Annotated in this window: 50 protein-coding genes, 2 tRNA genes and 2 CRISPR repeat arrays (2 of these 54 cut by a window edge); of the genes, 19 read left to right on the top strand and 33 right to left on the bottom strand. The window is 69.3% G+C overall.

The annotated features are described in order from the left end of the window. The 4 genes from ACIO6U_RS12650 to ACIO6U_RS12635 form a co-directional block, all read right to left on the bottom strand. On the bottom strand, positions 1 to 657 hold the 5' portion of the coding sequence (locus tag ACIO6U_RS12650; RefSeq protein WP_401718176.1) for a class F sortase. 84 nt of this gene lie to the left of the window's left edge; the window shows 657 of its 741 coding nt (coding positions 1-657); its start codon is at positions 655 to 657; its stop codon lies off the left edge, out of view. Between the two features lie 233 nt (positions 658 to 890). After that, positions 891 to 1,304 (bottom strand): hypothetical protein, encoded by a 414-nt coding sequence (locus ACIO6U_RS12645; RefSeq protein WP_355336547.1) that lies wholly within the window; start codon positions 1,302 to 1,304, stop codon positions 891 to 893. Positions 1,305 to 1,493: 189 nt separating this feature from the next. Further along, positions 1,494 to 1,721 carry a hypothetical protein gene (locus tag ACIO6U_RS12640; RefSeq protein ID WP_401718173.1) on the bottom strand — a complete coding sequence of 76 codons (228 nt, stop codon included), beginning with the start codon at positions 1,719 to 1,721 and terminating at the stop codon, positions 1,494 to 1,496. A gap of 189 nt (positions 1,722 to 1,910) precedes the next feature. Beyond that, complete coding sequence (locus ACIO6U_RS12635) at positions 1,911 to 2,192, bottom strand: hypothetical protein (RefSeq protein ID WP_401718170.1); 282 nt, start codon at positions 2,190 to 2,192, stop codon at positions 1,911 to 1,913. Positions 2,193 to 2,579: 387 nt separating this feature from the next. Here ACIO6U_RS12635 and ACIO6U_RS12630 point away from each other — a divergent pair, with 387 nt between their 5' ends. After that, positions 2,580 to 2,783: a hypothetical protein gene (locus ACIO6U_RS12630; protein WP_401718167.1), complete on the top strand. Its 204-nt coding sequence runs from the start codon at positions 2,580 to 2,582 to the stop codon at positions 2,781 to 2,783. A gap of 77 nt (positions 2,784 to 2,860) precedes the next feature. Here the strand turns inward: ACIO6U_RS12630 and ACIO6U_RS12625 are convergent. Both ACIO6U_RS12625 and ACIO6U_RS12620 read right to left on the bottom strand, forming a co-directional pair. Next, positions 2,861 to 2,936, bottom strand: a tRNA-Arg gene (locus ACIO6U_RS12625). 180 nt (positions 2,937 to 3,116) lie between these two features. Further along, positions 3,117 to 3,210 (bottom strand) — tRNA-Ser (locus tag ACIO6U_RS12620). 180 nt (positions 3,211 to 3,390) lie between these two features. Here ACIO6U_RS12620 and ACIO6U_RS12615 point away from each other — a divergent pair. Next, the gene (locus tag ACIO6U_RS12615) at positions 3,391 to 3,990 is read left to right on the top strand and encodes an SSI family serine proteinase inhibitor (protein WP_401305327.1); all 600 of its coding nucleotides are present in this window, start codon (positions 3,391 to 3,393) and stop codon (positions 3,988 to 3,990) included. Between the two features lie 286 nt (positions 3,991 to 4,276). Continuing rightward, positions 4,277 to 8,332, top strand: a complete 4,056-nt coding sequence (locus ACIO6U_RS12610) for a PAS domain-containing protein (RefSeq protein ID WP_401718164.1) — start codon at positions 4,277 to 4,279, stop codon at positions 8,330 to 8,332. A gap of 615 nt (positions 8,333 to 8,947) precedes the next feature. Here the strand turns inward: ACIO6U_RS12610 and ACIO6U_RS12605 are convergent. The 4 genes from ACIO6U_RS12605 to ACIO6U_RS12590 all read right to left on the bottom strand — a co-directional run bounded on the left by ACIO6U_RS12605 (position 8,948) and on the right by ACIO6U_RS12590 (position 15,320). Next, positions 8,948 to 11,017 (bottom strand): hypothetical protein, encoded by a 2,070-nt coding sequence (locus ACIO6U_RS12605; protein WP_401718161.1) that lies wholly within the window; start codon positions 11,015 to 11,017, stop codon positions 8,948 to 8,950. A 250-nt stretch (positions 11,018 to 11,267) separates the two neighbouring features. Beyond that, positions 11,268 to 12,917 carry a long-chain fatty acid--CoA ligase gene (locus ACIO6U_RS12600; protein WP_355336553.1) on the bottom strand — a complete coding sequence of 550 codons (1,650 nt, stop codon included), beginning with the start codon at positions 12,915 to 12,917 and terminating at the stop codon, positions 11,268 to 11,270. A 203-nt stretch (positions 12,918 to 13,120) separates the two neighbouring features. Further along, complete coding sequence (locus tag ACIO6U_RS12595) at positions 13,121 to 13,645, bottom strand: SigE family RNA polymerase sigma factor (RefSeq protein ID WP_355336554.1); 525 nt, start codon at positions 13,643 to 13,645, stop codon at positions 13,121 to 13,123. Between the two features lie 511 nt (positions 13,646 to 14,156). Beyond that, complete coding sequence (locus tag ACIO6U_RS12590) at positions 14,157 to 15,320, bottom strand: DUF1906 domain-containing protein (RefSeq protein ID WP_401718157.1); 1,164 nt, start codon at positions 15,318 to 15,320, stop codon at positions 14,157 to 14,159. A gap of 375 nt (positions 15,321 to 15,695) precedes the next feature. Between ACIO6U_RS12590 and ACIO6U_RS12585 the strand changes: the two genes are divergently transcribed. Next, positions 15,696 to 15,995, top strand: coding sequence for a hypothetical protein (locus ACIO6U_RS12585; protein WP_355336556.1), 300 nt, complete (start codon positions 15,696 to 15,698; stop codon positions 15,993 to 15,995). A gap of 145 nt (positions 15,996 to 16,140) precedes the next feature. Here ACIO6U_RS12585 and ACIO6U_RS12580 read toward each other — a convergent pair whose 3' ends face one another. The 13 genes from ACIO6U_RS12580 to ACIO6U_RS12520 all read right to left on the bottom strand — a co-directional run bounded on the left by ACIO6U_RS12580 (position 16,141) and on the right by ACIO6U_RS12520 (position 36,129). After that, positions 16,141 to 17,334, bottom strand: a complete 1,194-nt coding sequence (locus ACIO6U_RS12580; RefSeq protein WP_401718154.1) for a lipid-transfer protein — start codon at positions 17,332 to 17,334, stop codon at positions 16,141 to 16,143. Then, positions 17,331 to 17,732, bottom strand: coding sequence for a MaoC/PaaZ C-terminal domain-containing protein (locus ACIO6U_RS12575; RefSeq protein WP_401718151.1), 402 nt, complete (start codon positions 17,730 to 17,732; stop codon positions 17,331 to 17,333). The genes ACIO6U_RS12580 and ACIO6U_RS12575 overlap by 4 nt, the downstream gene beginning before the upstream one ends. After that, on the bottom strand, positions 17,729 to 18,751 hold the full coding sequence (locus ACIO6U_RS12570; protein WP_401718148.1) for a bifunctional MaoC family dehydratase N-terminal/OB-fold nucleic acid binding domain-containing protein: 1,023 nt from the start codon (positions 18,749 to 18,751) through the stop codon (positions 17,729 to 17,731). Before ACIO6U_RS12570 ends, ACIO6U_RS12575 begins: the two co-directional genes overlap by 4 nt. A 90-nt stretch (positions 18,752 to 18,841) precedes the next feature. After that, complete coding sequence (locus ACIO6U_RS12565; protein ID WP_401718145.1) at positions 18,842 to 20,041, bottom strand: ribokinase; 1,200 nt, start codon at positions 20,039 to 20,041, stop codon at positions 18,842 to 18,844. Between the two features lie 148 nt (positions 20,042 to 20,189). Continuing rightward, complete coding sequence (locus ACIO6U_RS12560) at positions 20,190 to 20,495, bottom strand: hypothetical protein (RefSeq protein WP_188281503.1); 306 nt, start codon at positions 20,493 to 20,495, stop codon at positions 20,190 to 20,192. Positions 20,496 to 21,042: 547 nt separating this feature from the next. After that, positions 21,043 to 23,652: direct repeats of the CRISPR family, unit length 28 nt; unit sequence GGGAACAGCCCCGCGGGCGCGGGGAGCA. 143 nt (positions 23,653 to 23,795) lie between these two features. Then, positions 23,796 to 24,164, bottom strand: coding sequence for a type I-E CRISPR-associated endoribonuclease Cas2e (cas2e, locus tag ACIO6U_RS12555; RefSeq protein WP_401718142.1), 369 nt, complete (start codon positions 24,162 to 24,164; stop codon positions 23,796 to 23,798). Between the two features lie 10 nt (positions 24,165 to 24,174). Continuing rightward, positions 24,175 to 25,128: a type I-E CRISPR-associated endonuclease Cas1e gene (gene cas1e / locus ACIO6U_RS12550; protein ID WP_401718139.1), complete on the bottom strand. Its 954-nt coding sequence runs from the start codon at positions 25,126 to 25,128 to the stop codon at positions 24,175 to 24,177. A gap of 3 nt (positions 25,129 to 25,131) precedes the next feature. After that, positions 25,132 to 25,833, bottom strand: coding sequence for a type I-E CRISPR-associated protein Cas6/Cse3/CasE (cas6e, locus tag ACIO6U_RS12545; RefSeq protein ID WP_401718132.1), 702 nt, complete (start codon positions 25,831 to 25,833; stop codon positions 25,132 to 25,134). Continuing rightward, positions 25,833 to 26,528 (bottom strand): type I-E CRISPR-associated protein Cas5/CasD, encoded by a 696-nt coding sequence (cas5e, locus tag ACIO6U_RS12540; protein ID WP_401718129.1) that lies wholly within the window; start codon positions 26,526 to 26,528, stop codon positions 25,833 to 25,835. Before cas5e ends, cas6e begins: the two co-directional genes overlap by 1 nt. Then, complete coding sequence (gene cas7e, locus ACIO6U_RS12535) at positions 26,525 to 27,757, bottom strand: type I-E CRISPR-associated protein Cas7/Cse4/CasC (RefSeq protein ID WP_391042170.1); 1,233 nt, start codon at positions 27,755 to 27,757, stop codon at positions 26,525 to 26,527. Before cas7e ends, cas5e begins: the two co-directional genes overlap by 4 nt. A 93-nt stretch (positions 27,758 to 27,850) precedes the next feature. Next, positions 27,851 to 28,552, bottom strand: a complete 702-nt coding sequence (gene casB, locus ACIO6U_RS12530) for a type I-E CRISPR-associated protein Cse2/CasB (protein ID WP_401718126.1) — start codon at positions 28,550 to 28,552, stop codon at positions 27,851 to 27,853. Beyond that, the gene (gene casA / locus ACIO6U_RS12525) at positions 28,552 to 33,240 is read right to left on the bottom strand and encodes a type I-E CRISPR-associated protein Cse1/CasA (protein WP_401718542.1); all 4,689 of its coding nucleotides are present in this window, start codon (positions 33,238 to 33,240) and stop codon (positions 28,552 to 28,554) included. Before casA ends, casB begins: the two co-directional genes overlap by 1 nt. 667 nt (positions 33,241 to 33,907) lie before the next feature. After that, positions 33,908 to 35,528: direct repeats of the CRISPR family, unit length 29 nt; unit sequence GGGAACAGCCCCGCGCGGGCGGGGAGCAG. Positions 35,529 to 35,778: 250 nt separating this feature from the next. Further along, on the bottom strand, positions 35,779 to 36,129 hold the full coding sequence (locus ACIO6U_RS12520) for a hypothetical protein (protein ID WP_401718123.1): 351 nt from the start codon (positions 36,127 to 36,129) through the stop codon (positions 35,779 to 35,781). A gap of 223 nt (positions 36,130 to 36,352) precedes the next feature. On the opposite strand from ACIO6U_RS12520, the gene ACIO6U_RS12515 reads away from it, so the two are divergent. From ACIO6U_RS12515 to ACIO6U_RS12500, 4 genes are all read left to right on the top strand, one after another. Further along, the gene (locus tag ACIO6U_RS12515; protein WP_401718120.1) at positions 36,353 to 36,712 is read left to right on the top strand and encodes a hypothetical protein; all 360 of its coding nucleotides are present in this window, start codon (positions 36,353 to 36,355) and stop codon (positions 36,710 to 36,712) included. Positions 36,713 to 37,263: 551 nt separating this feature from the next. After that, positions 37,264 to 38,337: a DUF262 domain-containing protein gene (locus tag ACIO6U_RS12510; protein WP_401718117.1), complete on the top strand. Its 1,074-nt coding sequence runs from the start codon at positions 37,264 to 37,266 to the stop codon at positions 38,335 to 38,337. Further along, complete coding sequence (locus ACIO6U_RS12505) at positions 38,334 to 39,086, top strand: MAE_28990/MAE_18760 family HEPN-like nuclease (RefSeq protein ID WP_401718114.1); 753 nt, start codon at positions 38,334 to 38,336, stop codon at positions 39,084 to 39,086. Before ACIO6U_RS12510 ends, ACIO6U_RS12505 begins: the two co-directional genes overlap by 4 nt. Further along, on the top strand, positions 39,083 to 40,135 hold the full coding sequence (locus ACIO6U_RS12500; RefSeq protein ID WP_401718111.1) for a DNA cytosine methyltransferase: 1,053 nt from the start codon (positions 39,083 to 39,085) through the stop codon (positions 40,133 to 40,135). The genes ACIO6U_RS12505 and ACIO6U_RS12500 overlap by 4 nt, the downstream gene beginning before the upstream one ends. Before the next feature lie 123 nt (positions 40,136 to 40,258). On the opposite strand, the gene ACIO6U_RS12495 is transcribed toward ACIO6U_RS12500, so the two are convergent. Beyond that, on the bottom strand, positions 40,259 to 40,909 hold the full coding sequence (locus tag ACIO6U_RS12495; protein ID WP_401718108.1) for a hypothetical protein: 651 nt from the start codon (positions 40,907 to 40,909) through the stop codon (positions 40,259 to 40,261). A gap of 233 nt (positions 40,910 to 41,142) precedes the next feature. Beyond that, positions 41,143 to 41,709: a hypothetical protein gene (locus tag ACIO6U_RS12490; RefSeq protein ID WP_401718106.1), complete on the bottom strand. Its 567-nt coding sequence runs from the start codon at positions 41,707 to 41,709 to the stop codon at positions 41,143 to 41,145. Between the two features lie 153 nt (positions 41,710 to 41,862). Here ACIO6U_RS12490 and ACIO6U_RS12485 point away from each other — a divergent pair, with 153 nt between their 5' ends. Further along, on the top strand, positions 41,863 to 42,786 hold the full coding sequence (locus ACIO6U_RS12485; RefSeq protein ID WP_401718103.1) for an FkbM family methyltransferase: 924 nt from the start codon (positions 41,863 to 41,865) through the stop codon (positions 42,784 to 42,786). Between the two features lie 59 nt (positions 42,787 to 42,845). On the opposite strand, the gene ACIO6U_RS12480 is transcribed toward ACIO6U_RS12485, so the two are convergent. From ACIO6U_RS12480 to ACIO6U_RS12465, 4 genes are all read right to left on the bottom strand, one after another. Continuing rightward, positions 42,846 to 43,331, bottom strand: coding sequence for a DUF6907 domain-containing protein (locus ACIO6U_RS12480; protein ID WP_401718101.1), 486 nt, complete (start codon positions 43,329 to 43,331; stop codon positions 42,846 to 42,848). A 13-nt stretch (positions 43,332 to 43,344) separates the two neighbouring features. Then, positions 43,345 to 43,794, bottom strand: coding sequence for an ATP-binding protein (locus tag ACIO6U_RS12475; protein WP_401718098.1), 450 nt, complete (start codon positions 43,792 to 43,794; stop codon positions 43,345 to 43,347). Further along, the gene (locus ACIO6U_RS12470) at positions 43,791 to 44,510 is read right to left on the bottom strand and encodes a GntR family transcriptional regulator (RefSeq protein WP_401718095.1); all 720 of its coding nucleotides are present in this window, start codon (positions 44,508 to 44,510) and stop codon (positions 43,791 to 43,793) included. The genes ACIO6U_RS12475 and ACIO6U_RS12470 overlap by 4 nt, the downstream gene beginning before the upstream one ends. A 295-nt stretch (positions 44,511 to 44,805) precedes the next feature. Further along, positions 44,806 to 45,081: a hypothetical protein gene (locus tag ACIO6U_RS12465; protein WP_401718092.1), complete on the bottom strand. Its 276-nt coding sequence runs from the start codon at positions 45,079 to 45,081 to the stop codon at positions 44,806 to 44,808. Between the two features lie 78 nt (positions 45,082 to 45,159). Here ACIO6U_RS12465 and ACIO6U_RS12460 point away from each other — a divergent pair, with 78 nt between their 5' ends. Beyond that, positions 45,160 to 45,915, top strand: a complete 756-nt coding sequence (locus ACIO6U_RS12460; protein ID WP_401718090.1) for a GntR family transcriptional regulator — start codon at positions 45,160 to 45,162, stop codon at positions 45,913 to 45,915. A gap of 67 nt (positions 45,916 to 45,982) precedes the next feature. Here ACIO6U_RS12460 and ACIO6U_RS12455 read toward each other — a convergent pair whose 3' ends face one another. From ACIO6U_RS12455 to ACIO6U_RS12440, 4 genes are all read right to left on the bottom strand, one after another. Beyond that, positions 45,983 to 46,876, bottom strand: coding sequence for a hypothetical protein (locus ACIO6U_RS12455; protein WP_401718087.1), 894 nt, complete (start codon positions 46,874 to 46,876; stop codon positions 45,983 to 45,985). 767 nt (positions 46,877 to 47,643) lie between these two features. Continuing rightward, complete coding sequence (locus tag ACIO6U_RS12450) at positions 47,644 to 48,456, bottom strand: TIGR04255 family protein (protein WP_401718084.1); 813 nt, start codon at positions 48,454 to 48,456, stop codon at positions 47,644 to 47,646. A gap of 260 nt (positions 48,457 to 48,716) precedes the next feature. Beyond that, on the bottom strand, positions 48,717 to 49,472 hold the full coding sequence (locus ACIO6U_RS12445; protein WP_401718081.1) for a glycosyltransferase family 2 protein: 756 nt from the start codon (positions 49,470 to 49,472) through the stop codon (positions 48,717 to 48,719). Between the two features lie 5 nt (positions 49,473 to 49,477). Then, on the bottom strand, positions 49,478 to 50,266 hold the full coding sequence (locus ACIO6U_RS12440; RefSeq protein ID WP_401718539.1) for a GntR family transcriptional regulator: 789 nt from the start codon (positions 50,264 to 50,266) through the stop codon (positions 49,478 to 49,480). A 645-nt stretch (positions 50,267 to 50,911) separates the two neighbouring features. Between ACIO6U_RS12440 and ACIO6U_RS12435 the strand changes: the two genes are divergently transcribed. From ACIO6U_RS12435 to ACIO6U_RS12395, 9 genes are all read left to right on the top strand, one after another. Beyond that, positions 50,912 to 52,075, top strand: a complete 1,164-nt coding sequence (locus ACIO6U_RS12435) for a hypothetical protein (protein ID WP_401718078.1) — start codon at positions 50,912 to 50,914, stop codon at positions 52,073 to 52,075. A 96-nt stretch (positions 52,076 to 52,171) separates the two neighbouring features. Further along, positions 52,172 to 54,244, top strand: a complete 2,073-nt coding sequence (locus ACIO6U_RS12430; RefSeq protein WP_401718075.1) for a cell division protein FtsK — start codon at positions 52,172 to 52,174, stop codon at positions 54,242 to 54,244. A gap of 131 nt (positions 54,245 to 54,375) precedes the next feature. After that, on the top strand, positions 54,376 to 54,627 hold the full coding sequence (locus ACIO6U_RS12425; protein ID WP_401718072.1) for a hypothetical protein: 252 nt from the start codon (positions 54,376 to 54,378) through the stop codon (positions 54,625 to 54,627). Then, a complete protein-coding gene (locus ACIO6U_RS12420; RefSeq protein ID WP_401718069.1) occupies positions 54,627 to 54,821 on the top strand; it encodes a hypothetical protein in 195 nt (64 codons plus the stop codon). Before ACIO6U_RS12425 ends, ACIO6U_RS12420 begins: the two co-directional genes overlap by 1 nt. A 29-nt stretch (positions 54,822 to 54,850) precedes the next feature. Further along, positions 54,851 to 55,093 carry a hypothetical protein gene (locus ACIO6U_RS12415; RefSeq protein ID WP_401718066.1) on the top strand — a complete coding sequence of 81 codons (243 nt, stop codon included), beginning with the start codon at positions 54,851 to 54,853 and terminating at the stop codon, positions 55,091 to 55,093. Between the two features lie 97 nt (positions 55,094 to 55,190). Then, positions 55,191 to 55,790, top strand: a complete 600-nt coding sequence (locus tag ACIO6U_RS12410) for a hypothetical protein (RefSeq protein ID WP_401718063.1) — start codon at positions 55,191 to 55,193, stop codon at positions 55,788 to 55,790. 2 nt (positions 55,791 to 55,792) lie between these two features. Further along, entirely contained in the window at positions 55,793 to 56,083 is a 291-nt protein-coding gene (locus ACIO6U_RS12405; protein WP_401718060.1) for a DUF6303 family protein, read from the top strand. 165 nt (positions 56,084 to 56,248) lie between these two features. Beyond that, positions 56,249 to 56,419 carry a helix-turn-helix transcriptional regulator gene (locus ACIO6U_RS12400; RefSeq protein WP_401718536.1) on the top strand — a complete coding sequence of 57 codons (171 nt, stop codon included), beginning with the start codon at positions 56,249 to 56,251 and terminating at the stop codon, positions 56,417 to 56,419. A gap of 61 nt (positions 56,420 to 56,480) precedes the next feature. Further along, positions 56,481 to 57,173 carry the 5' portion of a site-specific integrase gene (locus tag ACIO6U_RS12395; RefSeq protein WP_401718057.1) on the top strand. It continues 759 nt past the right edge of the window, so the window shows 693 of its 1,452 coding nt (coding positions 1-693); its start codon is at positions 56,481 to 56,483; the stop codon falls past the right edge of the window.

Below are 57,173 nucleotides of genomic sequence, written 5' to 3'. Positions count from 1 at the left end.
AGCGGGCGGGCCGACCTTCGTGAGGTGGGCGTAGACGACGATGTTGGCGCTGTAGCTGGTGGCCCGGGAGTAGGTGCCGGCGCAGGTGATCAGGCGGAGTTCGGGGCGGGTGGCCTGCCGGTAGACCTTCTCGCTGGGGAAGTCGCTCTTCTCGTACTGCTCGACGGCGTCGACGGTGAAGACGGCGGTGCGGCCGTCCTGGCGCCGCACGGTGAGGGTGTTCTGCTTGTGGAGCTGGCCGATGCGGTAGAAGACGGCGGGGCCGCTGTGGGTGTCGAGGTGTCCGACGACGACCGCGGTGCCGGTGCTGCCGGGCGTGGGGCCGTTCCGGTACCAGCCGGCGAGGTTCTTGTCGTCCGGCGGCGGGGGTTGCAGGGTGTGGTCCTTGTCCGTGGTGAGACCGGTCATCGGCGCGTCGACGCCGATCTCGGGGATCGTGATGCGGGTGGGCGGCGACGGCGGCAGCGGGTCCACCGCGGGGGCCGGGACGGCCGGTGCGGCGGGGCCGGAGAAGGCGTCGGCGGCCGAGGGCCTGGGCGGGGTGAGTCCGGTGCCGGAGGCGCTGTCGACCACGAGGAAGCCGCCCACGGCCATGCCTGCCAGGAGCAGTGCGAGGCCCGCCTGGCGGCGGCGGTCGACGGCGCGGGGGTGCTGCATGCGGGGCGGGCCTTTCTCGAAGTCTGCGTCCGTCCGCCTCGGGCCGGGGCCCAGCGATCAGCGCCTGGCGCCTGGCGCCTGGCGATTGGCGATTGGCGATTGGCGCTTAGCGCTTAGCGCCTGATGCCTGATGCCTGGTGCCGAACGAGCCGCGGACGTATGACGCCCCCTGCGGTCGCGCGCTCCGCTTCGAGCGGGGCGCGCGGCCACAAGGGGCGGAGGTGGAACCGAGGTCAGCCCTCGACGGAACGGCGGCGCATCATCACGACGCCACCGGCGGCCGCGACGGCGAGCACAGCCGCGCCCGCCGTCATCTCGGTGCCGCTGATCCCGCCCGCCAGGCCGCCGGAACCGGCGTGCACCGGACCGGTGACGCTCGCGCACGCGTCCCGCTCGCCGACCTGCGCCTGCTCCAGGATCTCCTCGGCCGTGGCGATCTGCTTACGGATCTCCGGCGTCTTGTTCGGCAGCTTCTCCAGCCGGTCGAGCTCCTTCTGCGCTTCATGGGTCTTGACCTGGGCCTGCTCACAGATCTCCGAGTGGGGACCCGTCTCGGCGGACGCCATCGGGGCGGAGAGCGCCAGAGCGCCGCCGCTGAGGGCAATGCTGGAGATGGCGAGAGCGGCGAGAGCACGAGCGGAACGCATGGGACTCCTTCGCGAGGGCACGCCCTCGGACCCTGATGGCCCGAGAAGGGGGACGTACGTGCCCAACGAAGTCATAGATACGAATAATGTGACTTATTAACACACCTTCACACCATTTTTGCCCCGTTCAGACCACATCCCCCGGCGCGTCGCTCACCCCCCGCCGCCCCCGACTGTGCTTACCCCTCTTCACATCTGCCGGACCGTCACCTCACACCGCCACGCGAACGCCACGGCCGACACGAGTGGCGCCGCGTGAACGGCTATCTGCCCGACGAGGCCGCCGTGCTCGACAAGGCGTTCGCCACGTACCCGCGGATCGCCGACTACGTCGCAACCGTTGCTCGGCCGGACATGGTTGCCGTCGACCAGACCGTCGACCAGCACCGCATCCCCGGCCGCGACGGCGTGTGGCACCAGGAAGGGGTGTGCGAGGCGACCTTCGCCGACATCACCACGCCGGGCGCGACGCTCGTCGTCAACGTCAGTTCCGAGGAGGACCGGACCACGCACCTGGTGATCTGGGAGGGCAACGACGGCCGCGGCCTGCTGCGGACCACCAACCGCGCCGACGCCGTCGCGTTCGCCAGCTGGCCCGGCCGCGAATCACTGGTCATTCGATCCGGAGGACGAAGTGAACGCAGCCCGATCCGCCGCCCGATCCGCCGCCCGCCGCGCCGCCCGCCGCTCGCGCCAGGGCAGCACCAGCCTGACGACAAGCACCGCCACCACCGGCACCGGCACGGTGACCCAGAGCGCGTGCCGCGACTGCGGCCAGCTGGCGTTGCCCCACAGCATCGGCACCAGCGCCCCCGCGGCCAGCACCACCCCGGTGACCAACGCCCACTTGATCGCGCTCAGCGGCGACCCGTCCCCCCGCTTTTCCATGGCTGTCACCGTAGCGGGCCTTTCCGACCCCTCTCGGAGCACCCCATGAGCGTCCGGTACGGAGCGGGTGGTGATGTTCGCCGCCGCCGAGGTGGCGCTGTTCTCCATCGCGCTGATGGCCCGGCAAAACCTGGGCGCCCTCGGGGTGCCGGGTACGCCAGGGGTGCTGGTGTGGGTGGTGACCCGGGGGGGAGCTGCGGGAGCGGCTGCTGTCCCGGTTCGGCCTGGCCCAGCGGGGGCGGGACGCGGCGCAGATCACCCGTGACCGGTGGACGCGGATTGCCACCCGCAGGGCCGCGCGGCGTCGATCCGCGTACTCAAGGACCGCTACGGCGTCGGCCAGCTCCGAGCCACCCGAATCCAGAGCGACCTGAAAGCGAGGATGTCGTGAGCCTCGATCCGAAGCACCATCAGTACGCCAACCCGGTGCCCAGCTTCGAGGCCCGCCCGCTGCCCGCCCGGCGCCCGGAAACCTCCGTGTCGGCGTGGGCGGGCCACTCGGATCTGTCGTTCACGAAGCGGACTTACGTGCACCCTGACCCTCAGTCACTGCGGGCCGGTTCGGAGAAGCCTGCCGAGCTGTTGCGCTGACGCAAGATCATTCGGCGATTGTGAGAAATTATGACAGAAGCCCCGCACCCCCGAAGGGGCACAGGGCCTCTGACCTGTGGTGCACTCGGCAGGATTCGAACCTGCAACCTTCTGATCCGTAGTCAGATGCTCTATCCGTTGAGCTACGAGTGCGAGCGCTTCGCGGGGTTTTGGGCCGGTCGGCGTTGCGGGAACAACATTACATGAGGTGTGGCGGGAGGTGAAATCCATAACCGGGAGGCGGGGTGACCTGCGGGAATGGGGTGGGGGCCGGGGGGGGTGGAACGGAAGGAGCCCCGCCGTCGGTGGAGGACGGGCGGGGCTCCGGGGTGGTGGCGGAGGCGGAGGGATTTGAACCCTCGATGGACGGTAAAGCCCAAACCGCATTAGCAGTGCGGCGCCATAGACCGGACTAGGCGACGCCTCCTGGTACGTGCCCGGGTGAGCGGGCGCGTGTGCAGATGATGACACAGCCGTGCGGGCCGCGACCAATCGCAGACTACGGTACAAGGCCGCCGGTGGGCAGGGCAAAGGGGTAGTGCCGGGACGCGCCCACGAAGGAGTGGGTTGCGGGGGCGGGCGGGCCCGCACGGGTAGGGAGGGGCGCATGCGAAACCCCCGAGCCACCGCACCCCGTACGACGCGGAACCGCGCCCCGAAGGGCGCCCGCGCGCCCCAGGGCACCCGTACCGTCCTCGCGTTCCTCACCCTGGCCGCGCCCCTCGCCGCGCCCCTCGTGGCCGCCGGCGGCGCCGCGGCGGTCGGCGTCCCGCGCCCCACCCCCGTCGAGCGGCTGATGGAGAGCCGCCTGACCGTGACGTACGCGGCGGCGCCCGACGCCCAGCCGCGGACGTACACCCTCGACTGCGGCCCCGCCGGGGCGAAGGAGGAGACCGACCCGGCGTGTGAGCATCTCGTGGAGATCGGGGGACCGGAGCGTGCGGTGCCCGCGGGGCAGATGTGCTCGATGATCTACGGGGGACCGCAGACGGCCCACGTGACGGGCGTGTGGCGGGGCCGGACGGTCGACGAGGAGTACAGCAGGACGAACGGCTGCGAGGTGTCGCGCTGGCAGCGGATGGTGCCCGCGCTCCCGGCCGCGAACGGCGCGAACGGCCTGAACGGCGCGAATACCGCGAGCGACGCGGTGAACAGCGCCGACGCGAGCGCCGGAGGTACGCGGACGGACACGACCGTACGTTCGTGACGTACGCCACACCCGCGCGCCCCCGGCCGAACGCGGCGCCCGAACACCCCGCTCCCAAGGGGCACATGGACATCCGGGGCCGCGCGAGGGGGCCCGACCCGTACACTCGGTCTAGTGACATGTCCCGGGGGTGGCGGCAAGATGGGCCGCCCGTGACAAGCCGCCCGCCCGTGAGAGCTGGCAGCACAAGAGCGGAAACGAAAGCGCAAGCAAGAGCGGACATCAGCGCGGGAAAACGGCGGCGCAGGACAGTGCGGCACGTGCGGTAACAGGGAGGACGCGTCTCGTGAGCAGCAGGCCATCCAGAGGCGCTGCTCGCCTCGCCTCGATACTCGATGCCCTGCCCGACGCGCTGCTGCTGGTCGACGTCAACGGCACGGTGGTCAACGCCAACGCGATAGCGATCGAGACGTTCGAGTCGCCGGGTACGGCGCTGGTGGGGCGGGGCCTGCTCGACCTGCTGCCCTCCTTCGACTCCAAGCGCATCCCCGGCTCGATGCGCAGCCCGCGCGAGGCCGCGGAGGACACCCGCACGAAGCCCACCCGGATGGTGGCGCGGCGGACCGACGGCACGGAGTTCCCGGTCGAGGTCACCAGCGCCAATCTGGAGGACCCGCGCACCCCGTACGCCGACTTCGGTGAGCCCCAGCCGCCCCACTACACCGGCGACGAGCTGCTGATGCTGGTGGTCCGCGACCTCACCGGCACGCTCGACACCGAGGCCGAACTGGCCCGCCAGCAGCGCCAGACGGAGATGATCCTGCGCGCGGCGGCCGAGGGCGTGGTCGGTGTGGACACCGCGGGCAAGGTCGTCCTCGTCAACCCGTCGGCCGCGCAGATCCTCGGCCACCGGGCGACCGACCTGGGCGGCAAGGAGCTGCACCCGCTGGTGCACCACTCGCGCAGGGACGGTTCTCCGCTGCCGTACGAGGAGACCCCGCTCGCCGACACGCTGCGCTCCGGGCGCAAGCACCGCGTCCGCGGCCAGGTGCTGTGGCGCAAGGACGGCCGCGCGGTGCCGGTGGACCTGACGACGGCGCCGGTACGGGACGGCGACCAGCTCGTCGGCGCGGTGATGACGTTCACCGACCGTACGGCGTACGACGCGCTCGCCGCCCGCGCGCTGCAACTCGGCGCGCTGCTCGACACCTCGCTGCGCGGGCCGCTGGCCGAACTGCGCGGCGAGCTGACGGGGCTGGCCGCCGACCCGGCCGGGCAGCTCTGGCCCGAGGCCAACCAGATCCTGCACCACCTGTCCGCCGGCTACTCCCGCATCACCACCCTCATCGACAACGTGCTGGCCTTCCAGCGGCTCGACCGCGGCGAGGACAAGCTGCGGCGCGAGACGGTCGGGCTCGACAAGGTGGTGGCCGCGGCCGTGGAGGGCGCGGTCGAGCTGATCGGGCCGGGACGCGCGCAGTACGCGGTGCACGCGCCGCCGATCGAGGCGTCCCTGGACGCCGAGCGGATGGCGCAGGCCCTCGCCCACCTCGTCGCCGACGTCGCGGGCGTCGACTCGGCGGGCAACGCCATCGCGTACGCCGGCGACTCGACGATCGTGGTCGCGGCGGCCCAGCGCGGCGACGTCATAAGGATCGACGTCCGCGGCCCGCACGCGGGCGGCGACCCCGTCCATCTCCCGCTCGCCCGCGGCATCGTGGAACGCCACGGCGGCGTGCTCCAGACCCACGAGGTGCCCGGCGGCAGCGCGTACGTCCTGGAGGTCCCGGTCGGCCGCGCCCGTCAGAAGAACGGCTCGGCCGCCGCTTCCGACGCCTCGGGTACGGGTACGGAATCGGCCACGGGTGGCCGTACGGACGGCGGTACGGAATCAGGTACGGGTACGGATACGGGCTCGGGTACGGGCTCGGGTACGTCGGGGTCGGGCGACGCGTCGGAGCAGCCGCGTGAGTCCGAGACCACCGTGATGCCCTTGCCGACCGAGCCGATGCGCGGGACCACCGGGCAGGGGTCGAACGCGGCGCCGGGCGCGGGCAATGGCACCGGGCCGGACTCCGGGAGCGGCGTACGGCGGGCACCGCACCAGCGGCAGGCGCCGCAGGACAGCGGGGCGGCGGTCGCGCCCTGGTCGATCCCGGCCGCGCCCGACCAGGACTCCGCCCCGACCGGGCGGCGCCGCGCGCTGCGTCGGCCCGGCGACGAGCCGGACGGCGGGAGCGCGGGCGGCAACGGCGGCGCGGGGCGCGAGATCGCGCCCGCCGACGGGGCGCAGCCCACCGGCCGCAGGGCGCGGCGGGCCAGGACCGACGACCAGGAGCAGGAACGAGGCGGGGGCGCGGCGGGTCAACCCGCCCTCCCGCAGGGGCAGTCCGCGCTTCCGCAGGGGCAGTTCGCGCTTCCGCAGGGGCAGGCGGGGCTTCCGCAGAGCCCGCTTCCGCAGGCGCAGGCGGGGCTACCGCAGAGCCCGCTCCCCCAGACCCACCTTCCGCAGCCGCAGATTCCGCAGGCCCAGGTCCCGCACGCCCTGCCGCCCGTCCAGCCGGCCGTCCAACCGCCTGTTCAGCCGCCTGTTCAGCCGAGCCCCGGCCAGGACCCGCGCGGGCTTTCCGCTCCCGAGGCGGGCACCGGCCGTCGCGCGCGCCGCGCCATCGAGACCGCCGCGCCGGACAGCGGCGCCGCCGTCGTACCGCAGCAGCAGGGCCACGCGCCCGAGCCGCCGCGGCAGCCGCAGCCGCAGACCTGGCCGAGCCCCGGCCAGAGCGCGGGTCAGGCGGCGGACGAGGAGCCGGAAGGACCCGTACCGCCGCGGTCGTGGCCCGCGCCGTCGCAGCAGCCCCCGCAGCCGCAGCCGACCGCGTGGCCCGCGGCGCCGCAGAATCCGCAGCCGTCGACCTCGCTGCCGTCGCAGCAGCAGGCGCCGTCCTCGCAGCCGCCGTCGCCCGGCCAGGGTCAGCCGCCGCAGGCTCCGGCCGCGTCGGCGGCCGGACCGGGTACGGCGGGACCGTCCCCGCAGCGCGGCGGCCCGGCGCCGCAGCAGGACCCGTCGCAGAGCAGCCACGGCCGTGCCATAAGCGTGCGTACGCTCGGGCAGGGCATGCCGTTCGGGCAGCAGGCGGGCGATCCGCAGACCCAGACGCAGGCGGTGCAGGCCCAGTCGGGGCTGCCCGCGCAGGTGACGGCGAGCGGTTCCGGCCGCCGCCGCAGGCTGAACCCGCCGCAGCAGCCGCAGCCCGTACAACCGGGTCAGCCCGAGCAGAACGGCCAGCCCGAGCAGAACGGCCGGCCCGAGCAACAGCAGCAACAGCAGCAACAGCAGCAACAGCACGGTCCCGGCGGCGAGACGCAGGCCCGTCAGCACCCGCAGGCCGACCCGGACAGCGGTCAACTCCCCATCCGCCGCCCCGAACCCCAGCCGCAGCGCGGCGCGGGCCGGTCCGCGATCCCCGGCCAGGCCCCGGCGCCGGACGACGACCGCGAGACGGCGCTGCTGCGGCCGGTCCCGGCTGCCGATCCCGTTCCGAAGTCCCAGCCGCCGGTGCCGCGTGAGGCGGGCGGCCGGGCGTACGCCATAGGCGCGCCCGCGGAGGGCGCCGCCGAGGGCCCCGAACCGCTGGACGGCCCCAATGGCGCGGTCGACGTCACCGACATCGCCGACGACCGCATGGAGGAGTCCTTCGACGAGCCGCGCCGCCTGCTGGTGTGGCCCGAGCCGGACACCTCCACCCGCCAGGCCCTGACCGACCGCGGCTACCGGCCGGTGATCGTGCGCTCCCGCGAGGAGGTCGACGCGCAGATCGCCGAGCCGCCCGCCGCGCTCTTCGTGGACCCGCTCACCGGGCCCATCACGCGTACGGCCCTCCAGTCGCTACGGCAGGCCGCCGCGGCGGCCGACGTGCCCGTCCTGGTCACGGCCGGTCTCGGGCAGGCCACCCGCGAGGCCGCGTACGGCGCCGACCCGGCCGTACTCCTCAAGGCGCTCGCCCCGCGCGACAGCGAGCAGCACCCCCCGCGGGTTCTGCTCGTCGAGAGCCACGAGCCGATCGCCCAGGCGTTCGCGGCCACGCTCGAACGGCGCGGCATGCAGGTCTCGCACGCCGATTCCGAGACCGACGCCATGTCCAAGGCCGCCCAGATGCATCCCAACCTGGTCGTCATGGACCTCATGCTCATCCGGCGCCGCCGCCAGGGCATCGTCGACTGGCTGCGCGGCAACGCCCGCCTCAACAACACCCCCCTGGTCGTCTACACCTCCGCCGACATCGACCCCGCCGAGCTCCCCCGCCTCGCCTCCGGCGAGACCGTCCTCTTCCTCGCCGAGCGCTCCACCAGCCCGGACGTCCAGGCCCGAATCGTCGACTTGCTCGCCAAAATCGGAGCCTGACCCCTCCGGGGAGGTCCCCCATCCTTGGGGGCGCGGCCCCAGCGCGGTTCCCTCCCCCGGGCGGCGAGCCGATCCTTCGAGGGGCGCGGGACCGTGTCTAATCTGCGGCCGCCGCCGCGCGGGCGCGCTCAACCACGACGCTCCCGCCCCTCACCACCCGCCCCAGCGGGGCAGATCGGCTGTTCCCGGACCACCGGCCGGTGGTGGGTTGCCCGCGCAGTTCCCCGCGCCCCTGACGGGGCGCAGCGTCTTTCGTCCGGGCGGTGGGCCGGTCTTTTCAGGGGCGCGGGACTGTGTTCAATCTGCGGCCGCCGCCGCGCGGGCACGCTCAACCACGACGCTCCCGCCTCTAACGGCCCGCACCGCCTCTTGTCCGGGGGCCAGGCACGGGCTTTCAGGGGCGCGAGGAACTGCGCGCTCAGCCACTACGTGGGCGCACGTCACCACCGGCCCCAGCGGGGCAATCCGGCGGCGGCTGGCCGCGCCCCTGACGGGCCCGCACCGCCTCTCGGCCGAGGGCCAGGCACGGGCATTTAGGGGCGCGGGGAACTGCGCGCTCAGCCACGACGTGCGCGCACGTCACCACCCGCCCCGGCAGGGCAGACGCGGCGTGGGTCAGGGAAGGTCTTCGGGAGGGCCGGGCCGAAGGCCAGGCTGACGGATCATGGCGGTGATCTCGGCGGCGGCGACGGCGGCACGGCCGGGCCGCTTGAGGAGGCGTTCGGCGAAGGGCCAGCCGACCACGCCGAGGGAGATCTCCTCGGAACCGCCGAGGCCACGGTGACGGCCGGGGCCACCCGGGGCACCGGAACCCTCGTCCGAGCCACCCGGGGCACCGGAACCCTCGTCCGAGCCGCCCGGGGCACCGGAACCCTCGTCCCAGCCGCCCGGGGCACCGGAACCCTCGTCCCAGCCACCCGGGGCACCGGAACCCTCGTCGGAGCCACCCGGGGCACCGGAACCCTCGGGGTCGGCCTCCACGCACGTGATGGTCAGGGCGCCGCCGCGACCGTAGCGGGCATGGCCGACCGCGTCCCAGGGGATGTGGCGGGCGCGGGAGGACAGCAGGCCGCAGACGCGCAGGCCGGCGCTGTCCGCGGTGATCTGCCAGGTCATGAGGCACCAGCCGCCGTAGAACCAGGTGAGGGCCACGAAGGAGAACCAGAGCACGCGCGACCAGGGCCAGTCGCCGACGGCGGCGGACGTCACCGCTCCGGCTCCGGTCACGAGCATGACCGTACCGACGCAGCGCGCGACAGGCCCCGCGTGCCAGCGCACCGGCCCGGCGGCGGCCACCACGGTGCCGAGGGCCCGCTGGACGTCGGCCTCGACGGCCTGACGGTGTCCGGCCTCGCGTCGCCCGGCCGTCGAGCCCGCGTCGCCGTGGTCGACGGCCGGCCCGCCGCGTATCGGGGACAGGGACACCTCGACGGACGGCTTCGCGGCGGGGCCGCTCTCGGCGGACGTCAGGACGAGGGCGCCGTCCTCGCTGAGCGCGCCGTAGAGGATGACGTCGTGTACGCCGGAACGGGCGTGCGGAAACGGCTCGTAGTGCAGCACGGCCTCGGAACCGAGGCCATCGGCGCCGTATATCTCGGTGAAACCGTCCGCCCTCGTCCGGGCGCGCGCCCGGAGGACCGGTACCGGGCCGCGCCGGAGGGCGAGCACACGGCGGCGGGCGAGCTGCCCCGAGAGCGCCGAGGCGAGGCCGAGCCCTACGAGGGCCATGCCGCCGGCCTGGCGGAGGAAGTGGGACAGGTCGTCGGGGTACGGCTCGCCCGCCAGCCGTACCCAGTCGCCGTGGACCAGCACGGTCACGGTGCCGACGTCCCGGTAGTCGCCGTCCACGTCGAAGCGGTGACGGGAGCCGTCGGGCATGCGCACCGTGAGCAGGTAGTCGTCCGGGTTGTAGGCGACGACGGGAACGTCCCGGACCACGGCCACTCGCGCGGTACGGTCATCGGACCGGTCCTGTACGACGACGGTCACGATCAGGGCGGCGCCCACCGCGCACATGATCAGCCCGGCGACCCGCCGGAACAGGCCCCGCTGCCCCGGCTCGATGCCGTCCGGCATGGGAGCGGACGCGGTGACGCCCCCGGCGGCCTCCGCGATGAGGGCGCGCTGGCGGCGGCGGCCCCGCAGCCGTTGCGCCACGACCAGCCAGCCCCAGCACAGCGCGGCGACGACCACCGCGGCCGCGACCTTCTCGCCGGCCCCGCCCTCCCACTGGCCGGGCCGGGCCAGGTAGAGCAGGAGCAGCGGGGCGGTCAGGACGGCCAGTTCCGGCAGGAAGAACAGGCACACGAGGTGGGGCAGGAAGAGCATCGTGCCGGTCTTGTCCACCCATTCCTCGCCGCAGGGCGCCTGCGGAGTGCAGGTGGGGTCGGGACTCATCAGGACCGCGGCGAACACGGCGACCACCAGGACCACGGCGGGCAGCGTCGGCCGCACCCACGCCGCCCTGGGCCCGGCCGCCCGCCACCCGCGGGCGTCGGCGGCGAGCCACGGGCGCGCGGCGCCCCCGGCGTACGACGTGCCGTCGGACCCGCCGCCGGACCCGCCATCGGACCCGCCGCCGTATACGTCGTCGGATACGTCTTCGGGCACGCCGCCGGACCCGCCGCCGCGCACACCGCCGGACCCGCCGTCAGGCACACCGCCGGACCCGCCGTCGCTGATCATCGGTGCGTCATGGGAGTACCCGTGTCCGTCCTGGCCGAGGGCGCGTCGAAAGCGGCGTCAGCCGAGCCGACCAGGCTCTTCCCGCCGCACCAGCAGATCGTTTTACCTGATCATTGCGCAACCGGGAAAGTTTGCGAAGCGGCACGGCCCGCCGTGGCGACAGGCGTACGAAGGACGGTCACTTCGTAGGAGCCGCCCGTCGCCAAGCGGTCGCACTCCGGGGGCTCACCACCCCCCGGCCGGAACACCGTCAGAGCTGCGTGACGTCCAACTCGCCCTCGGCGAACGCCTTGCGGATGACCTTCTTGTCGAATTTGCCGACGCTCGTCTTCGGCACCGCCGGAACGATCGCCCAGCGCTCGGGGATCTGCCAGCGCGCGACGCGCCCGGCGAGGAAGTCGTGCAGGGCGGCGTAGTCGGCGGTGGCGCCCTCGCGCAGGACGACGGTGGCGAGCGGGCGCTCGCCCCAACGCTCGTCGGGGACGGCGACGACGGCGGCCTCGGCGACATCCGGGTGGGCCATGAGGTGGTTCTCCAGGTCGACGGAGGAGATCCACTCACCACCGGACTTGATGACGTCCTTGGACCGGTCGGTGAGGGTGAGGAAACCGTCGTCCGAGATGACGCCGACGTCACCGGTGCGCAGCCACCCGTCGGGGCTGAACTTGTCCTCGGGCCGCACCGGTTCCTCGCCGACGCCGCCGTAGTACGCGGCGGCGATCCAGGGCCCGCGCACCTCCAGCTCACCGGCGGACTCGCCGTCCCACGGCTGGACGGAGCCGTCCGGGCCGATCAGCCGGGCCTCGACGGAGGCGGGGAAGCGGCCCTGGGTGATCCGGTAGGCCCACTCCTCCTCGGGGGTGACCCCGGCGGGCGGCTGCGCGACCGTGCCGAGCGGCGACGTCTCCGTCATGCCCCACGCGTGGCACAGGCGTACGCCGAGCTGCTCGTCGAACGCCTTCATCAGGGCGGGCGGGCAGGCCGAGCCGCCGATGGTGACCTGCTTGAGCGAGGTGATGTCGCGCGGCTTGGCGGTCAGCTCGGCCAGCAGCCCCTGCCAGATGGTGGGGACGGCGGCGGCGTGCGTGGGGCGCTCGCTCTCGATCATCTCGGCCAGCGGGCCGGGCTGGAGGAAACGGTCCGGCATCAGCAGGTTGATGCCGGACATGAAGGCGGCGTGCGGCAGCCCCCACGCGTTGACGTGGAACATCGGCACCACGGGCAGCGAGGTGTCGTGCGAGCTGAGCCCCATCGACTCGGTGGAGTTGACCTGCATCGAGTGCAGGTAGATCGACCGGTGCGAGAAGACGACGCCCTTGGGGTCGCCGGTGGTGCCGGAGGTGTAGCACATGGCCGCGGCGCTGCGTTCGTCCAGCTCGGGCCAGGCGTACGTGGTCGGCCGCCCGTCCAGCAGCTCCTCGTAGTCGTGCACGGAGGGACGTACGCCGTCCAGCACCGAGCGGTCGCCGGGGCCGACCACGACGACGTGCTCGACCGAGTCGAGCCGCGGCAGCAGGGGCGCGAGCAGCGGGAGCAGCGAGCCGTTGACGAGGATCACGCGGTCGGCGGCGTGGTTGATGATCCAGGTGAGCTGCTCGACGGGCAGCCGGAGGTTCAGGGTGTGCAGGATCGAGCCCATGGCGGGGATCGCGAAGTACGCCTCAAGGTGCTCGGCGTTGTTCCACATGAGGGTCCCGACCCGGTCGCCCTCGGCGACCCCGAGCCCGTCACGCAGCGCGTTGGCGAGCCGGACGGCGCGCAGACCGACCTCGCGGAAGGAGCGGCGCTGCGGCTCACCCTCCCCGGTCCAGGTCGTGACCTGCGATTTTCCGTGGACCAGCGTCCCATGGACCAGGATGCGGGTGACGGTCAGCGGTACGTCCTGCATCGTGCTCAGCACAGGGGGCCTCCGGCGGCTACGCGAGGGTAATGTCCTCGCGATTCTGCGTGCATACCGATCGGTACGTCACTACCCCGCGCGGTATTGCCGCCGGTTCGTTCCGGGCGGCGCGGCGGTCGGGGGGACCGGGGCGCGGCCCGCCGGACGGCGTGGCACGTGTCGTGGGGATGTGTGCGACGCCCGCCCCAGGGCCCGGGCAGGCCCTAGGCGACGCACAGCTCCAGCTCCGGATCGTCGCGCAGCTTGCCGAGGGCGCGGGAGACCGCGCTCTTCACCGTGCCGACCGAGACGCCCAGCGCCTCCGCCGTCTGCACCTCGCTCATGTCCTCGTAGTACCGCAGGACGACCATCGCCCGCTGGCGCGGCGGCAGCCGTGCGACCGCGCGCAGCAGCGCGTCCCGCTGGGCCTGCTGCTCGGTGATGTCGGGGGCGCCGGTCGCGGCGGGCTCCGGCACCTCGTCGGTGCTGAACTCGTCGACCTTGCGCTTGCGCCACTGCGAGGTGCGCGTGTTGACGAGCGTACGGCGGACGTATCCGTCGACGGCCCGGTGGTCGTCGATCCGGTCCCAGGCGAGATAGGTCTTGGTCAGGGCGGTCTGGAGCAGGTCCTCGGCGTCGGAAGGGTTGGGGGTCAGGGAGCGCGCGGTGCGCAGCAGCGTCGGGCCCTTGGTCCGGACGTAGGCCGTGAACTGCGTCGTATTGGCGCTGGTGCACACAGGCGTGGTCATGGCTTCACGTTAGGAGCCGACATGCCCGTGGCGGATCGGCCGCAGGTGCCGAAGCGGGATCACTCTCAGGTCGTAGGACGGGGGTTGTCCCCACCCCCCGAGGGGGGAGCCGGGGGTCGGGGTCCCGCAGGGGTTCCTCCGGAGAAGAGCGGGGTCCGGGGGGCGGACACGGTCCCTGAGCGGGCCCGTGGCCGCCGTACGGGCGCTGCCCTGGTGGCCGTATGGGCGGACCGCCGCTTTACGTGTGCGGGCTGCCGCCGTACGCGGGGGCCGTCGCCGTACGCGTGCGGCCGTCGCCGCCACGGGCCGCGCCGGGGTCGGCCCTGACGTCCGCCCCGGGGCGGTCCTGGTGTCATCCCCGGGTCAGCCCCGTACGACCTCGGCGTCAGCCCGTGGTCGTACATCAGCGCGGTCCGAGCGTCCGGGAAGCTCGGACCGGCCTCGGACCGGTGCTCAGGAGTGGGCGCTCAGCAGGGGGGCGCTCACGACTGGGGCGCTCAGGAGCGGGCGCTCAGAGCTTGGCGACGGGCGCGTCGATCAGGTCGCGGTCGATCGACAGCTTGTGACCGCCGTGCGTCTCGGTGACGGCGCCCGTGTACTGGTGGATGCGGCTGTGCGAGGCCCAGGCGGAGGGACGCAGGACCGGTTCGGCGGTGAGGGTGGGGGCGACGCCCCAGCGGGCGTACCAAATGGCGCCGGGGAGGTCGGACGTACCCGCCCTGCGGGCCTTCTCCATGTGCGCGATGCCGGAGTCGGCGCTGCTGTAGAAGCCGGGCACATAACCGCGCGCCCGCACCTGGCGGTCCCAGGCGCGTACGAAGGACAGCGTCGCGTTCGCGCAGCTCGCCTTCCTGAGGTCGTACGCCTCCATGTCGAGGTAGAGCGCGCTGCCGCGCTTCATGCCGAGCGCGCCCGCGGCCTTCGCCGCGTCCGCGCCCTCGCTCGTGCCCTGGGCCGTCGCCCGCTGGGGGTCGATGCGGAACGGGTTCTTGTTAGACCCTCTCACGCAGGGGCTCTGCGAACCGACGTAGATCGGCAGCAGGCTCCAGCCCGCCGCGGTGGTCTGCTGTACCCAGTTGTTCGTCAGATTGCGCTGCGTCTTGCAGGCGCGGGCCCGGCCGCCGAAGTAGATGCCGACGGCGCGGTACGGGGAGGAGGCGCGCCAGGCGCGCATCGTGGCGAGGTCGGGGGCCTGGCAGGTGTCGAAGCCGCGGCCCTTGAAGACGCGCGGGGCGACGGCGGCGTCCTCGGGGAAGGTGGCGGCGTCGTCGGACGCGTCGTCGGTGCCGGGGAATCCGGTCTCGTCGGGGGCCTGGGCGTCGTCGGGAGCCTGGGCGCCGTCCGGAACCTGGCCGTCGTCCGAGGCTTGGCCGTCATCCGAGGCTTGGCCGTCGTCCGACGCCTGGGCTTCGGCGGCCGCGGCTTGGGCTTCGGCGTCCGCGATCCAGCCGGCGGGGTCCGTCCTGTTGTCGACGGGGTCGATGTGCCCGTCGGCCGCCGCTGTCCCCGCGCTCGCGGGGCCCGCGCTGGCCGCCGGGACATCGCTGTCGGCGACGGCCGACACCGTGGGAAACAGCAGACCGGTCAGCGTCAGCGCGGCGGCGAGGACGTAACGAGTGCGGCGCGTACGGCGCACGCGGTGCGCGTAACGGATAAACCTACTTGTTTCGGTCATTCGCCGAGTCAACGTGGCGGGCGGCCCGCACGGGCGGAGACACGCCGCCGGGTCGGGCCGTACGGGCCCCGAACCGCTCGGGCGGCGGGCACTGCCGCCGCGTCGGCTCCGCCGGGCCTGGCGCCGGACCCGAGGTCGGGGCCGTCCCTCCCCCCTCCCGGACCTGCTGACCCGCTACCGCGCTCGGCTGCGCGTGCGCGCTTCCCGGCACTCGGATACGCCGACGACACGCGGGCCTGATACGCAAATTACCGTAGTACGTGGGTTATTTGCATGATGGCGTCGGATTGCTACGGTCACCCCGTCGCTATTTGCACCCACGCGGGCGGGGCCGCTTCGGCGTCGACCGCGTGGCCCCGTAGGGAGGACCTTCTCGTGCTCCGTGCTCGTATCGCCGCCGCGGGCGCCGCCGTGGCGCTGGCCGCCGCAGGGCTTGTCGCAGGCACCGCCCCGTCCGCTCAGGCGTCGACCCCGCCCACCCCGTACATGTGCCCCTACTTCCTCAACGACGGCGCGCACGGTCTGTACGTGTGGACGTACGGGCAGGGCTGGCTGGTGTGCAGCTACAGCCCGCACGCCGAGCTGTCCTGTCGGTACAACGCGTTCAGCGGCGACGCCTGGTTCAACGCGCCGAATCCCGACTACTGCCCGACGCGCGCGATTCCGACGGCCTGACACGATTCCGGCGGCTGCCGACGGCCTGGGCCGGTCGGCCGCCGCCCTTCCCTCCGGGGGTCCGGGACCCCGACCCCACCGGACCCCCGGACCGTCGGACCTTCGGACCTTCGGACCTTCGGACCGTCGGAACCCCGCGCCCGCCTCAGGCCCCGTCCGCCGACAGGATCAGGCCCGAGGTGGGGACGCCGGTGCCGGCCGTGACGAGGGTGTGGCCGACGGAGGCGACCTGGTTGACGCTGCTGCCGCGCACTTGGCGGACGGCTTCCGCGATGCCGTTCATGCCGTGCAGATACGCTTCACCGAGCTGGCCGCCGTGGGTGTTGACCGGGAGGCGGCCGTCGATCTCCAGGCCGCCGTCCGCGGCGAAGTCCGCCGCCTCGCCGGGACCGCAGAAGCCGAACTCCTCCAACTGCATGAGCACGAACGGCGTGAAGTGGTCGTAGAGCACCGCCACGTCGACGGCGGCCGGGCCGAGGCCGCTCGTGCGCCACAACTGCCGTGCCACCACGCCCATTTCGGGCAGCCGGGCGAGGTCGTCGGCGTCCCGGTAATAGCTGGTCATCTGCTCCTGCGCGCGGCCCGCGCCCTGCGCGGCGGCCGTGACGACGGCGGGTGCGCGCCGCAGGTCGCGGGCGCGTTCCGCGGAGGTGACGACGATCGCCTGGCCGCCGTCGGTCTCCTGGCAGCAGTCGAGCAGCCGCAGCGGCTCGACGATCCAGCGCGAGGCGGCGTGGTCGGCGAGGGTGATCGGGCGGCCGTGGAAGTACGCGGCCGGGTTGTTCGCCGCGTGCCTGCGGTCGGCGACCGCGACATGGCCGAAAACCGATGGTTCCAGTCCGTAGACGGACAAATATCGGTTTGCCGACATTGCCACCCACGAGGCGGGGGTGAGCAGACCGGGGGGCAGGTTGACGCCGAGCGCCGCCCCTTCCGCCGACGGCTCGCGCCCGAGGACGCCGGAGCCGAAGCGGCGGCCGGAGCGTTCGTTGAAGGCCCGATAGCAGACCACCACCTCCGCGATCCCGGTCGCCACCGCCATCGCGGCCTGCTGCACCGTCGCGCACGCCGCGCCGCCGCCGTAGTGCACGCGCGAGAAGAAGGACAGCTCGCCGATTCCGGCCGCCTGCGCCACCGTGATCTCAGGGCTGGTGTCCATCGTGAACGTCACCATGCCGTCGACGTCCCCGGGCGTCAGCCCCGCGTCGTCCAGCGCCGCCCGCACCGCCTCGACGGCCAGCGTCAACTCGCTGCGCCCGGAGTCCTTCGAAAACTCCGTCGCCCCGATCCCGACGACGGCCGCCCGGCCGCCGAGCGCGTCCCGCCGCCGAACACTCATGACTCCTCCGGGAGTTGCAGGATCTGCACGGTGACCGTGCCGGTGACGTGCCGGCCGAGCGCGTTCACGCCCACCACCTCGACGGTCGCCGTCCGGTCCGCGAGCGCCGTGACCGTGCCCGTCAACTCCATCGTGTCTCCAGGGTAGTTGGGCGCGCCGAGCCGGATGCGTACTGCCGTCGTCACCGCATCCGGGCCGAAGTGCGCGGCCACGTAACCGCCGACCAGGCCGTTGGTGGTGAGGATGTTCATGAAGATGTCGGGAGAGCCTTTGGCGCGGGCGAGTTCGGGGTCGTGGTGCACGTCCTGGAAGTCGCGCGTGGCCAGCGCCCCGGCGACGACGAGGGTGCGGGTGACGTCGATACGGCGGGGCGGGAGGGTGTCGCCGACGGCGGTCATGCGGGGTCCTCCGCTTCAGGGGTGGTGACCGTACGGTCGGGTTCCGTGTCGGCAGGTCCCGTATCGGCGGGTTCCGTGTCGACGGCGCGGAAGGCCGGCACGGTGAGGTCGTCGTCCGCGTCCAGGAAGTCGAGCAGGACGGGCGCGCCGATCCGGACCTTGTCGTACGGGACGCCGATGACGTTCCCCAACAGCCGTACGCCCTCGGCCAGTTCGACGAGCGCGACCGCGTACGGCGGATCGAAGGCCGGGAACGGCGGGTGGTGCATCACCACGTACGAGAAGACGGTGCCGGTGCCGGAGGCGGGGACGGTGTCCCAGTCGGGGGAGCCGCAGGCGTTGCAGCCGGGGAGCCACGGCAGGCGCAGGGTGCCGCAGGCGGTGCAGCGCTGGATGAGGAGTCGGCGGTCCTCGCGGATGGCCTGCCAGTAAGCGGCGTTGTCGCGGTTGACGACCGGGCGGGGGCGGGTCGCGGACTTCGTACGGGCGGGGGCGGGAGCGGGGGCCGGGTCCCGCGCCGAAGTTGCCTGCACGGGTGCGTACTTGAGGATGCGGAAGCGGTGGGTGCCCGCGAGTACGCCGTCGGCGTGGACCTCGGTGCGGGTGGTGACGAAGTAACCGGCCCCGAGCTTGGTGGACTTGCGCGGCGAGACGGATTCGACGACCGCGTCGAAGGTGACCCGCTGACCCGGCCGCAGCGGCGCCACGTACTCCTGCTCGCAGTCGGTCGCCACGACGGCCGCGTAACCGGCCTCGTCCAGCCGTCCGAGCAGGTCGTCGTAGCCGGGAGTGCGTCCCTCGTGGCCGGACAGGCCGCCCATCGTCCACACCTGGAGCATGGTGGCGGGCGCGGTGCCGTCGGGGGGTACGGGGTGGCCGAGGGCTTCGCACCAGTGGCGGATCATCGGGGCGTTGACGGGGTCCTTGCCGATGCCGCCCGTGGCGGCCGGGGTGCCTTCGTAGCGGCGCAACTCGGCGTGGAGCGGGTCGCTGTCTGCCGTTCCGTCCGATCCGTCCATGGCGGCGCCGCCCTCCCTCAACAATCTGACTGTCCGTCAGATTCGGACGGGAGGGCGGCTGTTGTCAATGGGCTTGCGGGGGTGGCGGGTTCAGGCCGGGGGCTCTTCCGTGCCGGGCTCGGGAGCGGGGGCGGGATCGGGGTCGGGTCCGGGGGCGGGCGCGGGCCCGGAGGCGGGCGCGGGTCCGGGGACAGCGGCGGAGGCGGACTCTTGTGCGGGTTTTCCGCCCGGCCCGCGACCTCCCTCACTCTCGGCCAGAAGTTTTCCACAGGCTGTGGACGAAAGTTGGGCACCGGATTCGCCGACCGCCGCCGCCCCGACGCGTACCGCCCAGCCCGCCGCCTCGACCAGCCCGTCCCCCTCCGCCAGCCGCCAGGCCAGCGCCCCGGTGAAGGCGTCACCCGCACCGGTCGTGTCGACCACCTCGACCGAGACGGCAGGCAGCCGCGTCGTACGCCCCCGGGGCGGCTCCGCGTCCGCGCGTACGTTTTCGCGTACGTTTTCGCGTACGCCCGCACGCACGTCCCCGCTCACGTCTTCGCGTACGCCCTCGCTTACGTCCCCGCTTACGTCCTGGCGCTCGACGACGGTCACGCCCGCGCCGCCCATGGTCACGACGGCGGACCGGACACCGAGCCGGAGCAGGTCACGCGGGTCGGCCTCTGCGGCGGAAGCCGCGCCGAGCAGGACGCGCATCTCGTGCTCGTTGACCACCAACGGGTCTGCGCAGGACAGGAGTTGACCCGACTCGGCATCGTCCCTGACGGCTTCGGGCGGTGAGGGGTTGAGCACCAGGCGGGCGCCGTGCCGCTCGGCCGCGCGGGCGGCGGCCCGTACCGCGTCCATCGGGACCTCGCACTGCGCGGACACCACGCGCACGGCCGGCCCGACCGCGGCGGTCACTTCGGCCGCCGTGAGCGCGGTGTTGGCGCCCGGTACGACCACGATCGCGTTCTCGCCGTCGGCCGCGACCGTGATGAGCGCGATGCCGGTGGGCACCGTCTTCTCGGTGCCGAGCGCGGTCGTGTCCACGGCGGCGGACCGCAGTTCGGCGGTGAGCCGTTCCCCGTACGCGTCCGCCCCGACCCGCCCGCAGAAACCCACCCGCGCGCCCAACCGGCCCGCGGCGACAGCCTGGTTGGCCCCCTTGCCGCCCGCGTGCACGGCCACGCCCGACGTACCGAGCACCGTCTCGCCGGGCGCCGGGTGGCGGTCGACCCTGACCACCAGGTCCGCGTTGGCCGACCCCACCACCAGCAGCGTCACGCCGTCCGCCGTACTCCTGCCCACCGTTCACCGTCCTCGCCGTTCCCCGCTTCGATCATCCTGCCGTGGAACGCGTGCGCGCGGCGGCACATGGCGTGCCGCCGCGCGTACGCGTCACCGGTCAGGAGTGGCGGGGCGCCCCCTCACGCCGCCGCCGAACCCGCGGCGCGGGTCACCAGAGCTGTGAGAAGTGGATGCTGACGTTGTCCTGGTGGATGGCGGTGAAGCCGGAACCGGCCACGCTCGCCGTGTTGTTCTGGTTCGACGCCCCGGCCCCGGTGGCCGCCTGCTGCGTCGTCGTCACATTGCCGAAGTTGCCACCCCCCACGTTGCCGCCGGAGTTGCTCACCACCGTCGCGTTCGAGTGGCCACCCGCGAACGCGCCGTCGTCTGCCGAGGCCGTGCCGGCGAACAGCACGGCCGCCAGCGGCAGTGCGGCAACGGCGGCCAGGGCACGGACGGTACGGATGCTTGCCATGGTGTTCCCTCCAAGGGGACATGTTGCGGGACTAGTTGAACTGTCCGGACTTGTGGAAGCCCGGTCCGATCCGGAGCACCGCGGTTGGCCGACCGCGGTGCCGTCTTGCTTCTTCGAGCGGCGTCGCCGAGACCAGAGTTGCCCACCCCACCCCTCCCGAACCCGCCCCTCCCCCTCTTTTCCCCCGCAAGCGTGACGATCTGTCGACAAACCCCCCATTCCCCACCCTTTCCCCCACCCCCACCCCCCACCCCCTCCACCCCCCAGTCCCCCCAAGCGCCAAAACGTTCCTGCCCCTTTTCAGCCATTTTCCGGTCACCACCAGAAACCGACGACACAGGGAGCGCCACAGGACACACAAAAGGTGGGGCCGGCTCCCGATCGCATCGAGACCCGACCCCACCTGCATGTTCACTACCTACCGCGGAGGCTGTGGGATTTGAACCCACGGTGACATCGCTGCCACGACAGCTTTCAAAACCGCTCGGCCATACAGACTCGCGCCGCTTCTTTCCTACGAAGAGCCTGGGTTGATCCGCTGGAGGGCGGGAACAGCCCCGCGGGCGCGGGGAGCAGAGCGCCAGGACGCCGTCGAGGGCGTCGGCCTCGGGAACAGCCCCGCGGGCGCGGGGAGCAGTACCGCAACGGCAGCGGCCCCGACGCGGCCGTGGGAACAGCCCCGCGGGCGCGGGGAGCAGGGGGCGGGGGCGCCGTGGATGACGATGGTGATGGGAACAGCCCCGCGGGCGCGGGGAGCAGTGGCCGTTCTCCAGGGCCATCACGGTCTTGCGGGGAACAGCCCCGCGGGCGCGGGGAGCAGGGCGTCCGCAATGTCCTGGTCGGACTGCTGGTGGGAACAGCCCCGCGGGCGCGGGGAGCAGCCACTCGGAGGCGATGCGCTCATGGCCCTAAAGGGAACAGCCCTGCGGGCGCGGGGAGCAGTGGGAGCGCCGTGGTGACGAGATCACCCGCACGGGCACAGCCCCGCGGGCGCGGGGAGCAGACGAACTTGGCCACACTTGCGGTGACGTCGCTGGGAACAGCCCCGCGGGCGCGGGGAGCAGTGCACGTCGCGGGCTCGTTGCCCGAGGCGAGGGCGCGCGGCCTGGGAACAGCCCCGCGGGCGCGGGGAGCAGTTGCCGACGCCCTGGCCGGACAGCCTGATCTCGGGAACAGCCCCGCGGGCGCGGGGAGCAGAGCTCCGGGCTCGGCGAGATCGTGCTCACGCTGGGAACAGCCCCGCGGGCGCGGGGAGCAGGCCTCCTTAGCCTGTGAGGCGTGCCCGCCGTGAGGGAACAGCCCCGCGGGCGCGGGGAGCAGAGGGCGGCGGCCTCGTGCCACGCCAGGAACGGGGGAACAGCCCCGCGGGCGCGGGGAGCAGAGCAGCATGTGGTGCTTCGGCAGCATGCGCATGGGAACAGCCCCGCGGGCGCGGGGAGCAGCGCCGCCCGGCCACAGTCCTGGACCGGCCACCGGGAACAGCCCCGCGGGCGCGGGGAGCAGGGCGACTCCTACCCGGTGCGCGAGAACGCGGAGGGAACAGCCCCGCGGGCGCGGGGAGCAGTGCGTGGGCATCGACTACGGCACCGTCAACCCGGGAACAGCCCCGCGGGCGCGGGGAGCAGGACGCCGTGTACTCACGGACATGCGACACCTGGGGAACAGCCCCGCGGGCGCGGGGAGCAGCGGGGAGAGCCCCCGGATCCCCGGCCGAAACGGGGAACAGCCCCGCGGGCGCGGGGAGCACGGAGGCGGAGGAGGTCGAGCGGCTGCGAGCGGAGCGCGACCAGGGAACAGCCCCGCGGGCGCGGGGAGCACTTCCAAGGCCCGTTTGCCGAGAAAGCGACGCTGGGAACAGCCCCGCGGGCGCGGGGAGCACCTGCGACGTGGTCGTGGTGCACTGGCTCACCGGGGAACAGCCCCGCGGCGCGGGGAGCACGGCCCAGGCGCGGTCCCACCGGGTGGGCTCGGGGGAACAGCCCCGCGGGCGCGGGGAGCACTTGGCGAAATGGTTTTCGCGGCGGCGTCGCTTGGGAACAGCCCCGCGGGCGCGGGGAGCACAAGGCCGATGTCACGTTGGACGGCGACACCAAGGGAACAGCCCCGCGGGCGCGGGGAGCACCATCCGCCGCCGGCGGGCTGACGGTCCCGTAGGGGAACAGCCCCGCGGGCGCGGGGAGCACAATTCCGGCTGCGCCGCGGACTGACGACCATCGGGAACAGCCCCGCGGGCGCGGGGAGCACCACGGGGACCGTCACACCTGCGACGGCCGCCAGGGAACAGCCCCGCGGGCGCGGGGAGCACGACCCGTTGCCCTGCTGCTCATGACCACGTCGGGGAACAGCCCCGCGGGCGCGGGGAGCACCCAGGCGCAACGTACACGCTGTGCATGTGGGCGGGAACAGCCCCGCGGGCGCGGGGAGCACGGGCTCAGCAGCTCAGGCGCGGCGTCCATGACGGGAACAGCCCCGCGGCGCGGGGAGCACTTCGACGCTGGCGTGGCTGGCGGACTTCGTCGGGGAACAGCCCCGCGGGCGCGGGGAGCACTCGGCAAATCCGATCCGAAGGTGGTTTGCGACGGGAACAGCCCCGCGGGCGCGGGGAGCACGACGCCGAGCTGATGCTCACCTCCGGCGCAGCGGGAACAGCCCCGCGGGCGCGGGGAGCACACGGTGGTGCTGCTGCCGTAGAGCGTGGCGCGGGGAACAGCCCCGCGGGCGCGGGGAGCACGCGTGGAACGCCGCACACCCGGGTGACACCCGGGGAACAGCCCCGCGGGCGCGGGGAGCACGTCCGCCTCGTCGTACCGGGCGCGCCCGTCGAGGGAACAGCCCCGCGGGCGCGGGGAGCACTTCAGCCGGGTGGCGGGGTACAAGACCCCGGCGGGAACAGCCCCGCGGGCGCGGGGAGCACTTGTGGATCGGTTCCCCGTCGTCGTCTGCGGAGGGAACAGCCCCGCGGGCGCGGGGAGCACATGCCCAACGGGATCTTCGCGTTGAACGCGAAGGGAACAGCCCCGCGGGCGCGGGGAGCACTGCCACAGGCCCCGGTCGATCGAGCTGTCCAAGGGAACAGCCCCGCGGGCGCGGGGAGCACCTGTGCGGCGTCAACTCGACGAATTTCGCGGGGGGAACAGCCCCGCGGGCGCGGGGAGCACAGTGTTTGGCCTGGTGTGTTGGAACGGCCAGCACCGGATCTTACTTAAGTTGAGAGATTCGGACATATCGCCTCGATGTCCCCATCGCTCCCGCGCCGCGCACGGCGCGCCGCGGGTTCCGCGCCACCGCATCGCGCACCCCTCAGCTTCCGCCGCCGAAGCGGCGGCGCTTCGCTGCCTTGCTCCAACCGGTGGTGGGTGGGGAAGCGGAGGAGCGGGAGGAGTCGGAGCGGCGGCCGGGGTGGGGGCGGTGGATGAGAGTGAGGCCCTCGTGGTCGATCGGGTGCCAGGCGTGGTCGTGGGTCTTGAAGGTGTAGCCCTGCTCGGTGTCGGTTTGGTAGGCGAGGAGGGCACGGCCCTGGTTGGCGTATTGGCGGACCTCGGCCCAGAGGACGTCGCGAAGACGGGCGGACGGGGCGCCGAGGAAGACGCCCGGGGAGATCTCCAGGAGCCAGCGGGTCAGGAAGCCACGGAGACCGGCCGGGCAGTTGGTGAGGATGATGACGGTCACGGGGATGCCCTCACCAAACGATCTCGGAGTCGTAGTTGCGGCCGCTCTCGACTTCGACGCCGTGGTCGGACTGGAGACTTACACGGTCGCCTGCCGCGGTGTCCGAATCCTCCCGCACGGCGTCGTAGCCCAGCAGGTCTTTGATGTCCTGTACGCAACGCTCCAGCAGTCGCGTTCTGTTGACCCGGTCCCGGACGGCCCGCCGCGTTCGGGACGCCACGTCTTCCGGTCCTTCCGCCGCCGCGTCGAAGGCCGCGGGAATGCCCACCGAGGTCTTGTAGAGGTCGGCGATATCGAGGACGAAGGAGCGTTCGTGACCCGAGTGCACGAACCCGAGGCCCGGCGAGCAGCCGAGGGCGGCGACGACGGCGTGCGCGATGCCGTACATGCACTGAGCGGCAGCGGTGACACCCTGGTTGGGCGGGTCACCAGCCGCGAAGTCGTCCCGGTTGTACTCACGGCGGCGCCACGGAACGCCGGTGCGTTCGGATTCGGCGCGGTAGCACTGGCGCAGGCGGCGCCCCTCCATGCCGAGGAGTTCCTGGCGCGTCTTGCCCGCCGGGTCTTCGTCGGGGAACCGCAGACGGTACATCGCGCGGGCGACGTCCAGCCGTCGCCGCGGATTCGCCCACGCGAGAGCCTGGGCCTCGACCAGTCCGGAGGAGCGGGTCAGAGCGCGCCCGCCCGCGTAGAAGCGGACGCCGTGCTCCCCGACCCAGACGACGCCCGCCCCGCAGTCGCCGAGGACGCTCATCGCCTGGTGGGTGATACGCGTGCCGGGACCGAGCAGCAGCGTGCCGATCGTGGCGGACGGTATGTGTGTCACGCCGTCGGCGCTCTCGGCCGTGATGGCGTTGTCGTCACGGTGGACGACGCACCATTCCAGGTAGATGAAGGACAACCGGTCCCCGATACGGGTGAGTTCGCGCGGCGTGGCGGCACCGCGCCTGCCGACCGTGCTCATCGGTCAGCCCACCGGAGCAAGAGTCATCAACCCGCACCCGTACGCCTTCGCCTTGCCCAGACCCTGGGTGAGGGTGCGGCGCAGCGCGTCCGGGTCGGTCACCGTGAGCCGGCCGTCGTACGTGATCGAGGTGAGGGAGACGGTGCGGCGCTCGGCTGCTTTTGCGAACCGCAGGTCCCGCTTGTCCCGGAGGACGAGCTGGAGTTCGTCGCCGTACTCCAACAGCCTTGTCTCGGGCGGCTTTTCGACGACGGCGAAGCCCGATGAGGCCTGCCGCTCCAGCAGCCACGCCTTCTGATGGCGGGCGGTGAGGTGCGCGGTGCGCTTGCGTTGCTCGTCGTCCGTGCGACGGATGGAGTGCACGGGGTTGGCGGTGAGCCGGAAGGTCCACGTACTCCCGACGGACAGCCGGGCGAGGAAGGCCCCGTAGTCGTACGTCTGCCAGCCCGGTGTGTCCGAGGCGGCGGGCCAGCCGGCCTGTTCCACCAGATGTGTCAGGTCAGGACGGGTGGGGCTGACGACGAACAGCACCACTTCGGCGGCCGAGTTGCGGTCGACGCGCCAGAGCACACGCGGCCCTGAGCCGTCTCGCACGGGCAGTTCGGGGAACGCCATCGCGACGGCGGCGTGCATCCGGTGCGGCGAACCGAGCAATGCGCGGCCGTCACGGCGGGCGGTGTTGAGGCGAAACCGGGTCATAAACATCACACGGCTCCCAGGGTCGACGTCGGATCGTGAACAGAGGCACGCTCGACAGACGGGTTCGGAACACAGTCCGCCACCACACCGCGCAGCCCGTAACGCCGGTGCCGCGGGTCGAAGCTGACCGGCGCGTCACGGAAGCTCTGGTCGGGGGGCGTGCCGGGCGGGCAGTCGAGCAGCAGCGCAAGCTCGCGCGGCGTGCCGTGACGATGCCGGTACCAGCCCGATGCCTGCCAGGGCACCTCTCCCAGCGCCGTCACAATGTCCGCGTCGTCGCACACACCCAGGTCGAGCGGCTGGGACGGTGGGCACGAGCGGCGTCCCAGATACGGCAGCCACACCGGTGCCCGTACGGCCGCGTTCAAGCGCCCGATCAGCGCGGGTTCCCCCTCGACCGCCGCCACGAATACGGCGTCGGCCAGGTAGAAGCGCTCCGACAACGGCATCGCCTTGTCCGTGTCGAAGTGGTGGGCGGTCTGGAAGTCCCTGATACGCGTGCCGGGTTGATCGATGCGGACGCCGTAGCGCAGCTCCGTCAGATCGCTGAGGTCGGCATCGCGTTCCCTGCCCTCGGCAGCGGCCAGCAAGCCGAGTACGCCGCTCTTGGTGGGGGCGTTCTCGGTGGTGCGGCGGGCGAATCGCGCGGCTGAGCCCCATGCCTGCAATGGACCGGCCAGGCGCAGCAGGAGCACGCTCACGCGCCGGACTCCCGCCCTGCGGAATCCGCCGTGCCATGGATCAACCGCTCAGCCACCGACTCGCCGATCGACGAGACCAGTTCGGGAATGCTGATGCTCTCGCCAAGGGCGGCGAGCGGCCCGGTTCCCTCGCCCACCCGCACAAGCCAGGTTCCTTCGTCGCCCGCGATGCCGTACGCCGCTTCCAACTCCGGTACGTGAGCGGCCAGTCGGCGGCACGCCTCCTCGACGAAGCCGTCCTCGCGGCGCTTCGGGGCGACGGCTCGCTCGAAGGCCGCCACAAAGCTGACGGGCCGCTTCGAACGGAGTTTGACGAGGACGACGCTCGGCAGCGTGTGATTGCCGAAGGTGTTGACCTTGCCGCTGGGCAGAGACGTGATGAAGCCCTCCAGAAACGCCTCGACGGCGCGACGGGTCGGAGCCGCCGCGTGCTCTTCCTCGCGCAGTCCCGCGCCGAGGTTGGCATGCAGGCGGTCGACATCCAGAGCCGCATAGCGGTAGAGCGTCGCGGAGTTGAAGTCGATGACGCCGATCATGCCCGCGCCGGGTTCCGCGCCGGTGTTCCGGTCGTCCACGGCTGTGTAGTAGTCCGATTCGTTGTCGACGGCATGCACGCTCAGGGCGTGGGCGACCTGGGTGGCCGCCTCGACGTTGAGTCCGGCATCGTCGGCGACCATTCGGCCGAAGAGTGCGATGTCGACCGAGTGGCGGGTGTCCACCAGGTGCTTGGCGAGAGCCTTGTTGTCCTTGTTCTTGAAGAAGCCCTTGAGGACGGCGACATCGCCCTTGCCTTCGCTGCCCTTGAGGGCGAGTTCCGCGAGCGCGTCGAGCTGGCGGGCGCTGAGGAACATCAAGTACGACGCTTCCGGCGCTGGTTCGGGCTCGCCCTCCTTGGCCTTGCGCTTGGGCGGATCGATCTTCGAACCGGTGGCGGTACGCAGCGTCTCGGCGGCCAGCGCGAGCGCGGCCGTACGGTCGAGGGCCGGCTCGTGCGCGAGGATCCGCTCCGCGACCGCTTCAGCGACCTTCTTGGTTCGCACGCCCAATTCTGCAGGGTCAACGAGGTCGTCGAACGCCTTTCGTGTGGCCCGCTTCCAGGCCTGGCTGGAGACCCGGGCCCGACGGACACCTCCGTAGACCGCGGTCTTGGGCGATCCGGTGTCGTCGCGGTTGATGTTGCTCGGCGGAACGGTCTGAAGAATGTGCACGTCGATGATGGTTCGGGTCACGGTCCTGAGTCCTGTCGCATGGAAGTGCGGATGAGTGTCTGAGGGAACGTCAGAAGCCAGCAGTGCGTTTGGCGTTGCCCGGCGTGCGCGCTTTCAGTCCTTTGGCGTTCGGCGGCCGGGCACCACACCCGCCGCGTGGAAGTCCCGGCCCCATGTCCTGCGGACGTCGGCTTGGGCCGAGGGCCGCTGCCAGCGGTAGAGCTGATCGGCCAGGAGCGCGTAGTCGAGCGGAATGGAGTTCTTCCGAAGCAGCAGGACGATCTCCCGCAGGCGCTGGGCGAGGACATCGAGGGTGGTGGCGGTGCCGACCCGCACGAACCGTCGGCGGATCACCTCGTCGATCTCCGGTTCGGAAGGCACAGGGACCGGTGATGCCGGGGCCGGACCGCCCACTGTCCTGACGGCCGCGGGCACCATCAGCAGGCGCACGGACCGGCCGAGCCCGTAACCGGGGACGTGTGTGTCGGTGTCGCGGAGGGACTGCTGGTGCAGGGCCCACAAGGTGACCGCCATGTTCAGCGCCTCGTCCGCTCGCTCCTCGTCCGGCCGTTGTACGGTGCCGGTCGCGGATTCGGCGATGACGAGAGCGAGTTCCTCCGTGCCGGTCAGTCCCCAGAGGTCCTGTACGTCGTAGGCGGGACGGCCGACGCCGCGCCGCAGCCTGGCCACGGTCGCGACCGCGGCCGGCCGGTCGTTTCGGTAGCCGCCTTGGAGCCTGCGGATGCAGCGGTCGGTCGCTGTGCCAATGAGGTCGTATCCGCGGGCGCCGGACGGGTTGGGGACGGTTGTGGTCATCACGCGGGCTCCGTTGCTACGTCTGCTGCGTCTTGTGTGCCGGCCGCGTAGTGAGCGACGAGCACTGTTTCCTCACCGGACTCCGCACCGCCCGAGCCGATCGCGGCGCCGGTGGGCGCGACGGACGGACTCGGCGCCAACGGCAGGACTTTCCTCAGGTTCACCAGGAACCACAGTTCGGCCTGTGCGTCATTCAGCCAGCGTCGGCCATTGCCGTCCGGCAGGTCCACGTACCGTCCCTCGGCCGCCGCCGGCCCCGCGTCGTTGAGGAGTTCTCGCCCCAGGGCGCGGATCGTCGTACCGACCGTCCGCTGCCACTGACCGCGGTACTCCTCAGGGTCGGAGATGTTCCGCAGGCCGCTGAGCCACGCCCGGTACGGGCTGTCCAGCGCGGCGAAGCCGAGGTCACGGGCTGTGGCCGTGGCCGGTCCCAGGTCGGAACCGGCTGCCTGGGCGAGGTTGCCCGCGAGGTGGCCCAGCGCCCTCACCGCGTCATCGGCGTCGGCGACGGCAGCGACTGCGACTTTCCCGTAGAGGGGTCGCTCCGCGTGAAGCGCGACGACCGGGAGCAGGATCTCGTCGTCCGTGATCTCGTCGATGACCGACTGCTGTGTGCCGTACTTGGCCCCGACGATCCGGGTGCGCAGCAGGCCGAGTCGCGGCAGATACTCCTCGTACGTGAGCCGGGCAAGCCACTGGACGACTCCGGGCGGCAGAGTGCGCTCTGCTCTCTGCCGCTGCTCGGCGCCTTCCCTCCCCCGGCCCTTGTCACCGAGAAGAGCGGCGAGACCGCGCCACGCCGCGCGGCTCGGGTCGTGCTGGCTCGGCATGAAGACTTGAGGCTCGCCCCACTTCTTCGCCTGAGTCGGACTGTCGCGCCACGCGGTCATGGGTTCGCGCCGATGCCGGTTGCGCACGGCGAAGGGGTCGCCGTAGCAGAGGACGACACCCGTCACCTCGCCGTCGCCGTGGTGCAGACGGATGCGTCGGCTCTGCCAGGTGTAGAGGTCACGAGGGCCGGACGGGCGGGGGTCGTCGGGGTCCGCCGCGATCGGCTGCGGGCCGAGGGGAGGTCGGCGCCATACGGGCCTGTCGTCCGTGTGGACCTGGAGGAAGTCGTTGTCCGCAGAGATCAGATTGAGCAGCAGGGTTTCCTTGAGGGTGTCGCCTTCGGCGAAGACGCCGCCGAGGTTCCCGGCCCAACCGACGCCCAGAGCACCTGACGGGTAGCCCTTGCCGCCTTTCGCCCTCGGATCGTCAACGGCTCCCGACTTGATCCCAGACGTGTCGAAAGCGTGAGTGTGCACGAGCCAGCGCGCCGCCTCGGCGAATCCGAGCCGATCGGGACCGGGTTGACGCATGCTGAAGAAGGGATCGCCGTTGGGAACGTCGGCGACGATTCTGCTCAGTGGACCGATGTCGTTCTTCTCCGTGTGCAGACCGGCGACTTGGAGGAACGGCTGCTGAGGATGGAGCAGATCGAATCGGTCGCGATACCGGTCGAGATACTCCGGTACCGCGGTGAAGGGCTCGTCGGACTCCCACAGTTCACCCCAGTCCTCGATCTCTCGCGGGCCGTCCACGGCGTCGTGCAGGACGGCGAGCAGTAGTCGAATCAGGGCGAACTCCTGCGTCGGTACGTCGCCGACGATCCGCCGGAGCCCGGCAGCCTCTGCGAAGACGTCGCGCAGGGACATCTCGTCCGTCGTCCCGTCCAGTCGCTGCACGGGAATCCAGGGCCGGGACACCAGGTCGAATGAGGGCACTCCGTCTACCACCCTTACGTCGTCGGCACCTTCCGGCACCACGAGAAGCCCGTCGGACGGGCTGTAGCGGACCTCGGCACCGACCAGCCGGGCTCGGCGGTCCTCGTCGAGGACCAGGAACAACTCCCCTGCCAACCAAGGGCTTTCCTTCACCTGCCAGGCCGCAGGACAGAATTTCTCCAACTCGCGGATCGTCCGGTCGATCACCCAGGATTTGGAGAAGTGCCAGGGAAGGTTCAGCGCACTCGCGGCGGCGGCGCGGGCCGCTCTCCCCTGCGGTACGGCGTGCTCGGGCAGGTCGAGTCCGCCCCTTGCCTTGTCCAGCCACGGCAATGTGGTCAGCGTTCCGTCGCTTCGCCTCTGGATCACGAGGACTTCGAGCGTGTCGTCGGTGTCGCGTACCTGGGCGCGTCCTGCCGCGGTGTCGTCGGCGTCGCCGACTCCGGCGTCGATCCAGCCGATGATCGGTCGACCCGCGCGGCGTACGGGACCGAGCCGGAATGCCTCGGCCCGGTCGGACTTCTCGGCCAGGAGCGCGCGGTAGGCGACTCTGGCCTGCGCCATCTTTGCGGCCCAACTGTCCGGGCCGAGCGGATCATCGCCATACGCCGCCTGTACGAGTGGGCTGATGTCCTCGGGCAGACGTAAGGGGCGCCCTTCCACGTGCGGCCGGAGGACGGCAAGCGAGCGCAGCAGCAGGTGTTCTCCGTCGTAGACCTTGACCGAGCCGCGGGCGATCTCCGGCGGATCCTGTGCCCAGTCGGCTATGCCGGTGATCAGGCAGCGCGCGTCCCGGAGGCGAGGGGGGCGCGGTCGGTCGTGCCGGTGGAGCCGACCCATCCGCTGCAATATCAGGTCGACCGGGGCAAGGTCGGTGACCAAGAGATCGAAGTCGAGGTCGAGGGACTGCTCGACAACCTGGGTCGCCACGACGATGTGCGCGCCTTCGGGGCGTCTGCTCCTGGGGCCGAAGCGGTCGAGCAGCTCAACATCTTTGCGGGCCCGGTCGGCAGCGACGAAGCGCGAGTGGGCGACCGTGACCCGCTCCTCACCGAAGCGCTCCCGCAGCCGCCCCGCCGCTTCCTGCGCGCGGTCGACGGTGTTACGTACCACCAGTGCGCAACCGCCTTGGCTGAGTTCGTCCTCCAAGCGGTCGACCAGGATGGTCACGTCGTCGTCGAGCGGCTGAACATGGACGTCGGTGCGGCGGCCGGACGCGGCGGGAGGCTGCCGGACCACGGTGGGGCCGCCGGGCGAGACGGCGGTCAGCAGTGGATACGTCCCGGCGGACGCTGCGGCGGACGTGTCGCCGGACCGGTCGGCCTCGGACACAGGGTGACCTGCGTACGCTTCGGCGAGCGCCCGGCGGCGGCCGGCGGGCAGGGTCGCCGACAGCAGCACGACCGGAACCCGGTATGCGGCCAGCCATTCCAGCACACGTTCCAGGTACGTGCTCATGTAGGCGTCATAGGCGTGGACTTCGTCGATCACGACGACCTTGCCCGCCAATGCGAGGTGGCGCAGGGCCAAGTGGCGACTCTTCAACGAGCCGAACAACACCTGGTCGATCGTCCCCACCGCGAAGGACGCGAGCAGCCCCTTCTTCCGTCCACGTAGCCACTGGTGGGCCTGGAGTCCGGAAGGACGACGTCGTTGCCGGGCGTTGGGGCCGTCGAACTCGTCCCCGCCGTCGAGATCGACCGCCGCGACCGTGCGGGCACTGCGGCTGGCGAGGCCCGCCCAGGTGTCGTTGAGCGCGGACTTGGCATGGGCGAGAAAGACGGACTGCGGCCCGTCGGACGGCAGTCGGCCGATCCAGTCGATCAGCCGGGCGAACATCGCGTCGCCGGTCGCCCGCGTGGGCAATGCGATCATGCAACCGCCCGCCCCGGTGCGCGCGGCCAAAATTTCTGCCGCCGCGAGAGCCGCCTCCGTCTTGCCCTCACCCATGGGTGCTTCGATGATCAACAGGCCGTGCGGTTCCATTTCCCGCGCGATGCCGACCGCCTGTTCCTGCACGGGGCGGACGGACGCGCCCTGCGGTAGGTCGAAGCGCGCGGCGAACAAGTCGGCTGCTGTACCCGCCGGTTCGTCCGGCTCCCAGGTGCCGGGAAGGTCGAGGCCCAGCCAGGCCGCCTCCAACCGTTCCGACTGCGACCGCCGCGTCCCCTCCGCCGTGATGCACGGAAACAGGTCTGCCGAACTGGCGATCCAGTCCGCGAGAATCACGATCGCGGTCAGCGTGACCTGGACCGGCTGGGAGAGCTTCACCGACTTCCACGCGCTGAAGTCGTCCTCACGGATGCCCGCCACCTCCGCGCAGGCGGCCATCAGCTCGAACTGCACGGCCTTCCAGCGCGATTCGTTCTTCCCCCGCGTACGTATCAGCTCAGGACGCAGCGCGAGATCGTGAATGCGCTGGTGCCCTGGCGGCACACCATGGTGGCCGCCGATCACCACGGCGAACTGTCCGCTGACCCGGTTGGACCACCCGTGCCTCTCATTGAGCCACTCACTCAACAAGAGCTGACCGGCCAGCCCGTGGGGGCCCAACTTGCGGTCCTCCCTGAGCCGTTCGAACGACGGCATGTCGAGACCGTGGTCCCGCATGACCTGCGCGAGCGGATCGACCTGGCACGCGAAGGCCGGCGTGGCCTTCCCGATGTCATGCACCCCGGCCAGCCACCCCACCAACCGCCGCCCGTCCTCCACCCCTCCGGGCAGCGCCTCCCCCACCAGCGCCTTCACATTCCCCGGCAGCCACGCATCCCACAACCGGCAGGCCACAGCCCCGCTGTCCGCCATGTGCCGCCACAACGGCAGCCACCCATCGGTGTCCCGATCATGCTTCCCCCACGCGCTCCGCGCCGCGACAGAGAGGGAGAAGGCAGACCTCAGGAGTGCTATTCGAGGCTGAGCCATTGGCATATTCGACACCGTCGATCCACGTCCGACAACACCATTGCGCAAGTTGACCAATAGTGATCACCGGTGCCAACGATTCTTCACCCACGGCTGTCCGATGGTAGATGTTTGATCGAACCCGTTACTTGCCGTGTGTGCGGTGAGTCGAAGCTACTCACCGCACACACAAGGTGTCCTTAGAACCGCACCGGCGACCAGGATGATCGGTATGCTCGCGGCATTACCAGGATGACCTGGATCACGAACACGAACACGAGCACGAGCACGAGCACCGCGACGCGAAGCCACGCCCGTGCCGCCTGCACGCCTCCCAGGGCACGGATCCCGGCACGGACCCAGGTAGGGGCCAACGCCGAGGGTCTAACCAACAGAGACGCGAGTCTTGCCCCGACCTCCTGTCGCACGCTGCCGGTGCGCGAGATACAGACCTACGGAGCAACCCTCATAAGACCGACGCCGAGTAGAGCGTCGACAGGCTGAGGCGCCGCCCAGTTGCCGCCATCAAGTCCGACAAGCCAAGTTTGCGCCACACAGCGGAAGTTCTCGATGCAGACCGACCCGGCTGAATAACCCCACGTGTGTGGGGAGCACTACAAGAGCTTCGCCGTGATCGGCCTGCACCTGGGTTCAGCCCCGCGCGCGGGGAGCACACGTCCAACGTAAGCGGGAACAGCCCCGCGCGGGCGGGGAGCAGTCCTGCACCGCGCGCGGCGTCGCGAAGCTGAGGGGAACAGCCCCGCGCGGGCGGGGAGCAGAGCACGAAAGCATCCACGTTCTGCGGAGCGTCGGGAACAGCCCCGCGCGGGCGGGGAGCAGCTGCGGTGTGTCTGCGCTCCTGCTGCCGGTCGGGGAACAGCCCCGCGCGGGCGGGGAGCAGCACGTACACCGTCCGGGCGAAGAACTCGGGGGGGGAACAGCCCCGCGCGGGCGGGGAGCAGGTGCACGCGCTCGGCACACACGAGTACCTGTGGGGAACAGCCCCGCGCGGGCGGGGAGCAGGTTCCGTAGCCCCTCTATGTCGGCGACCGGCGGGGAACAGCCCCGCGCGGGCGGGGAGCAGTCGATCGCCTGCCGAACTGGCTCGACGACGGGGGGAACAGCCCCGCGCGGGCGGGGAGCAGGGCGTCGTGAAAGGCTTCATCAGGAAGCGCGCGGGAACAGCCCCGCGCGGGCGGGGAGCAGGACTACCGGCCCGCCCTGATCCGGCTGGCGCAGGGAACAGCCCCGCGCGGGCGGGGAGCAGGGCCAGCACACCCTGTTCGCCTCCTGGGCCGAGGGAACAGCCCCGCGCGGGCGGGGAGCAGCGGTCGGCAGCGAGGCGGTGCACGGGCGGCCGGGGAACAGCCCCGCGCGGGCGGGGAGCAGGCCGCCGGACAGCTCAGCATCGCACTGTCGGAGGGAACAGCCCCGCGCGGGCGGGGAGCAGCTTGCGGGTGATCGCCACCGCACCAGCGAGCGGGGAACAGCCCCGCGCGGGCGGGGAGCAGGTGCTGGGCTCGGACGCGGAGGTACCCAAGGAGGGAACAGCCCCGCGCGGGCGGGGAGCAGGTGCTGGGCTCGGACGCGGAGGTACCCAAGGAGGGAACAGCCCCGCGCGGGCGGGGAGCAGGCCGCCGGACAGCTCAGCATCGCACTGTCGGAGGGAACAGCCCCGCGCGGGCGGGGAGCAGCTTACAAGCGAACTGATCACCGCCGCTGTCGAGGGAACAGCCCCGCGCGGGCGGGGAGCAGGGTTCGCAAGGTCCCTACGGGATCAACTGACAGGGAACAGCCCCGCGCGGGCGGGGAGCAGATGTCCGCCGAGCCTTCACCGACGCCCTGGTAGGGAACAGCCCCGCGCGGGCGGGGAGCAGGATGACACCGTCGTAGAACTCACCGCCGAAGAGGGAACAGCCCCGCGCGGGCGGGGAGCAGTTCGCCGCGACCTTGAGGTTGCCCTGGAGCTTGGGAACAGCCCCGCGCGGGCGGGGAGCAGTCCCCGAAATGGCACACGGCATCGCCGGGCGCGGGAACAGCCCCGCGCGGGCGGGGAGCAGAGCAGAGGTACTCGGCCCCGGTGTTCATCCAGTCCAGGGGAACAGCCCCGCGCGGGCGGGGAGCAGTCGCCGATGCCTCCGGGATCAGCTTCGGGCGCGGGAACAGCCCCGCGCGGGCGGGGAGCAGGCCAGGACGCTGTCGCCGCTGCTGTTCACCGCGGGAACAGCCCCGCGCGGGCGGGGAGCAGACGTCGATGCCGACCGGGATGGCCTCCCAGAAGGGAACAGCCCCGCGCGGGCGGGGAGCAGAGTGAATGACCTGGGGCTTTATTCGGTTCGACGGCCAATTTTACTCACCTGCCGAGATTCGGATATATATTCCTTATTGCAATAATCCGCCAACACTCAGGCACTTCGCCACCAGGGCAAGACTTGCCCGCTCTTCGACACAGCAACGTGCAGGCGGGGAGCGAGCCCCACGACATCCTTAGCATCCATTGGCCACCCAGGGACCATGGACGGCCGAGAGGACGCAAGGAAGGAGAGCCCCGCATCGCCCTCAGGTGCCGGCGTTGTTATCGCGGCGGGCCGGGGGGAGGAGGAGATCACGGGCGGGGTGGGCTTCGCCGGTGACATTGCTCGAGACTCCGAGGTCCACGCGGGCGGCCTCGTGGAACGCGTTGATGGCGCGGAAGGTGGCGCGGTTGCGGTCGCGCCAGGCTTCCAGGGTGTCCGGGGTCTTGCCGGTGGCCTGCCAGTCGACGGCCAGGGCAGCGGCGTTGAGGTCGTGGGCGGCCTCAACGACGTCGTCACCGCCCAGAAGCATGATGCGTTCGAAGGCGCGGCCCCGGGAACGGGAAGCGGCGGCCACGTCGGCGAGCATCTCGAAGCGTTCTTCGGCTGCCTCCACTACGCCTCGACACGACCCTCCGAAGCCGCGGCACTCGGCGAAACAGGGTGCCTCCTCCCCGACGAGGAGGACGAGGATGCCTGGGGCGAACTCGTCCTCTCCGAGTCACGGCCCGAAGTCGGATCGGGCTGGACCGACGACGGGCAGCCGTACGAGAAGCGCGGACTCAAGCGCCGTGCACGCAAGGCGACCAGATCGGTGCCGTCCGCCGGTCCTCGTCCGCATGTTCCGCGACCACATCAGGACGTACGGCACCGCTCCGGACGGCCGGCTCTTCCGCGCTGTCGGCGGCGGGCGCGTACGTCCCACCGAGTACACCGAGATGCGGCAGGCGGCGCGGGGAAAGGTGCTCTCCGCCGAGGAGTTGGAGACGCCGCTCGCCGAGGTGCCGTACTGCCTGCGGCAGGCCGGCATCTCCTTGTGGATCAAGGCGGGCGTCGACCCGGTGGAGGCCGCACGGCGGGCCGGGCACAGCGGCGCCGTGCTCTTCCGGTTCTACGCGAAGGTCATCAAGGGCCGCCAGGACCAGGACAACGACCGCATCTCCCGCGCCCTCGCTGAACAGGCCGAATACCCCGAGTGATGCGCACGAAGAGCCGTGGACCCGGTCCACGCCTGGTCCACACGCACTGGTCGACGGCGGGACATACGCGGGTCAGGGTTGGACAGGGAGCAAGACCAAGGGGTGTCCCGATTTCCGGGACACCCCTTTTGGCCTGCACATACAACTACCTCGGCGGAGGCTGTGGGATTTGAACCCACGGTGACATCGCTGCCACGACGGTTTTCAAGAGGTGCGCGCTCAACGAAGGCAGTCCGCGCCTGACCTGGGGCCGGCGGGATCTGAGCCGCACTGGAGCACCTGTTGGCCCGTGTATGGCCCACTACAGCACGGCCAGCCACAGCTGTGCCGCACAGATGTGCGTACCTCTCCGCCGCACCGCGGACCCAGCGCCGAGCCCCAGGCCAGAGCCCTCTTGTCCCAAAGAACATCATCCGCAGCCACCTCAACCGGCTCCTCGACGATGTCGCTGGTCCCCGAAAAAGCGAGACAGGCTATGGCATGATCGTGTATACGTCGGCCAGGACACGGCCTTGGCCTGGGGTACTCACGGGGTATGGGGACGGTAGCGCATGACAAACGACGATCCGGTGATCGCACCTGCGTCGCAGGATGCTGCTGAGCAGCAAATCATTGAGCAGTCAAAGCGCATCGATTTCTACATTACGGAATATTCGGTAGAAATCCTGGCTAGCAAGATGCGTGACGGTGAGTACGTCGTCCCCTCCTATCAACGCGAGTACACCTGGGAGCACGAGCGCAAGTCAAAGTTTATTGAATCCGTCCTCATGGGCCTCCCCATTCCATTTGTCTTTTTTTGGGAAATGCCAGATGGAAAACTTGAGGTCGTCGACGGATCTCAGAGACTTCGCACCTTGGAGGAGTTTCTCTACGGAAACTTGCGCCTCGGCGAGCTGGAGCAGCTTTCGCTTACCTCAGGCTTTCGATTCGCCGATCTCCCCGAGTCCCGGCAGCGCAAAATAAGGAATCGATCGATTCGTGGCATTGTATTGAATGAACATGCCGATGACATCGCGCGTCTTGACATGTTCGAGCGGATCAATACAGGCAGCAAAATTGCGAACACCGCAGAAGTCCGCCGTGGAGCACTGGCAGGCCCGTTCCTTAGCTTGGTGGTCGAACTCTCAAACGACCCATTGCTCGCCAAGCTTGCACCTATGAGCGAAAAGCTCAGGCTTGAGCGTGGCTATGATGAACTCGTCACGCGGTTTTTCGCATACGGTGACGGTTTGACAGAATATAGGGATCGCCCGTCAGATTTTATCTTCGAGTACGCAAAGAAGATGAACCAAGCATTCCGCGAGGACGCGTCACTCGCCAGTACTTACAGAGATCGTTTTCAGAACATGCTGAAGTTCGTCGAGCAGGCGTTCCCGAACGGTTTCCGCAAGACGGCGCGAGCTAAATCCACTCCGCGAGCGAGATACGAATCGATCGCCATTGGCTCGTACTGGGCAATGCGGGAGCGGCCCGAACTCATGAATTTCGATCAAGCCCAATTTGAAGTTATGTCTTGGGTTAATGGGCCTGAATTTACGAGCGTTACGGGCTCAGACGGCGCAAATGCTCGCGCACGACTTGAAGGACGAATCAATTTTGTCAGAGTCAAGCTGGTATCAGTATGAGCACGGGAGATCTCCTACCGTTCTTCGAGGAACGCTTTGGTGAAGTCGATGCGTATCTAGAATTGCTAGACCAGGTAGAAACAGCAACGCAATCTGGTGTTCCCCGCATCGCCGGTTCCAACTATCCAATTAGTGCTGATCAGCAGAAAATCCTTTACTCAAGCGTATACCTACAACTTTATAACCTAGTTGAGGCGACGATGGCTCGGTGCGTCGCCGCTATAACCGACGCAGCCGCCGCGGCCGGACAATGGCAGCCACATGACCTCAACGAATATCTCCACCAAGAGTGGGTACGCGCCGTGGCGGGTACCCACATCGAACTGTCCCCGGTAAACCGTCTAAAGTATGCTCTCCGAATGAGCGATCACATCGTCAATAAGTTGCCAGTTTCAACCTTTGCGATCGACACTGGTGGTGGTGGTAACTGGGATGATGAGTCCATTCATGAGATGGCCAAGCGGCTGGGTTGCCAAATCTCGTTGAGCAAGCCGACACAGGAAGGGGTCAAAAGACAGAAGCGCGATGGATTAGGCCCCCTGAAGCTAGTTAAAAACCGCAGAAACAGCCTAGCCCATGGATCTATCTCCTTTGTTGACTGCGCCGATGGGGTTGCCGTATCCGAACTTCGCGAGACAGCAGAGAACATTGAAAAATACCTGCGCGAGGTGATCGACAACTTCAAGCAGTACATCGACTCGTTTGATTTTCTCCGTCCAATTAGTAGACCGAATGGTGCAACGACATGAACCAGTCCACGGGCCCTCTCATCACTGCCGTGGACCTGTTCTGCGGTGTTGGTGGACTCACGCATGGTCTCGTGCGTAGTGGGATTGAGGTAAAAGCAGGGGTCGATCTAGACCCGCATTGCCGATTCCCCTACGAGGCGAATAATGCCGCGCCGTTTATCGAACGCGATGTGACCAACGTAGGTGGCAACGATCTATCGCCGTTCCTGGAGGGTGGTAGGTACTCTCTCCTCGCGGGGTGCGCACCATGCCAGCCCTTCTCAACCTATAGTCAGAGCGGCAGAAGTAAGAGGCGCAGCCAGGACTGGCAACTCGTTCTCAGCTTCGGCAGGCTTGTAGAAGAAATCCAGCCGGACCTCGTCACAATGGAGAATGTTGCACAACTTGCGGATCATGAAGTCTTCAAGAGTTTCCTCAAGCACCTAGATGGCTACACAGTGAAGTGGTCTATCGTAGAATGTGCAAAAATCGGGGTTCCTCAATCGCGCAAAAGACTAGTATTGCTGGCTTCCAAACTGGGCGATGCCGGGCTAGACGTTACATCGCAGTACAAGGAAGCTGCCAGAACGGTACGGCAAGAAATCGCCGGACTCCCTCCTATTGAGGCTGGACAGAACCATGCCAGTGATCCGCTCCACACGGCATCTTCCTTGAGTGAAATAAACTTGCGGCGTATCAAAGCATCTAAACCGGGCGGAACCTGGCGCGATTGGGATCCCGAATTGGTCGCTGCTTGCCATCAGAAGAGCACAGGCGCCACTTACCCCAGTGTCTACGGGCGCATGGAATGGGACGCCCCAGCTCCCACAATCACGACTCAGTGCTTCGGCTACGGAAACGGTCGATTCGGCCATCCGTCCCAGGATCGCGCAATTTCGCTACGCGAGGCTGCGATGCTGCAAACGTTTCCCAGGGAGTACAATTTCTTGGGTCCAAATGAAAAAGTTCGTTTCAGCCGGCTGGGCCGATTGATTGGAAATGCAGTACCCGTACGCCTAGGTGAGGTCATCGGCAAAACCTTGGTTGACCACGTGAGCCGTGTCGGTTAGGATACCGCTGCCTTATGCTCAATAGTCTTCCGGTACGCACTGAGATTTGGCGTTGCCCCCGCCGCCCGGCGAGTTTCAACCTAACTGCCTTTCCGGTAGCACCAGATTCCTGAGCGAGCAACATTAGCGATTGAACGACTGCCGTCCGGCTGTGGCCATGATCCGGTTCGCTAGGTCCATGAGATTGGTGATGGACGGCGCTTCCACGTACAACAAGTCGCCGCGGCCGCTTCCATCCCCGAACCCACAGCCGCTTTCCCGAACCATCGCTGTGAGCCAATGAACGGTCGTACGTTCTGCTGCGAAAAGAACGACGGGCTCCTCTGACCAAGAGTGTTCAGAGGTATGACTCCGACAGCTTGCAGCGGGAAAGCAGCCGATGGACGAGAGCGCGAAGGACAGGCCCGCAACACCGATCTCCAGACCGTCAAGTACGCTCTCTTCCCTGTCGCCGTCTCCGACGATCTCTAGAATTTCACTGCGCGGATGGGCAGCCGCGAAACCCTGTGGCAGGGAGTCAGGTGTCCCATTCTCAATTGCTGTGGCGACGGCTTCAAACTCCTCCGGTGACGCGGCCACCTGGTCCACCAGATCAACCAAGTGACGTTCTTCCGTGATTATAGTGAGAGCATCGGCGTGGCTGGCACCGCTGATGTTCCACACGCCTTGGAAGAACCCGTATCCTTCTTCGTCGACTTCATCCTCAGAAGGCATTCTCATGGGCACACTCTCAGGGAATGACGGATTGACCTGAAGGTCGAGGCGTGGGATCACAGAAGCCTCCTAATACTCCGGAAACACGCTTCGGGTACTCTAGGTTGATCAGGGAGAGTAGGTGAGAACCCCCAGTCCTGTCCATCACAGGTGGTGTCGACCTGCTGCGACGTTCAGGGCCGACAAGCAAGAGCATTTATTGCTCCCACATAAGTATAACGTTTCTCACCATGCCCACCGATTCAAGACCCACTGATATCCAACTGATGAAGACGGCGACACCGAGGAAACCATCAAGACCTAGTGCTGTCATTACGACGGGCCGGCGGGAGCAAGAGGTCGCGGTCCGGGTGGGTGTCGCCCGTGAGGGTGCCGCTGACGCCGAGGTCTTCGCGGGCCACCTCGTGGAAAGCGTTGATGGCGCGGAAGACGGCGCGGTTGCGGTCGCGCCAAGCGGTGAGGGTGTCGGGGGTTTTGCCCGTGGCTTGCCAGTCGACGGCCAGGGCGGCTGCGTTGAGGTCGTGGGCGGCCTCTACGACGGCGTCGCCGGCAAGGAGCATGATGCGCTCGAAGGCGCGGCCTCGGAGGTGGGCGGCCTCGGTGAGCTGGGTGCGGAGCGCGGACTCGGGCTCGTCGCTGCGGCGGATGTCCTCGGTGTGCTCGTACAGCTCGACGGCGAGGAAGACGCCGGCACGCACGCGATCGACGTAGCCCTCGTAGGCGTCGAGCTTCTTGTCGTCCCAGCGGGTGAGGAGTTCGCGGCGGATGCGCTGGCGCTCGGTCCAGTGGTTGGTGACGTACGTGGTGAGGGCGCCGAGCAGAACGGCCGCGATCGTCACGAGCTGCTCGGAAGTGTCCACGCCGTCCTCGCCCTCCCCCATGAGTCATAAAGACGTCTTGAGGATTTTAGGGGCGTGCCGGAGGCTTGGGGGCGCGCTTCGGGTTTCTGGCTCGAAGGCTGCGACGGGCCGCGGTGCTACCGTGCGCGTGGCGACCTGCGGAGAGGCGAACGGATGAGCAACCCCACTTCAGAGGCCCTGGTCACGCTCGGCCGCTGGTACGTCCGCAACGCCCCGGGCACCGTCGGGAAGGCGCCTCTGGCCGGTCGCTACCTAAATCCGCGGCTGCGCGACGAGCCGCGCCGGCGGGTCACCGAGACCGCAACCGGGGCCCGCTTCGCCGTCGACACTCAGGACCTCATTCAGCGGTATCTGTACCTGTTCGGGGTGTGGGAGCCGCGGATGACGCAGTGGCTCCAGCGGCGGCTACGGCCCGGCGACACGTACGTGGACGTCGGCGCGAACGTCGGCTACTTCAGCGTCCTCGCCGCGCAGCTCGTCGGCCCGGAGGGTCGGGTCGTGGCGATCGAGGCGTCGCAGGCGTTCAACGAACGGCTTGAGCAGAACGCCCGGCTCAACGGCGTCACCAACATCCGCGCCGTCCACACCGCCGTCTCCGACAAGCAGCAGACCCTCACTTTCATACTGGCCAGCTCCGCCAACATGGGCGCGAACAGCATCGTGCCGTGGGACGGCCCGGCGGAGTCGACCTTCGACATCGAGGCGCTCCCGCTGCCCGACGTCCTGGACGACGACGAGCTCGCGACGGCGCGCGTCATCAAGGTCGACGTCGAGGGCGCGGAGGGCAGCGTCGTACGGGGTATGGCGCCGCTGCTCGAACGCCTGCGGCCTGACGCCGAAGTGACGGTCGAGGTCACCCCGGATCGCATGGAGCAACTCGGCGACTCCGTGGAGGAGTTGCTCAACACGATGCAGAGCGCCGGCTTCCACGTCTACCGGCTGGCCAACGAGTACGCGGCGGCGACGTATCCCTCCGCGCTGCACGGTCCGGCGGCCGTACCCGTCCGCTGGCGGGGGCCGGTGACCGACGAGAGCGACCTCATCTTCTCCAAGGTGGACGCTGAGGTGCTGCCGTAGAAGCAACGAGGCCCGGCACTCCCGAAGTCGGAGTGCCGGGCCTCGTCTGCGTACGCCGGTCATGTCTGTTGCTGAGTGAGCCAGTCCTCCCGAGCGCTGATGAGCTGCGGCCGTATCTCGTCGTCCAACAAGGCTGCCTGGGCCCGTAGTTGGGTGGCGATCTCGGCGAGGCCGGACGGAGTGAGGCTGTGCAACCAATAATCGCCGACAATCCGGATGTTGGCGACTGGCAGTCGCGGCAGCGGGCCGCCGACGTACGGGTTGGCGTCGATGCTCGTCCGGAAGACCTCGGAATCCTCGGTCTCCACGCCGTGGTGAGCAACGGCCATGCGCTGGCCGGGGAAGCCCGTCCAGTGGTTCATGTCGGCGACGAGCGTGGTCAGTTCGTCCAGGAGGACGCCCGTCTCACTCGGGTCGGCCTCGGCCCACGCAGGCAGGTAGCCCGAGACGGTGCAACCGCAGGTGGTCGTGATGGTCCACGTACGGTCCCGCCGTAGGGGCTCGGCGGCTTCGGACGTACGCGGCTCCGTCATGCTGCTGCTCATGGCAGGACTCCCCTCACTCACCGAGGTCCGGCCACTGGCCGGAGGTGTCAACGGTGACGAGCGCCCAGACGAGCTTGCCGACGCCCTCGCGCTTGCTCGTCCCCCAGCGTTGCCCAGTGATCGCGTCGACCAGCATCAGTCCGCGCCCGGCCTCCGCCTCCTCGTCCGCCTTCTGCAACTCCGGCCACTGGTCGTTGGCGTCGTGCACCTCGATCCGTACGCCGCCGTCGGCGCGCTCGTACCGGGTCTCGATCTCGCGTCCGCGGGGGTGACGGGCGTGGCGTACGGCGTTGGTGACGAGTTCGGAGAGGACGAGTTCCGCCGGGTCCATCAGCTCGGCCAGACCCCACGCGGTCAGTACGTCGCGTAGATTGCGGCGCGCGCGGCCGACACACCTGCGGTTATTGGACCATCGGCGTACCGAGATCGGCGTCGCCCTTTCGGGCTGCGGCAGTGCGTTCATCGCGCTTCGGCTTTCTTCTCGGTCGTCTCGGTCGTCGTGCCGATCGGGGTGACGAAGGCGGCCTCCGTACGGTCGCCGGGCAGTACGAGGTGGGCGTACGCGACGACCTGGCCGTCGGCGGTGGTGAAGGTCCGCTCCACGGCGAGGACGGGCGTGCGGGTGGAGATGCGCAACGACTGTGCTTCCGTCGCGGTGGGGAACCGGGCGGTGACCAGGTCGTTGCTGTACGCCGCGGGCGTCGTGTCGCCGGCCGCGAGGACCAGGTCGTCGCCCCAGGGGGATTCGCTGGTCGCGTCGGCGGTGTACGGGGTGCCGTTCGGTACGTAGAGGTGCGCGATGCTCTGCGGGGTGTCGTCGCGGTGGCTTACGCAGACGTATTCCGTGACCAGGGTGTCGAGCGGTGTGCCGAGACGGGCTGCGAGGTCGACGGTGGCCGTGATCACGCCTGAACTGACGTTGATATGCCAGCCGTTGACGGCGCCGCGCGGGTAGACGAGGCGCTCGATCGGCCGGCGTACGAAGTTGCCTCGACCCTGGAACTTCTCGATCAGGCCCTCGGCGCGGAGCAGCTCAAGCGCTTCGCGGAGTGTCGGCGTGCTGACGCGATAGCGGGAGGCGAGTTGGGTTTCTGGCGGGAGGCGTTCGCCGATCGCGAGAGCGCCCGAAACGATGAGGCGACGGAGGTCGTCGGCTACCTGCTGATGGCGGGCGGTCATGTGGCGGCGAGCACCTCCTCGGCCGGCTCGCTCCCCCGGAGCCGGGCGCGCTCAGCCGCGCTCAGGACGTACGGGCGGATGAGCGGGAGGTCGTTGCCCACCCAGAAGGGCGCCGGCTGTGCGGGCCGGAGGCTTCGTAAGGTCGGCGTCGTACGCCTCGACTGCGGGAGCCGTACAGGCGGGCCCTGGCGTCCCGTCGCGCGAGCGGGGCGCTGCGCTATCCATGTGGCGGCGCGACGAAGGTGGTTGAACACGCTGGTCAGCTCCTATGGCTGATGGTGGTGCCCGCGCGGCGTCAGGTGTCGTCACCCTCGGCGTCGCCGGGCGATGCGGGCGAGTGCTTCCGCACGGCGGCCCATAAGGACCGGCCGCGTACACCGCTGTCGGCGAAGCCGAACCAGTCCGCTTCTGCGAGCAGGGCAAGCAGTTCGCCCCACGCGTCGGAGGGAAAGGTGGTCGGCATCGCCGCTTCGATGCGTGTGTGGTCCTTGTACTGCTTGATGACCGGGGTGAGTCCTACGGCGGCGAGGCCCGCGCGAATGCCTTCGGTGCGGGCTTCGGGTTCGGGCACGACTCATCTCCGTCACCTCGGAAGCACTCTCAGTGAAGCTAGTTAACTAGGTTAGAGCTAGTGGACTAGATTGTCCACATGCCTGAGCAGCCGCCCTATCTCCGCATCGCCGACGTGCTCCGCGAGCGCATCGAGAGCCAGGAATGGACGCCCGGCGACCGCCTCCCCTCCCGCGGCGAACTGTCGGCGCAGTACGGCGTCGGCGACAACGTCATCCGCCGCGCTCAGGAGTTGCTGATCTCGCGAGGCATCCTCGAAGGCCGCGCCGGCTCAGGGACGTACGTCGCCGAGCCGCGCGAGCGGGTGCGGATCGTCCGCGCTACTTACCGCGAGCAGGCCGGCGGGTCGCCCTTCCGCTCCGACATGGCCGCGCTGGGGAAGCGGGGGACGTGGGAGAGCCGCACTGAGGCGAAAGTGCCAGTGCCGGCGGACATCGCCGCCCGACTCGGCCTCGCCGAGGGGGACTTGGGCGTGCGCACCGCCTACGAATTCCTGGCCGACAGCAAGCCGGTCCAGCTCTCGACCAGCTGGGAGCCGTACGCCCTGACGGCGGGAACCCTGGTCGTCCTCCCGGAAGGCGGCCCGCACGCCGGCGCGGGCGTCGTCAGCCGTATGGCAGAAATCGGCATCACGGTCAGCCACGCGGTGGAGAGACCCGAGCCTCGGGTCGCCACGACGGAGGAGGCCACCCTGCTCGGCATCCAGCGCGGGTCTCTGGTTACGCACATCCAGCGGACGTACTACAGCGACGAGGGCCAGCCGGTCGAGACGGCGGACATCGTGGTTCCTGCGGCACTCTGCGAGATTGTCTACGAGGTCCCGGTCAATCAATGAAGTCAGCCCACTGAGACTATTCAGGCACTGAAGCGTCCAGGATGCTGGATAATATCCTCGTATGCCTTTAAATCGGCATGGGCGAAGAGAGATGATCCAAGTCGATCTCCTCGCTTTTACGATACCGCTCGTACGAGAACTCTTCAGTAGAGCAGATGTCGGCTTCCAGCGCTCCGCCAGACACCGCGTTCATTACAGAATCCACCTCAGCGGATGAGGGCTTGCACATGCCGGCCCAAGCCTCTGCAAGCGAACTCCAAAGAATGAAACGCGCCCCTGCGTCAAGACCTGCTTCATTCTTAAAAATTCGCTCCGCAATATTACCTGGAGGTTGGCGAATCGTCGTTCCCGAATTACCGTAGAGCCAATTATTCAGCTGGTCACTAATTTCGGGGACCTCATCAGCCAGAAGCGGTGGAAGGGTTCCCGGCTCTACAATCACACAAAGGCGAAGAGAGAACGGATAGCGAATCCACCCACTATCTGACTCAATGCGCAGAGAAGCAACTCTTTCAAATGCCTTACCCGCGGGACTTTGAGCCTTTCCAGACTTGCTGACCACTAGGCTCTGCAACGGCCTCAACCACGGCACCACGTCGTCCGGAAAGGCGAAGCGGCTATACCTACGGCCGACTCTCTGGCCGAATTTTCTAACTTCCTCATCACCCTGCACGCCTGGACGAGCCTGGTATTCAGCGACCAGGGATTTATCAACAGTCGCCAGATATGTGAGGTCAGCAAAAAAAGTCGGCCCGACCGCGGGAAGGGGAACCAAATTTGGGCGCCTCCCATTGCGGCTTTCTTTGGCCTCGTTCGTCGGCAGGTTAACGACACGCGCGACGTGGGCCGTTGGTCTATCCGACAAGACCAGATCACAAGTCTGCGTGATGATCGCAACACCGTCAGGCGTGGGCTCCCAGCGGACCCGCCCCCGGCCAGAAGCAACGGGCATCGCAGACATGTCAATAACATGCCCCTGGCTCAGAGTCCTGAGGTGACCTTGCCAGTCGGTCCGAGGCTCAGGTTGGTCCTCTCGTCGCCGAAGCAGCGCCCCGATGAAGCCTCGCACCTCGGATCTATGCCTTGCCATGGCTCCCGATACTTAGTCAGGTTCCGCACCAGCCAACTGGCTTGGAGTATATCCGACGCCCACGATAGGAGTCTGGCCCCTGCGATGCCGCGACTGAAACGCCTCCAAGGGGCTAGGCCCGCCTGGCTCCGAAACATGAAGCCAAGTCCGACGCTGGCTTGGCGTAAGCCCTGCTGCACTCCGGACTACCTCTGAAAGATCCGCAAGCATCTCAGAGTGACGGGCGTTGATCTTCCCACCGGAGGCCCACAAATGGATAGATCGACGGCTCACGCCAAGAGCACGCGCGACTTGATCCCATGTAAGACCGCTCTCGTCATGGATGTAGTGGACGAGATCAGCAGCTTCAGGAGCCTTGCTGCCCAAATCGACTTCCGTGACCGCAGCAGGCTGATGTTCTACATCTGCGGCTGAAATGACCGGGCTGAGTGTCTGCTCTGCAAGAGGTCTAGCCTCCTGGACTGGAATACCTACGAAAGTAGACGTTGCCATGGCCGCCGCGAGAGCCATACCGGCTACCCAAACTCGTGGGCTCGAAGTCGCAGACGAAACAATCTGCATTTGCTGAACGGTAGTGGGATCATTGGATCCCAGAGCGGAGATCGGCCCGGATGTACTAGTTGCACTGAGTGCACCCATTAGGAGCCCCCAAACTCCGTCAGGAAGGTTGGTGTGACAGCCCAGCGAAAGAACCTATACGCCCGCTCAGAAAGACCGTTGATAGTTTCCGACAAGCTGGATACATCGGAAATGATCTGGGAATTCTGGTAAAATGAATCCAGATCCAGAATCCAACTTTTCTCTCCGATAGGCAGGAGCGAGGGATCGAACGTACTATTTTGGGGCATCTGTCCCCACTGCACGAGAAGTCCGTTCCCGTCTTGAAGGTTAAACAGAGCTTGCGATAGACTGTGCTGAAGGGAAGCCCTTTCCCCAAGTGCAACCGCCGAGATCCCAAGAATCTCCGATCGCACAAGGTCAGGCAAACGCGCAATCAAATCGCAGTCTACCACTCTATTCGTGTATCTAAAACCGACCCTAGTATAAGCAGGAACCCGTGCGAGTCGCTTGAGGGCGTCAGCCGCTCGAAGCAAATCCTCGCAGAATTCAGAACGTCCGCGATATTTAGTTGTTTCGATAGTCAGAGATCCATTGGACAGCGAGATCGTTACATCTCTACTTGCAGAGCTGAGTTGCCAGACGGGTGTTTCACTGGTCTGGGGGGAGACCTTTCCACCCTCGATGAGCATGCTAATCTCAGACGCTTTGTCCAAATATGGGTACTTCTCGCTGAGTTCTTCGGCAAATTTCGAATTAACGTTCGAAGAATTCAGGGCGGAGAGAGGCTCGAACCGCAACTGGGCCAAGACGCGAGCCAGCGGGGCCGATGCCAAGGGCACCTCTTCGCATGGCTCATCGCCGAACGGATGCTCAAGCTGGCGTGGGCTCATATTTCACACACTACTTCACATCTGACATGGCCGTCACGAGGGTTGGTGGCGTCTATCCGCCGTGTGGGTATAAAATACGCGCCCGCCGTCGGCATTTGGGTGATTTTTGTGCGAAAACGCCACGGCTTGTCCTCGTCGCGGGCGAGGAAGCTGGCAAGGGCCACAGACGGTTCGATCTGTGTGAACTGCACCGCAGGGCGACTGACACGGATGCTTGCCCCTGGCGCTGATCCCGCTCGGGCGTGCCTCAGGCACTGCTGTCAGAGGTGGCGCAACCACCTGGCGCTAGCCAGCTCATCTGCTCTCGCTGCCACTACTGCCATCCGGGCGGCGCGTTCGGTGTCGTCGGTGTGGGGGGATTGGGCCGTCGCTTGGCCGGGCCACTTGCGGTAGAGGAGGCCGTATTCGCGGGTGAAGTGGCCGGGGCTGACCGTGTTAAGGGCCAGGAGGAGGCCCGTGTCCTCGGATGCGGGGAGGGCCATCCAGCCGCCCAGGGCCAGCAGCAGGTCGCGGCGGACGAAGAGGGTCGCCGGGTGGACCTGGGCGCGGAAGTTGTGGGCTTTCCAGTGGGTGACGACGGCGCCGCGGGGGATGGGGCCGTCGGCGGGGTCCTGGTCGAAGCCGGCCGTGGAACCGTCCGGGAGGAGGTCCAGGACGCGGGAGGTGGTCCAGCCGAGGGTGGGGTCGGCTTCGAGGAGGGCCAGGTCGCGGGCGAGGGCGCCCGGGGTCAACTGGTCGTCGGCGTCGAGGACTTTGACGTAGGGGCCGGAGGAGTACGCGAGGGCCATCGTGCGGGCGACGCCGGGGCCGCCGGGGCGGCCCTGGTGGAAGGTGATGCGCGGGTCGTCCGGGACGTGGGGGGAGACGGCGTCGGACTGGCCGTCCTCCTGGATGATCCAGTGCCAGTCCCAGCCCTCGGGGAGTTCCTGGGCTACGAGAGACTTGTACGCGTCCGCCAGGTAAGGAGCCGCGGGGGCGTGGACGGCCGTGATGACGTCGATGCGGCGGTCCGCCATGGCGGTCACCACCTTTCCAGAGGGGTGACGAAGGTCATGACGGTGCGGTCGCCCGGCAGCCGGATGATGGAGTGCTCCACCACGCGGCCGTCGGTGTCGTACGAGGTCTTGCCGACGACGATCAGCGAGCTGCCCGGGGGCAGGCCCAGTTCCTCGGCCTCTTCGGCGGACGGCGGCCGGGCGAGGACTCGTTCTTCGATGCGGTCCAACTCGATCCCGATCGTGTGGAGTTGGCTCTGTGTGCCGCCGGGCCAGGGTTCGTTGGTGGCATCCAGGAGATCGGGGTTCGCGGCGACGACGTCGCGTACGAGGTAGGAGTCGACCAGGCTGAAGGGGAACGCCTCGGCCTGGTAGCGGGTGCGGTAGGTGCGTTCGAGCATGGCCGTGCCGGCGGGCACGCCGAAGATCTCCGCCAACTCCTGGCCCGCGTCCACCACTTCGTAGGACGCGTGGAATACCAGGTCGTCCACTTCGAGGCCGGTGTCGTGCTCCGTGGCGCCGGTCTTCCTGCGCTGCTGCTCTGGCTCGCGGGCTCGCGACTTCTCCCACTGGTGACGGGTGTTGGACCGCTTCACCGGGGTGCGGGGCCGACGGACGAAGTTGCCGCGGCCGTGCTGCTTCTCGATCAGACCCTCGGCCTGGAGGAGTCCGAGCGCTTGGCGCAGCGTCGGAAGGCTTTTCCCGTACCGCTCCACGAGCGTCGTCTCCGCAGGGAGACGGTCGCCGGGGGCGAGGTCACCTGCGCGGATGCGGTCACGCAGGTCGTCAGCGATGCGTTCGTACGCCTTGGCCATGCGGGTCACCGTCCTGATCGTGAGGGCGACTCCAGCATACAAGTCCTCAAGAGGTCTTGACGAGTGAGGCATGGGTGCCTCATAGTCATCACTACTCCTAAAGAGGACTTGAAGACAGGTTCTCTTGAGGAGGAGTGCAGATAGCGCCCTGAGGGCTCCTGTCAGGGGGTCCGAAGGCAGCGCCGGCCCCTTGAGAACTCCATAGAGCGCCTGAACGAACGAGTGCTTTTGATCCCGGCACGGCTGCTGTGAGCTGCGGTGCCGGAGGTCATGACCACTCGTCCCGTGAGCCGACGGCACAGGCCGTCGCCCTAGCGCGGACACCGCCGTCGGCTCTCCCACCCCCAACTTCAGGAGAGCCATGTGTACGTACGGAGGTCGGTGTGAAGTCCTCTGCGACGAGGACGAGTTACCGGATGATCCGGAATTCCTTCGGGAGCTGTTCCTCGGTGTCCCGGGTGAGTCGGATGACGAACGCTCCGCTCGTCAGGCGGCGGCTCGCGACGTACTCGCCGAGCTGCTGGAAGAGGGCGCCTCCGACGCACTCGCCAGTGAGGACGCGGTCTGTGCGCTGTGGCTCGGTGGCGTCGCGCTGCTGAGGAACAGGCGCGTGGCCGGTCGGCCGACGTGGTTTGGGGAGGCGGCGTGATCGCGTCGCCGGCAGTGCTGATAGGGGGTGGGCTCGGCGTACTCGTCGTCGCCAGCGTCGTCGTACGCCGAGCCGGCCGGCACCTGCGGCGCGGCACGCCCACCATCCGGGTCGCCGCCCTCGCGGCAGTCGGCTGCACCGCGTACAGCGCAGATACATCGTGGCGGTTCGCCGCCGACTACCTTGACATGGCCGGTGCGGTCGAGCGTGCGGCGATGTTCGGTGCCGCTGAACTCGCCCTGTTCGCTACCGCGTTGATGGCGCGGCAGAACCTCAACGGGCCGAACGCGGCACCCGGCGTCCCCGGGGTCCTGGTATGGGCGATCACCGGAGTGCAGATCATCCCGGCGTACGCAGAATCCGGACTGGTCGGCGGGACCGTACGCGCCTTCGTCGGCCCGGTCATGGCCGCGATGCTCTGGCACCTCGCCATGGGCATCGAGCTGCGGCACCGGAAGCCCGAGGCGTCGTCCAACGGCTTCGGGGCTTTGGTGGCGCGGGAGTTGCGCGAGCGGTTCCTCTCCCGGCTCGGTATCGCCGAGCGGCACCGGGACGCGGCGCAGATCACGCGTGACCGAGCCACCGTACGGGCGGTCGCTCTCGCGTCCTGCCTCGCCGAGATGAGCCCCGCGCGGCGGGACAAGCGGCGGGGGCGGCGTATCGCTCGCCGACTGTCCGTCGCGGTCGCCCGCGCCTCGGTCGGCAGTGACCGCGAGCAGCGGCGCGTACTGCTCGACCAGCTTGCCGCGCGGCGGAATGCCACGGCGCTGGCGACCATCGCGCTGCCTTCGCCGTGGGGTGAACGTTCACTTGACCCGACCGCGTCCGCCCTCGCCGCGCACACCCGCGCCCAGATGGCTCGCGCCACCGCGAGCATTCGCCAGTATCCGCGCACGCTGTTCACCGACCTTCCGCCGGTGGACGACGGGAGCGAGGGCAGCCGATCACCTGAACGCCCGCCCGCGAAACTCGACGCCACCGAGGCTATGACCGCCATCGAGCGCGGTTGGGCCGAAGGACTCAGCGTCCGCGAAACGGCACGGCGGGCAACGCGCGCGCCGAGCTACGTACACGGCGTGTTCGTACGGCTCGACGCCGAACGCGGTCCACGTCCGGTGAACAGCCCGGCCGAATCCGCATCGCATACGGCGAAGCCCTGACGGCTTGCCGACCTTTCTCAACACCGGGACTCGGCCGCTGCTTTGGCGGGTAGGGCCGGGCCCCGGCATCCCTTCCAACCAGGAAAGGAATCGCCAGTGAACCACGAAAAGCAGGACCCGGGGCGAGCGCCGTTAAGTGCCACCCCGGTGATCGAGGTCGACAAGCCCCGTGGCCCGAACGGTCCCGGGCTGATCGATCGCGTACGTGGCGCCAAGTGGCGGCCGGTTGTGCCGGCGTGGGCGCGGTCACGTCGGGAGTTCAAGGCCGCGGGCAAGGGCGTGGTGGCGTACGCCGGGCACGTCAGCGCGTATCACGCGGTGCGAGCGCCCTGGTACGCGCTGCGGCTTTCGCTTCGGGCGCCGCGAGGCTTCACCCGTCTCGTCGGCGGCTCACTGCGGTGGCTGGTCGACGCCGAGGGCGAGCCGTTGCGGCAGGCCGCGGCGACACGCGAGGACATCGAGGAATACCTGAAGCTCTCGCGCCAGCGGGACCGGCGGGTGCGGTGGCGCTCGGTCGTTGGACTCGTCGCGTCGGTCGTCGTACCCGTGCTCGTCACCGGTCTGTACGTGCTGGCGCCGGCGTGGCTGCTCGCGCTGTCGGGTGCGGCCGCCGTGATGGTGATGGGACGGCTCGGGCAACCGGCTGATGATCCGGTTATCCACAGGGCTGTGGAGATTCCCAAGGCTTCGAAGCTCACGAGCGACATCGTGCTGCGGGCCCTGGGCGCGCTCGGCATCCCGGCGATCAATCAGGCGCAGGCCAAGGGCGGACCCGGTTTCGCCTTCACCTCACCGATCACCCGCGACGGCCCCGGCTGGCTCGCCGAGGGTGACCTCCCGTACGGCGTCACCGTCACCGACGTGATCGACCGCCGCGAGCGGCTCGCGTCCGGGCTGCGGCGTCCGCTCGGCTGCGTGTGGCCGGAGGCGGTGCCCGACGAGCACACCGGCAGGCTGCGGCTGTGGGTCGGCGATCAGGACATGTCGCAGACGCGGCAGCCGAAGTGGCCACTCCTGGACGTCAAGCCGCTGGATCTGTTCAAGGCGCAGCCGTTCGCGACCGACCAACGTGGGCGGTGGGTGGTGACGTCCCTGATGTACGTGTCCGGGATCGTCGGTGCCGTGCCCCGGATGGGCAAGACCTTCCTTCTGCGGCTGTTGCTGCTCATTGCATGCATGGACCCGCGGGCGGAGGTGCACGCGTATGACCTGAAGGGGACGGGTGATCTGTCGACCGTAGGCCGCGTCGCTCACCGCTATCGGGCGGGTGAGGAAGAGGACGACATCGCGTACGCGCTCGCTGATCTCCGCAAGCTGCGTGAGGAGTTGAGGCGTCGGGCGAAGGTCATCCGTGAGCTGCCCAAGGATCTCTGTCCCGAGTCCAAGGTCACGTCGGCTCTGGCGGACATGCGGAAGCTCGGGCTGCACCCGATCGTCGTGGGGGTGGACGAGTGCCAGAAGTGGTTCGAACACCCAACGTACGGCGGCGAGTTCGAGGAGCACTGCACCGACCTGGTCAAGCGCGGTCCCGCGCTGGGGATGACGCTGCTGCTCGCCACGCAGCGGCCGGACTCCAAGTCGCTGCCGACGGGCATCTCCGCGAACGCCACGCTGCGGTGGTGCCTGAAGGTTATGGGCCAGATCGAGAACGACATGGTGCTCGGCACCGGCTCGTACAAGCGCGGCATCCGCGCCAACCTGCTCGCCTGGGCCGACAAAGGCATCGCGTGGTTCGTCGGCGAGGGTGCCGACGCACGGGTCGTACGCTCCGTCTACCTAGACGCCGTAACCGCTGACACGCTCGCGCTGAAACTGTACGAGCTGCGCAAGGCCGCCGGCCGGCTCACCGGGCACGCGCTCGGCGAGGAACCCGAGGCCGGGGCCTCCGCCTCGTACGACATTCTCGCCGATCTGCTCACCGCGATCCCGGCCGGGACGTCGAAGGCGTGGAGCGAGGACATCGTCGCCCGCCTCGCCGAACTCCGGCCGGACGTCTACGGCGAGTGGGGCCCGGAGCAACTGGCTGGCGCCGTCAAGCCGTACGGCATCCGCACGGTGCAGGTGTGGGGGACGACGGAGGACGGCAAGGGCGCGAATCGGCGCGGGGTCCGGCGTGCTGATGTGCTCGCCGCCATCGACCGACGCGACGGCAGTAGCACCGCCGCATAGCCGCGCCAGCTAGCACCGCACCCCGCTAGGTCTAGCACCCCCGCTAGCGCTCCGCAGGTCCCCTGACCTGCCCTCTAGCCGCTAGCGGCGCACTTCTCGCATGCCCTGATTCCGCCCTGGAAGGGGTTCTCATGCCATCACTCACCGCCGCTATAGCGCTCATCGTCGTGGCAGTGTCCTGCTACGCCGCGTTGTGCGCCGCGAGCCCGCTCGGCAGTTGCCACAGGTGCCACGGCTTCGGCTTCAGGATCAAGCAGAACCGGCGCGGCCGGATCGTACGCGGCCGGCCGTGTCGGCGCTGCCAGGGATACGGGCAGCGGGTCCGTGTCGGGCGGCACCTCTACAACGTCGCGACCCGGCTGCACCGCGAGGGGACGCGCTGATGATCTTCAGCATTTCCGCCCTCGTCCTCTTTGGCGCGCTGCTCGCTCTGCTGATGCGGTATCGCGCGATCGGAGCCGGGGCGGCCGTGGTCGCGCTGCTCTTCGGTTTCTATCTCGCGCGCAGCGACGCCGCGCCATCCGTCGACCAGATCATGTCCGCGCTCCGGGACGCCATCCCCAGCTCTGGCAAGTGACCCAAGTGATCTCGTAAGGAGGCACCTTCATGTGTACGTCGATCCCCGCGGCACGACAGCCGCGCCTTTCCCTCATGGCCGTCGGTGAACTCCGGGACGTCCTCACCGCGCTCGAACTCGGCCAGGGCCCGACAGCCGTCGCCGGGCTCATGGCCATCGACGCCGAATCCTGGCAGGCCATCGAGCAGCGGCTCGCCGCCCTTGGCGGTGACCTGCGCGCCGTGCTCAAGGCCGTCTCCGTCGGCGCCCCGGTCCTCCCGCACCTGGCCTGACGCTCCCCCGTGCGAGCCCAATCTCCGGCCACAAAGCCGAGGTTGGGCTCGTGCGGAGGACCGGACAGACCGCCCGGCCCGCCCAACGGAGGAACCCATGCCCGACATCGCCCCGGACTGGCACCTCAGCCTGACCGACAGCGTGTACGCCCTCGGCGCAGCCGCCCGCGAACTGCGCACCGCCCACGCCCATGCCCGCCACACCGCGTGGGCCGCCGACCCCGCCCGTATCGTGCCCGTCGTCGGGCTGCTCACCGTCCCCGACGCCGAGCCTGTACGCCCGCACGACGAGGCGCTCTGGCAGCTCAGCGACCTCTACATGGTGCTGGAGCACCACACGCACGAGCTGTACGAGAACGCCGCGCTCGGCTACGCGCACGGCGCCGCTGCGGCGGTCGCCGCCGTCCTGCGCAGCGAGCGGCCCCGGCACGTCGAACTCCCCCGCGACCGGCACGGCAACTACACCGTGACCGCCGACGGGCTCCCCGACGTCAGCCCGTCCCTCACCCGCGACGCCGGCAGCGCCGAACTCGCCAACCTCCGTGCCCGGGTCATCGCGTGCGAACCCGCCGACGGGGAGGAGGAGTTCACCGTCGAACTCGCCGACGCCGCGTACGCGTACGGCGAGCGCGCCGAGCGCACCCTCCAACACCTCATCCGCTTCGCGGACGCCCACGGCTTCCTTCAGGCGGGCTGACCGTGGCCCACACCCGCCCGCTGCACGCCCACATGATCCACTCCTGGGACGGCGCTACGTGGGAGGTCTTCGTCGCTGAGCCCGACGAGGCCCGTTGGCCGCATGTGCCGTTCCCGGTCGGTGACGGCGTCCCCACCATCAGCGCCCGCACCGCCGCGTTGCGCGCCCTCGGCTATGCCCCGCTCACCGCGGACACCGCGTGGGAGTGGATGGAGACCTTCTTCGAGGGCGACCCCGAGGGCACCGTCTCCCTGATCGCCAGCGTCAAGGTCGCACCTGTCACCGCGGCTTGACCTCGCCCGGGGCAGCGGCCAATCCGCCAAGAACGCCCGCTGCCCCGGCCCTCCCATCCCGAACACGACACAGGAGGAGCCCCCAGCATGCCCCACAACTCCCCGCCCGCGCGGCGCGGCAGCCGGCGGCCGGGCGCCACAAGAGCCCCCGCCCGGCACCCCAGCCTGAAACTCCCGGAAGTCCTGGACGAGATCGGCATGTCCAGGTCCGCCTTCTACCGGATGCGGGCGCGCGGCAAAGCGCCGAAGTGCATCAAGCTCCCGAACGGCCAGATCCGCGTGCGACAGAGCGATCTCGACACGTGGCTGAGTGCCTGCGAGCAGGAAGTCGACTGACCCCCCCTATGGGAGCCGCCTCGGTGTGCATTGCCGGGGCGGCTCCGGCTTGGAGAACCCGATGAGCCTCACCTACGAGGTGGAATTCTGGGCGATCCGCCAGCGCAAGAATCGGCGGAAGCCGTTCGAACTGCGCTGGCGCGTAGGGGATCGCCCGCACTCGCAAAGCTTCCGGCTCAAGACGCAGGCCGAGGGTCGACAGTCCCAGTTACTCGAAGCCCTTCGGCGGCGCGAGCAGTTCGACATCGACACCGGTCTGCCCACGTCTGAGTTGGAAGAGCTCAAGTCGCCGACCTGGTACGAGCACGCGTGCGCGTACGCCCTGATGAAGTGGCCGACCGCTGCCGCCAAACACCGCGCGAGCATTGCCGAAGCCCTGGCCACCGTAACCCCGGTGCTGACTACTGAAGGGAGAGACAAGCGGCCGGAGGCCGCAGTGCTTCGGCGAGCGCTCCAGTCGTACGCCTTCCAAGCGGGAAAGGACGCGACCGGAATGCCGGTTCGCGACGACAACGGCCGGCCGGTGGCCCGCAAGGACATCGGCACACTGCCGCCCGACATCGCGGAAGCTCTCGCGTGGATGGCCAAGCGTTCCATGAAGGTCGCGGATCTCAAGAACTCGGACGCTTTGCGCACAGCGTTGTTCGCCCTGTCTCACAGGTTGGACGGGGCCACCGCGGCGGAAAACACCACCCGCCGCAAGTACACGGTGTTCAACAACGCGCTTCGGTACGCCGTGGAGCGTGACGTACTC

This window comes from Streptomyces sp. NPDC087422, assembly GCF_044744145.1.
Classification (GTDB): Bacteria; Actinomycetota; Actinomycetes; order Streptomycetales; family Streptomycetaceae; genus Actinacidiphila.
The sequence above is the reverse complement of the archived record's forward strand: the minus strand, read 5'-3'. Positions and strand labels throughout refer to the sequence as shown.

Bases quoted from the DNA above. Each gene is read 5' to 3' on its own strand.
- ACIO6U_RS12645 (WP_355336547.1), bottom strand. From the start codon at position 1,304: ATGCGTTCCGCTCGTGCTCTCGCCGCTCTCGCCATCTCCAGCATTGCC.
- ACIO6U_RS12635 (WP_401718170.1), bottom strand. From the start codon at position 2,192: ATGGAAAAGCGGGGGGACGGGTCGCCGCTGAGCGCGATCAAGTGGGCG.
- ACIO6U_RS12615 (WP_401305327.1), top strand. From the start codon at position 3,391: ATGCGAAACCCCCGAGCCACCGCACCCCGTACGACGCGGAACCGCGCC.
- ACIO6U_RS12605 (WP_401718161.1), bottom strand. From the start codon at position 11,017: ATGATCAGCGACGGCGGGTCCGGCGGTGTGCCTGACGGCGGGTCCGGC.
- ACIO6U_RS12595 (WP_355336554.1), bottom strand. From the start codon at position 13,645: ATGACCACGCCTGTGTGCACCAGCGCCAATACGACGCAGTTCACGGCC.
- ACIO6U_RS12590 (WP_401718157.1), bottom strand. From the start codon at position 15,320: ATGACCGAAACAAGTAGGTTTATCCGTTACGCGCACCGCGTGCGCCGT.
- ACIO6U_RS12580 (WP_401718154.1), bottom strand. From the start codon at position 17,334: ATGAGTGTTCGGCGGCGGGACGCGCTCGGCGGCCGGGCGGCCGTCGTC.
- ACIO6U_RS12575 (WP_401718151.1), bottom strand. From the start codon at position 17,732: ATGACCGCCGTCGGCGACACCCTCCCGCCCCGCCGTATCGACGTCACC.
- ACIO6U_RS12570 (WP_401718148.1), bottom strand. From the start codon at position 18,751: ATGGACGGATCGGACGGAACGGCAGACAGCGACCCGCTCCACGCCGAG.
- ACIO6U_RS12560 (WP_188281503.1), bottom strand. From the start codon at position 20,495: ATGGCAAGCATCCGTACCGTCCGTGCCCTGGCCGCCGTTGCCGCACTG.
- cas1e (WP_401718139.1), bottom strand. From the start codon at position 25,128: ATGAGCACGGTCGGCAGGCGCGGTGCCGCCACGCCGCGCGAACTCACC.
- cas6e (WP_401718132.1), bottom strand. From the start codon at position 25,833: ATGTTTATGACCCGGTTTCGCCTCAACACCGCCCGCCGTGACGGCCGC.
- casB (WP_401718126.1), bottom strand. From the start codon at position 28,552: ATGACCACAACCGTCCCCAACCCGTCCGGCGCCCGCGGATACGACCTC.
- casA (WP_401718542.1), bottom strand. From the start codon at position 33,240: ATGGCTCAGCCTCGAATAGCACTCCTGAGGTCTGCCTTCTCCCTCTCT.
- ACIO6U_RS12515 (WP_401718120.1), top strand. From the start codon at position 36,353: ATGTTCCGCGACCACATCAGGACGTACGGCACCGCTCCGGACGGCCGG.
- ACIO6U_RS12510 (WP_401718117.1), top strand. From the start codon at position 37,264: ATGACAAACGACGATCCGGTGATCGCACCTGCGTCGCAGGATGCTGCT.
- ACIO6U_RS12505 (WP_401718114.1), top strand. From the start codon at position 38,334: ATGAGCACGGGAGATCTCCTACCGTTCTTCGAGGAACGCTTTGGTGAA.
- ACIO6U_RS12500 (WP_401718111.1), top strand. From the start codon at position 39,083: ATGAACCAGTCCACGGGCCCTCTCATCACTGCCGTGGACCTGTTCTGC.
- ACIO6U_RS12485 (WP_401718103.1), top strand. From the start codon at position 41,863: ATGAGCAACCCCACTTCAGAGGCCCTGGTCACGCTCGGCCGCTGGTAC.
- ACIO6U_RS12480 (WP_401718101.1), bottom strand. From the start codon at position 43,331: ATGAGCAGCAGCATGACGGAGCCGCGTACGTCCGAAGCCGCCGAGCCC.
- ACIO6U_RS12475 (WP_401718098.1), bottom strand. From the start codon at position 43,794: ATGAACGCACTGCCGCAGCCCGAAAGGGCGACGCCGATCTCGGTACGC.
- ACIO6U_RS12470 (WP_401718095.1), bottom strand. From the start codon at position 44,510: ATGACCGCCCGCCATCAGCAGGTAGCCGACGACCTCCGTCGCCTCATC.
- ACIO6U_RS12460 (WP_401718090.1), top strand. From the start codon at position 45,160: ATGCCTGAGCAGCCGCCCTATCTCCGCATCGCCGACGTGCTCCGCGAG.
- ACIO6U_RS12455 (WP_401718087.1), bottom strand. From the start codon at position 46,876: ATGTCTGCGATGCCCGTTGCTTCTGGCCGGGGGCGGGTCCGCTGGGAG.
- ACIO6U_RS12450 (WP_401718084.1), bottom strand. From the start codon at position 48,456: ATGAGCCCACGCCAGCTTGAGCATCCGTTCGGCGATGAGCCATGCGAA.
- ACIO6U_RS12445 (WP_401718081.1), bottom strand. From the start codon at position 49,472: ATGGCGGACCGCCGCATCGACGTCATCACGGCCGTCCACGCCCCCGCG.
- ACIO6U_RS12440 (WP_401718539.1), bottom strand. From the start codon at position 50,266: ATGGCCAAGGCGTACGAACGCATCGCTGACGACCTGCGTGACCGCATC.
- ACIO6U_RS12425 (WP_401718072.1), top strand. From the start codon at position 54,376: ATGCCATCACTCACCGCCGCTATAGCGCTCATCGTCGTGGCAGTGTCC.
- ACIO6U_RS12420 (WP_401718069.1), top strand. From the start codon at position 54,627: ATGATCTTCAGCATTTCCGCCCTCGTCCTCTTTGGCGCGCTGCTCGCT.
- ACIO6U_RS12415 (WP_401718066.1), top strand. From the start codon at position 54,851: ATGTGTACGTCGATCCCCGCGGCACGACAGCCGCGCCTTTCCCTCATG.
- ACIO6U_RS12410 (WP_401718063.1), top strand. From the start codon at position 55,191: ATGCCCGACATCGCCCCGGACTGGCACCTCAGCCTGACCGACAGCGTG.